The sequence below is a fragment of the Pantoea allii genome, assembly GCF_002307475.1.
GTDB classification, from domain to species: domain Bacteria; phylum Pseudomonadota; class Gammaproteobacteria; order Enterobacterales; family Enterobacteriaceae; genus Pantoea; species Pantoea allii.
Map to the genome: position 1 here is coordinate 1 of NZ_NTMH01000029.1, position 57,671 is coordinate 57,671.

At 53.9% G+C, this 57,671-nt stretch carries 48 protein-coding genes and 3 tRNA genes (1 of these 51 running past the window's edge); 35 read left to right on the forward strand and 16 right to left on the reverse strand.

Annotated features, from left to right (window positions below; genetic code table 11):
* A partial coding sequence (locus CMR03_RS09235; protein ID WP_096011359.1) for a beta strand repeat-containing protein occupies positions 1–3,149 on the forward strand: 3,149 nt, incomplete at its 5' end.
* 238 nt (positions 3,150–3,387) lie between these two features.
* On the opposite strand, the gene CMR03_RS09240 is transcribed toward CMR03_RS09235, so the two are convergent.
* Positions 3,388–4,641 (reverse strand): enolase C-terminal domain-like protein, encoded by a 1,254-nt coding sequence (locus tag CMR03_RS09240; RefSeq protein ID WP_063878287.1) that lies wholly within the window; start codon positions 4,639–4,641, stop codon positions 3,388–3,390.
* A 325-nt stretch (positions 4,642–4,966) separates the two neighbouring features.
* Between CMR03_RS09240 and CMR03_RS09245 the strand changes: the two genes are divergently transcribed.
* The 4 genes from CMR03_RS09245 (at position 4,967) to CMR03_RS09260 (ending at position 9,145) form a co-directional block, all read left to right on the forward strand.
* Positions 4,967–5,734 carry an SDR family oxidoreductase gene (locus tag CMR03_RS09245; protein ID WP_096011360.1) on the forward strand — a complete coding sequence of 256 codons (768 nt, stop codon included), beginning with the start codon at positions 4,967–4,969 and terminating at the stop codon, positions 5,732–5,734.
* 42 nt (positions 5,735–5,776) lie between these two features.
* On the forward strand, positions 5,777–6,808 hold the full coding sequence (gene idnD / locus CMR03_RS09250; RefSeq protein WP_096011361.1) for an L-idonate 5-dehydrogenase: 1,032 nt from the start codon (positions 5,777–5,779) through the stop codon (positions 6,806–6,808).
* A gap of 142 nt (positions 6,809–6,950) precedes the next feature.
* On the forward strand, positions 6,951–8,348 hold the full coding sequence (locus CMR03_RS09255; RefSeq protein ID WP_096011362.1) for an MFS transporter: 1,398 nt from the start codon (positions 6,951–6,953) through the stop codon (positions 8,346–8,348).
* 86 nt (positions 8,349–8,434) lie between these two features.
* On the forward strand, positions 8,435–9,145 hold the full coding sequence (locus CMR03_RS09260; RefSeq protein ID WP_096011363.1) for a FadR/GntR family transcriptional regulator: 711 nt from the start codon (positions 8,435–8,437) through the stop codon (positions 9,143–9,145).
* 238 nt (positions 9,146–9,383) lie between these two features.
* On the opposite strand, the gene CMR03_RS09265 is transcribed toward CMR03_RS09260, so the two are convergent.
* Entirely contained in the window at positions 9,384–10,052 is a 669-nt protein-coding gene (locus CMR03_RS09265) for a YecA/YgfB family protein (RefSeq protein WP_096011364.1), read from the reverse strand.
* A gap of 467 nt (positions 10,053–10,519) precedes the next feature.
* Here CMR03_RS09265 and CMR03_RS09270 point away from each other — a divergent pair, with 467 nt between their 5' ends.
* The 3 genes from CMR03_RS09270 (at position 10,520) to CMR03_RS09280 (ending at position 13,174) form a co-directional block, all read left to right on the forward strand.
* Entirely contained in the window at positions 10,520–11,662 is a 1,143-nt protein-coding gene (locus CMR03_RS09270; protein WP_096011391.1) for a serine hydrolase domain-containing protein, read from the forward strand.
* 131 nt (positions 11,663–11,793) lie between these two features.
* Positions 11,794–12,318, forward strand: coding sequence for an RcnB family protein (locus tag CMR03_RS09275; RefSeq protein WP_096011365.1), 525 nt, complete (start codon positions 11,794–11,796; stop codon positions 12,316–12,318).
* Positions 12,319–12,466: 148 nt separating this feature from the next.
* On the forward strand, positions 12,467–13,174 hold the full coding sequence (locus CMR03_RS09280) for a GNAT family N-acetyltransferase (protein WP_096011366.1): 708 nt from the start codon (positions 12,467–12,469) through the stop codon (positions 13,172–13,174).
* Between the two features lie 21 nt (positions 13,175–13,195).
* Here CMR03_RS09280 and CMR03_RS25000 read toward each other — a convergent pair whose 3' ends face one another.
* The 3 genes from CMR03_RS25000 to CMR03_RS09295 form a co-directional block, all read right to left on the reverse strand.
* Positions 13,196–14,041, reverse strand: coding sequence for a CCDC90 family protein (locus tag CMR03_RS25000; RefSeq protein WP_141248561.1), 846 nt, complete (start codon positions 14,039–14,041; stop codon positions 13,196–13,198).
* Positions 14,042–14,292: 251 nt separating this feature from the next.
* Positions 14,293–16,584 (reverse strand): phosphatidylglycerol--membrane-oligosaccharide glycerophosphotransferase, encoded by a 2,292-nt coding sequence (gene opgB, locus CMR03_RS09290; protein ID WP_096011367.1) that lies wholly within the window; start codon positions 16,582–16,584, stop codon positions 14,293–14,295.
* A 204-nt stretch (positions 16,585–16,788) separates the two neighbouring features.
* A complete protein-coding gene (locus CMR03_RS09295; protein WP_063878296.1) occupies positions 16,789–17,802 on the reverse strand; it encodes a glycosyltransferase family 32 protein in 1,014 nt (337 codons plus the stop codon).
* Between the two features lie 503 nt (positions 17,803–18,305).
* Here CMR03_RS09295 and CMR03_RS09300 point away from each other — a divergent pair.
* Complete coding sequence (locus CMR03_RS09300; RefSeq protein ID WP_096011368.1) at positions 18,306–19,256, forward strand: beta-propeller fold lactonase family protein; 951 nt, start codon at positions 18,306–18,308, stop codon at positions 19,254–19,256.
* Here CMR03_RS09300 and CMR03_RS09305 read toward each other — a convergent pair.
* Positions 19,253–19,807 (reverse strand): histidine phosphatase family protein, encoded by a 555-nt coding sequence (locus CMR03_RS09305; RefSeq protein WP_096011369.1) that lies wholly within the window; start codon positions 19,805–19,807, stop codon positions 19,253–19,255. The genes CMR03_RS09300 and CMR03_RS09305 overlap by 4 nt on opposite strands.
* A gap of 585 nt (positions 19,808–20,392) precedes the next feature.
* On the opposite strand from CMR03_RS09305, the gene CMR03_RS09310 reads away from it, so the two are divergent.
* The 4 genes from CMR03_RS09310 (at position 20,393) to CMR03_RS09325 (ending at position 25,288) form a co-directional block, all read left to right on the forward strand.
* Positions 20,393–21,787 (forward strand): MFS transporter, encoded by a 1,395-nt coding sequence (locus CMR03_RS09310; protein ID WP_063878299.1) that lies wholly within the window; start codon positions 20,393–20,395, stop codon positions 21,785–21,787.
* Positions 21,788–21,833: 46 nt separating this feature from the next.
* Positions 21,834–22,859, forward strand: a complete 1,026-nt coding sequence (locus tag CMR03_RS09315; RefSeq protein ID WP_096011392.1) for a LacI family DNA-binding transcriptional regulator — start codon at positions 21,834–21,836, stop codon at positions 22,857–22,859.
* Positions 22,860–22,867: 8 nt separating this feature from the next.
* Positions 22,868–23,854: a nucleoside hydrolase gene (locus CMR03_RS09320; protein WP_096011370.1), complete on the forward strand. Its 987-nt coding sequence runs from the start codon at positions 22,868–22,870 to the stop codon at positions 23,852–23,854.
* A 213-nt stretch (positions 23,855–24,067) separates the two neighbouring features.
* Positions 24,068–25,288 (forward strand): MFS transporter, encoded by a 1,221-nt coding sequence (locus CMR03_RS09325; protein ID WP_063878302.1) that lies wholly within the window; start codon positions 24,068–24,070, stop codon positions 25,286–25,288.
* Here the strand turns inward: CMR03_RS09325 and CMR03_RS09330 are convergent.
* Complete coding sequence (locus CMR03_RS09330) at positions 25,285–25,749, reverse strand: YbaK/EbsC family protein (RefSeq protein WP_063878303.1); 465 nt, start codon at positions 25,747–25,749, stop codon at positions 25,285–25,287. The genes CMR03_RS09325 and CMR03_RS09330 overlap by 4 nt on opposite strands.
* 213 nt (positions 25,750–25,962) lie before the next feature.
* Complete coding sequence (locus tag CMR03_RS09335; RefSeq protein WP_063878304.1) at positions 25,963–27,060, reverse strand: GGDEF domain-containing protein; 1,098 nt, start codon at positions 27,058–27,060, stop codon at positions 25,963–25,965.
* A gap of 254 nt (positions 27,061–27,314) precedes the next feature.
* Between CMR03_RS09335 and CMR03_RS09340 the strand changes: the two genes are divergently transcribed.
* The gene (locus CMR03_RS09340) at positions 27,315–27,551 is read left to right on the forward strand and encodes a DUF1435 family protein (RefSeq protein ID WP_063878305.1); all 237 of its coding nucleotides are present in this window, start codon (positions 27,315–27,317) and stop codon (positions 27,549–27,551) included.
* A 67-nt stretch (positions 27,552–27,618) separates the two neighbouring features.
* Here CMR03_RS09340 and CMR03_RS09345 read toward each other — a convergent pair.
* The 4 genes from CMR03_RS09345 to rsmC form a co-directional block, all read right to left on the reverse strand.
* Positions 27,619–27,705, reverse strand: a tRNA-Leu gene (locus tag CMR03_RS09345).
* Positions 27,706–27,733: 28 nt separating this feature from the next.
* Positions 27,734–27,820: transfer RNA gene (locus CMR03_RS09350), tRNA-Leu, on the reverse strand.
* 30 nt (positions 27,821–27,850) lie between these two features.
* Positions 27,851–27,937, reverse strand: a tRNA-Leu gene (locus CMR03_RS09355).
* Between the two features lie 161 nt (positions 27,938–28,098).
* On the reverse strand, positions 28,099–29,130 hold the full coding sequence (gene rsmC, locus CMR03_RS09360) for a 16S rRNA (guanine(1207)-N(2))-methyltransferase RsmC (protein WP_096011371.1): 1,032 nt from the start codon (positions 29,128–29,130) through the stop codon (positions 28,099–28,101).
* A 105-nt stretch (positions 29,131–29,235) separates the two neighbouring features.
* On the opposite strand from rsmC, the gene CMR03_RS09365 reads away from it, so the two are divergent.
* From CMR03_RS09365 to yjjG, 3 genes are read left to right on the forward strand one after another with little or no spacing between them, the layout of a single operon-like run.
* Complete coding sequence (locus CMR03_RS09365) at positions 29,236–29,646, forward strand: DNA polymerase III subunit psi (RefSeq protein ID WP_063878307.1); 411 nt, start codon at positions 29,236–29,238, stop codon at positions 29,644–29,646.
* Positions 29,618–30,058, forward strand: coding sequence for a ribosomal protein S18-alanine N-acetyltransferase (rimI, locus tag CMR03_RS09370; protein ID WP_063878308.1), 441 nt, complete (start codon positions 29,618–29,620; stop codon positions 30,056–30,058). The genes CMR03_RS09365 and rimI overlap by 29 nt, the downstream gene beginning before the upstream one ends.
* Before the next feature lie 19 nt (positions 30,059–30,077).
* Complete coding sequence (gene yjjG / locus CMR03_RS09375) at positions 30,078–30,758, forward strand: pyrimidine 5'-nucleotidase (RefSeq protein ID WP_096011372.1); 681 nt, start codon at positions 30,078–30,080, stop codon at positions 30,756–30,758.
* A gap of 77 nt (positions 30,759–30,835) precedes the next feature.
* Here yjjG and CMR03_RS09380 read toward each other — a convergent pair whose 3' ends face one another.
* Complete coding sequence (locus CMR03_RS09380) at positions 30,836–31,504, reverse strand: YtjB family periplasmic protein (protein WP_063878310.1); 669 nt, start codon at positions 31,502–31,504, stop codon at positions 30,836–30,838.
* A 107-nt stretch (positions 31,505–31,611) separates the two neighbouring features.
* On the opposite strand from CMR03_RS09380, the gene serB reads away from it, so the two are divergent.
* The 10 genes from serB to CMR03_RS09430 all read left to right on the forward strand — a co-directional run bounded on the left by serB (position 31,612) and on the right by CMR03_RS09430 (position 43,146).
* Positions 31,612–32,589, forward strand: a complete 978-nt coding sequence (serB, locus tag CMR03_RS09385) for a phosphoserine phosphatase (RefSeq protein ID WP_063878311.1) — start codon at positions 31,612–31,614, stop codon at positions 32,587–32,589.
* A 13-nt stretch (positions 32,590–32,602) separates the two neighbouring features.
* Complete coding sequence (gene radA, locus CMR03_RS09390; protein ID WP_096011373.1) at positions 32,603–33,985, forward strand: DNA repair protein RadA; 1,383 nt, start codon at positions 32,603–32,605, stop codon at positions 33,983–33,985.
* Between the two features lie 92 nt (positions 33,986–34,077).
* On the forward strand, positions 34,078–35,316 hold the full coding sequence (gene nadR / locus CMR03_RS09395) for a multifunctional transcriptional regulator/nicotinamide-nucleotide adenylyltransferase/ribosylnicotinamide kinase NadR (protein ID WP_063878313.1): 1,239 nt from the start codon (positions 34,078–34,080) through the stop codon (positions 35,314–35,316).
* A 332-nt stretch (positions 35,317–35,648) separates the two neighbouring features.
* Positions 35,649–36,590, forward strand: a complete 942-nt coding sequence (locus tag CMR03_RS09400; protein WP_063878314.1) for a winged helix-turn-helix domain-containing protein — start codon at positions 35,649–35,651, stop codon at positions 36,588–36,590.
* The gene (locus CMR03_RS09405) at positions 36,587–37,036 is read left to right on the forward strand and encodes a hypothetical protein (RefSeq protein ID WP_063878315.1); all 450 of its coding nucleotides are present in this window, start codon (positions 36,587–36,589) and stop codon (positions 37,034–37,036) included. Before CMR03_RS09400 ends, CMR03_RS09405 begins: the two co-directional genes overlap by 4 nt.
* Positions 37,037–37,279: 243 nt before the next feature.
* Positions 37,280–37,834 (forward strand): fimbrial protein, encoded by a 555-nt coding sequence (locus CMR03_RS09410; protein WP_063878316.1) that lies wholly within the window; start codon positions 37,280–37,282, stop codon positions 37,832–37,834.
* 39 nt (positions 37,835–37,873) lie between these two features.
* A complete protein-coding gene (locus tag CMR03_RS09415) occupies positions 37,874–38,563 on the forward strand; it encodes a fimbrial biogenesis chaperone (RefSeq protein WP_063878317.1) in 690 nt (229 codons plus the stop codon).
* 5 nt (positions 38,564–38,568) lie between these two features.
* On the forward strand, positions 38,569–41,091 hold the full coding sequence (locus CMR03_RS09420; protein WP_096011374.1) for a fimbria/pilus outer membrane usher protein: 2,523 nt from the start codon (positions 38,569–38,571) through the stop codon (positions 41,089–41,091).
* A 17-nt stretch (positions 41,092–41,108) separates the two neighbouring features.
* Complete coding sequence (locus CMR03_RS09425; RefSeq protein ID WP_096011375.1) at positions 41,109–42,389, forward strand: fimbrial protein; 1,281 nt, start codon at positions 41,109–41,111, stop codon at positions 42,387–42,389.
* Position 42,390: 1 nt separating this feature from the next.
* A complete protein-coding gene (locus CMR03_RS09430; RefSeq protein ID WP_063878319.1) occupies positions 42,391–43,146 on the forward strand; it encodes a fimbrial biogenesis chaperone in 756 nt (251 codons plus the stop codon).
* A gap of 47 nt (positions 43,147–43,193) precedes the next feature.
* Here CMR03_RS09430 and CMR03_RS09435 read toward each other — a convergent pair whose 3' ends face one another.
* Positions 43,194–44,195 carry a zinc-binding alcohol dehydrogenase family protein gene (locus tag CMR03_RS09435; protein WP_096011377.1) on the reverse strand — a complete coding sequence of 334 codons (1,002 nt, stop codon included), beginning with the start codon at positions 44,193–44,195 and terminating at the stop codon, positions 43,194–43,196.
* Between the two features lie 96 nt (positions 44,196–44,291).
* Between CMR03_RS09435 and CMR03_RS09440 the strand changes: the two genes are divergently transcribed.
* Positions 44,292–45,188, forward strand: a complete 897-nt coding sequence (locus tag CMR03_RS09440) for a LysR family transcriptional regulator (protein ID WP_063878321.1) — start codon at positions 44,292–44,294, stop codon at positions 45,186–45,188.
* Positions 45,189–45,224: 36 nt separating this feature from the next.
* On the opposite strand, the gene ettA is transcribed toward CMR03_RS09440, so the two are convergent.
* Positions 45,225–46,892 carry an energy-dependent translational throttle protein EttA gene (ettA, locus tag CMR03_RS09445; protein WP_063878322.1) on the reverse strand — a complete coding sequence of 556 codons (1,668 nt, stop codon included), beginning with the start codon at positions 46,890–46,892 and terminating at the stop codon, positions 45,225–45,227.
* Between the two features lie 265 nt (positions 46,893–47,157).
* Positions 47,158–47,922 (reverse strand): DNA-binding transcriptional repressor DeoR, encoded by a 765-nt coding sequence (deoR, locus tag CMR03_RS09450; protein WP_063878323.1) that lies wholly within the window; start codon positions 47,920–47,922, stop codon positions 47,158–47,160.
* A 384-nt stretch (positions 47,923–48,306) separates the two neighbouring features.
* Here deoR and rbsK point away from each other — a divergent pair, with 384 nt between their 5' ends.
* The 7 genes from rbsK to CMR03_RS09490 all read left to right on the forward strand — a co-directional run.
* Complete coding sequence (gene rbsK / locus CMR03_RS09455; protein ID WP_096011378.1) at positions 48,307–49,224, forward strand: ribokinase; 918 nt, start codon at positions 48,307–48,309, stop codon at positions 49,222–49,224.
* Between the two features lie 9 nt (positions 49,225–49,233).
* Positions 49,234–50,559, forward strand: a complete 1,326-nt coding sequence (fucP, locus tag CMR03_RS09460) for an L-fucose:H+ symporter permease (RefSeq protein WP_096011379.1) — start codon at positions 49,234–49,236, stop codon at positions 50,557–50,559.
* Positions 50,556–51,569, forward strand: a complete 1,014-nt coding sequence (locus CMR03_RS09465; protein ID WP_096011380.1) for an aldose 1-epimerase family protein — start codon at positions 50,556–50,558, stop codon at positions 51,567–51,569. The genes fucP and CMR03_RS09465 overlap by 4 nt, the downstream gene beginning before the upstream one ends.
* Before the next feature lie 703 nt (positions 51,570–52,272).
* The gene (locus tag CMR03_RS09475; protein WP_096011382.1) at positions 52,273–53,826 is read left to right on the forward strand and encodes a pyridoxal phosphate-dependent decarboxylase family protein; all 1,554 of its coding nucleotides are present in this window, start codon (positions 52,273–52,275) and stop codon (positions 53,824–53,826) included.
* A 10-nt stretch (positions 53,827–53,836) separates the two neighbouring features.
* A complete protein-coding gene (locus CMR03_RS09480) occupies positions 53,837–55,129 on the forward strand; it encodes a lysine N(6)-hydroxylase/L-ornithine N(5)-oxygenase family protein (RefSeq protein ID WP_096011383.1) in 1,293 nt (430 codons plus the stop codon).
* Between the two features lies 1 nt (position 55,130).
* Complete coding sequence (locus CMR03_RS09485) at positions 55,131–57,482, forward strand: GNAT family N-acetyltransferase (RefSeq protein ID WP_096011384.1); 2,352 nt, start codon at positions 55,131–55,133, stop codon at positions 57,480–57,482.
* Between the two features lie 88 nt (positions 57,483–57,570).
* Positions 57,571–57,671, forward strand: the start of a protein-coding gene (locus CMR03_RS09490; RefSeq protein ID WP_096011385.1) for an MFS transporter. It continues 1,132 nt past the right edge of the window; 101 of the gene's 1,233 nt are visible here — the first part of the coding sequence; its start codon is at positions 57,571–57,573; its stop codon lies off the right edge, out of view.

Consider the following 57,671-nt stretch of genomic DNA (forward strand, 5'->3'; position numbering starts at 1 on the left):
CCGGTTACGGCAGTACCCAGACGGCGGGCGAAGACAGCTCGCTGACGGCGGGTTACGGCAGTACGCAGACCGCGCAGAAGGGCAGCGATCTGACCGCCGGTTACGGCAGCACCGGTACGGCGGGGTCCGACAGTTCATTAATCGCGGGCTACGGCAGTACCCAGACGGCCGGGGAAGAGAGCAGCCAGACGGCGGGTTACGGCAGTACGCAGACCGCGCAGAAGGGCAGCGATCTCACCGCCGGTTACGGCAGCACCGGCACGGCGGGGGCCGACAGTTCATTAATCGCGGGCTACGGCAGTACCCAGACGGCGGGCGAAGACAGCTCGCTGACGGCGGGTTACGGCAGCACCCAGACCGCGCAGAAGGGCAGCGATCTCACCGCCGGTTATGGCAGTACCTCGACTGCCGGTTATGAAAGTTCATTGATCGCGGGCTATGGCAGTACCCAGACTGCGGGTTACAGCAGCACGCTGACGGCGGGTTACGGCAGTACGCAGACCGCGCAGAAAGAAAGCGACCTCATCACCGGTTATGGCAGTACGTCTACAGCCGGGTCAGACAGTTCATTGATTGCAGGCTATGGCAGTACCCAGACCGCCAGCTACAACAGTGTGTTGACGGCGGGCTACGGCAGTACCCAGACGGCGCGAGAAGGCAGCGACCTCACCGCCGGTTATGGCAGTACCGGCACGGCGGGCTCAGACAGTTCAATCATTGCAGGCTACGGCAGCACTCAGACAGCCAGCTATAACAGCAGCCTGACAGCGGGGTACGGCAGTACGCAGACGGCGCGTGAGCAGAGTGTGCTGACGACAGGCTACGGCAGTACCTCTACGGCAGGTGCCGACAGCTCGCTGATTGCAGGCTATGGCAGCACCCAGACCGCCGGGTACAACAGTATCCTGACAGCCGGTTACGGCAGTACCCAGACGGCGCAGGAGGGCAGCGATCTCACCGCCGGCTACGGCAGCACCTCAACCGCCGGGTCCGACAGCTCGCTGATTGCGGGCTACGGCAGTACCCAGACCGCCAGCTACAACAGTGTGTTAACGGCGGGCTATGGCAGTACCCAGACGGCGCGAGAAGGCAGTGACCTCACCGCGGGTTATGGCAGTACCTCTACGGCGGGTGCCGACAGTTCAATCATTGCAGGCTACGGCAGCACCCAGACCGCCAGCTATCACAGCAGCCTGACGGCGGGCTATGGCAGTACCCAGACGGCGCGCGAGCAGAGTGTGCTGACGACGGGCTACGGCAGCACCTCAACCGCCGGTGCCGACAGCTCATTAATCGCGGGCTACGGCAGCACCCAGACTGCCGGGTACAACAGCATCCTGACCGCCGGTTACGGCAGTACCCAGACGGCGCAGGAGCGCAGCGATCTGACGACCGGCTACGGCAGCACCTCAACCGCCGGGGCCGACAGCTCATTAATTGCGGGCTATGGCAGCACCCAGACTGCCGGGTACAACAGCATCCTGACCGCCGGTTACGGCAGTACCCAGACGGCGCAGGAGCAGAGCGATCTGACGACCGGCTACGGCAGCACCTCGACGGCGGGTTACGACAGTTCGCTGATTGCGGGCTACGGCAGCACCCAGACCGCGGGCTATCACAGCATTCTGACCGCCGGTTACGGCAGTACCCAGACGGCGCAGGAGCGCAGCGATCTGACGACCGGCTACGGCAGCACCTCGACGGCGGGTTACGACAGCTCGTTAATCGCGGGCTACGGCAGCACCCAGACCGCGGGCTATCACAGCATTCTGACAGCCGGTTACGGCAGTACCCAGACGGCGCAGGAGCGCAGCGATCTGACGACCGGCTACGGCAGCACCTCGACGGCGGGTTATGACAGTTCGCTGATTGCGGGCTACGGCAGCACCCAGACCGCGGGCTATCACAGCATTCTGACAGCCGGTTACGGCAGTACCCAGACGGCGCAGGAGCGCAGCGATCTGACGGCAGGCTACGGCAGCACCTCGACGGCGGGTGCAGACAGTTCGCTGATTGCGGGCTACGGCAGCACCCAGACCGCGGGCTACAACAGCATTCTGACGGCGGGCTACGGCAGTACCCAGACGGCGCAGGAGAATAGCGATCTGACGACCGGCTACGGCAGTACCTCGACGGCAGGCTATGAGAGTTCGCTGATTGCCGGTTATGGCAGCACCCAGACAGCCAGTTTTAAAAGTACGCTGATGGCCGGTTACGGGAGTTCGCAGACTGCCCGGGAAGAGAGTTCGTTGACTGCCGGATATGGTAGTACCTCGATGGCCGGTTATGACAGCTCATTGATTGCCGGTTACGGCAGCACCCAGACTGCCGGTTATCAAAGCACGCTGACAGCCGGTTATGGCAGCACGCAAACGGCAGAACACAGCAGCACGCTGACGGCAGGTTACGGCAGTACCTCAACGGCGGGCGCAGACAGCTCCCTGATTGCAGGCTACGGCAGTACGCTGACCAGCGGTATTCGTAGCTTCCTGACGGCGGGCTATGGCAGTACGTTAATCAGCGGGCTTCGCAGCGTACTTACCGCCGGTTACGGAAGCAGCCTGATTTCCGGCAGACGCAGTAGCTTAACGGCGGGATATGGCAGTAACCAGATCGCCAGCCATCGAAGCTCGTTGATTGCTGGCCCGGAAAGTACACAGATCACGGGCAACCGCAGCATGCTGATTGCGGGAAAAGGCAGCTCACAAACGGCGGGTTATCGCAGCACATTAATCTCCGGGGCAGACAGTGTGCAAATGGCTGGAGAGCGCGGCAAGCTGATCGCGGGTGCAGACAGCACCCAAACCGCCGGGGATCGCAGCAAGCTTCTGGCAGGCAACAACAGTTATCTCACCGCAGGCGATCGCAGCAAACTGACCGCAGGCAATGAATGCATACTCATGGCGGGAGATCGAAGCAAGTTGACGGCGGGCATCAACAGCATTCTTACTGCGGGATGCCGCAGCAAACTGATAGGGAGCAATGGCTCTACGCTGACGGCCGGGGAGAATTCAACCCTGATTTTTCGCTGCTGGGATGGAAAGCGTTACACCAGTGTGGTTGCCAAAACCGGAAAGGGGGGAATAGAAGCGGATATGCCTTATCAGATGGATGAAGACAATAATATCGTGAATAAACCCGAAGAATAATCGTCTTAGCCTGGAGGGATTATTGTGTTGCCTGGGGGAAAAGCATGTCAGCGTATTTTACCCAGCACGCAGAATAACCTGAAAAAACAGAGCATCGTTATCCGGCCTGTTATTTATCTTTTTCTGAACACGATAAACCTTCATTGGCCGGCCTGTTTCGGTGGTGCCTGACCCGGCCATTAACAGGAGTGATAAGCAAAAGGCTCAATGCTGAGCCTCTGCAAAAACACATGATTATTCAGGGACGCCAGACGGTGCCGTCCGGGGTGCGGGCCATCGTCCAGCCAGGATTGCCGCCCTCACAGGGGAATTTCGCCGCCAGCGCCTCATTAATATCTATACCCAAACCTGGCTTATCATTAACATAAGCATAGCCCTGCTCAACCTCAGGGCAGCCCGGAAATACCTCACGCAGCGCATCATTCATTGGCGTGTATTCCTGAATGCCGAAGTTGGGTGAGCTCAGATCCAGATGCATATTGGCGCAAACCCCAACCGGTGAAATATCGCCGGGGCTGTGCCAGGCGGTGCGAACCCCATTTAATTCACTGTAAATGGCGATTTTTTTCGCCGGTGTGATACCGCCAATCGAGCTAATGTGGCAGCGGATGTAATCAATCAGTTTATTGTCGATCAACGGCTTCCACTCATTCACATTGACGAACAGCTCGCCCATTGAAATCGGCGTGGAAGATTGCTGGCGCAACATTTTCAGCCACTCGGTATTCTCGGGTGCCACCGGATCTTCAAGGAAGAAAAGCTGATAAGGCTCCAGCGCTTTGGCCATATGAATCGCGTTAATTGGGGTAATACGTTCATGGGCATCATGGAGTAGCTCCACGCTGAAACCCAGCTTATTGCGCAGATGATCAAACAGGCGTGGAATGCTTTTCGCGTAGGCTTCTGGATCAAAATAGATCCCCGGCGCTTTGTTACGTGGCGAGCGCTTGGGTTGAATATTTTTCGCTTTCACCATGCGGGTGGCAATCAGCCTCAGGTCGTCGGTACCCGCACCGCCATACATGCCCATCTGGCAGCGAATATACTGATAACCTTCCTCCATTTTGGCGCGTGCGCTGTCCTCCACTTCGGCTTCATCTGCGCCATCAGTGTGCACATAGAGCGCGATACCGTCGCGACATTTCCCGCCCAGCAGCTCATAAACCGGCAGGCCGGCCTGCTTACCTTTGATATCCCATAGCGCCATATCAATGCCGGAAAGGGCGTTATTCATTACCGGACCGTTACGCCAGTAGCCACTCACGGCGGCGGACTGCCAGATATCTTCGATCCTGGCGGGATCTTTACCAATCAGAAACGGGGCAAGGTACTCGTCAATGGCACTTTGCACGGCATAGATGCGTTGCGTGAAGGTGGCGCAGCCCAAACCATATAACCCTGGCTCATTGGTTTCGATTTTAACCACCACCAGATCGATTCCGCCCGGCGCAGTCAAAATTGTTTTCACGTTGGTGATAAACAGATTACTCACAATAGCTCCTTAATTTTCAGAACATTAGCCGCCACCGTACTCATCGCTGCTGCTCACGGCTCAAAGGTATGTTGTCATACAACATGTTCTTTTTATCACAAAGCTTGCCGATTTCATTTTTGTCCTGCCGTTTTTGTGACAGCGATCGACTGAATCACCTTTCTGTAAATAATTTATGTTTATATTAATATTATACAATCAGTTAGCTGAGTTTTTTGTTAATGCTTTGTGATGCGCGCCTCATAAACACGCATTGTGTATTGATTTAATCTGCTCGTAAATTCACCTTAATAAGATAGTTGTCATACATATTTAAAGGTGAACCATGACTGCAATGTTCGACCTGACCGGTAAAACGGCCTTAATAACCGGTTCCTCCCGGGGGCTGGGTTTTGCCTACGCGGAAGCGCTGGCCGCTGCCGGCGCGCAGGTTATTTTGAACGGTACGCGTAAAGCCGTTCTGACTGACGCCGTGGCACAGCTCGCCAATAAAGGCTTTGGCGTAACCGGAATGGTATTCGATGTCACGAGTGAAAGTGCCATAGAAGAGGCGTTCTCCAGTCTGGACGAGCAGGGGATCGCGGTCGATATCTTAATTAATAACGCCGGGATTCAGTACCGCAAACCCATGCTGGAGCTGGAACTGGAAAACTGGCAAAAGGTGATTGATACCAATCTGACCAGCGCCTTTCTGGTGTCTCGCGCGGCGGCAAAACGCATGATCGCCCGTAACCGTGGCGGAAAAATCATTAATGTCGGCTCGCTGACCAGCCAGGCGGCTCGACCAACCGTCGCACCTTATACCGCCGCCAAGGGCGGCATTAAGATGCTGACCTGCTCAATGGCTGCCGAATGGGCGCAGTTTAATATCCAGACCAATGCGATTGGGCCGGGCTACATCTTGACGGATATGAACAGTGCGCTGGTCAATGATGCCCAGTTCGACAGTTGGGTGAAAAGTAGCAACCCTTCGCAGCGTTGGGGACGACCCGAAGAAGTGGCCGGTACGGCCGTTTTTCTTTCATCGCCCGCCTCAGATTATATCAATGGTCAGATTATTTACGTGGATGGCGGCTGGCTGGCTGTGTTGTAAGCCTCATTGACCCGAGAAGAGGAAAAAGATGTGCATAGCGTAATGACTCATGCCTGTGTGGCAAAGGGCAAAAAAGAGATTGTGGTTGAACAGCGCGAGCTGAAATATTCGGATGATGATGTCGTTGTGAAAGTGGAATGCGGCGGTATCTGCGGCTCTGATATTCACTATTACCACGAAGGGCGCGCCGGATTATCGGTGATCACACAACCGCTGGTGATTGGTCATGAATTTGTAGGGCGCATTTTTCATGCCCCGGCCGCCTCGCCGCTACAGCCAGGGCAAAAAGTCGCGATTAATCCCTCTCAGCCCTGTGGGCGGTGTGAGTATTGCCGGGCAGGTAAGCAGAATGCCTGCGCCACCATGCGGTTTATGGGGAGCGCCCAGTTTACCCCGCATGTAAACGGGGGATTTGCACAGTATGTCGTGGTGCCTGCGCAACAGTGCGTGGCGTACGATGAGCAGGTTCCGTCCAGCGTCATGGCCGTTGCCGAGCCAACGGCGGTAGTGATCCATGCGCTCAATGTGGCAGGCAGCATCGTGGGTAAAAAGGTGCTGGTGATGGGCGCGGGCCCCATAGGCGCATTAGCGATTGCGGCGGCAAGAGCTTCCGGCGCGGCAGAGATTGTGGCGTTTGATCTGAGCGAGCGTTGCCGCCGTATTGCGGTGGAAATGGGGGCGGACGCGGCGGTGGATGCAAGCGATCAGGCCGCCGTTGCCCGCTACGGTGAAAACCGGGGATATTTTGACGTCACGCTGGAAGCCAGCGGCGCAGAAGCGGCGATTGAATCCAGTATTCTGGTGACGCGACCAGGTGGCGTTGTGGTTCAAATAGGCATGGGAAAAAGTCCGCTTAATTTTCCTGTGGCACAGATGCTGGTAAAAGAAATAAGTTGGAAAGGCTCCTTCCGCTTTATTGATGAATTTGACGTTGCGGTTAAATGGCTGGAAAAAGGCATTATCGATCCGCGTCCAATTCTCTCCGGTCATTATGACTATCACGATATTGAGGCGGCATTAAATGCGGCCAGTGATAAAACGCAGCATTCAAAAGTATTAGTTCAGTTTTCATAAAAGACACTAAAACAAGTCGTCATGACTGTGGCTAAAAAACAGCAGTAATTATCGCGGGTGAAAATAAGCTCACGCTCGCGTGAGCGGCGCTCGCCTGTCATTTAATGGTCTGTTAACGCATCGTCGACCTCAGGGTGAAAGCATGAGTCATTCAAATACCAACACCACCAAACGTAATACGTCTGATCTTGTCAGGGCCTCCGTGTCAGGATGGCTGGGTACAACGTTAGAGTTTATGGATTTCCAGCTCTATTCTCTTGGTGCGGCATTAGTTTTTCATGAAGTGTTTTTTCCCGAACAGTCCGGTGCAATGGCGCTGATTCTGGCAATGGGAACCTACGGTGCCGGTTATATTGCACGAATCGTCGGGGCCGTTTTTTTTGGTAAAATGGGCGACCGCGTTGGCCGTAAAAAAGTCCTGTTTATTACTATCGCCTTAATGGGCGTGAGTACCACCTTAATTGGCGTATTACCGACCTATCAGCAGGTGGGCATTTTAGCGCCCTTACTGCTGGTCGCACTGCGTATTATTCAGGGTTTAGGCGCCGGTGCAGAAATATCAGGTGCCAGCACGATGCTGGCTGAATATGCACCTAAAGGTAAAAAGGGCATTATCGCCTCGCTGGTTGCGATGGGAACCAACTGCGGTACCTTGAGTGCAACGGCAATCTGGGCGGCCATGTTTTTCTTCTTCACCAATGACGACGTGATTGCCTGGGCATGGCGCATTCCTTTCCTGGCCAGTTTCGTGGTGATGGGCTTTGCTATCTGGCTGCGCTTTAACCTGAAAGAAAGCCCGGTGTTTGAAAATGTCGCCCAATCCGCCACCGTTAAGCCCCACGAACAGCCAAGCCAGTCCGTTTTCCCGTTAATGAAGGGCAAAGCCTTCTGGATTGCTACCGGGTTGCGATTTGGTCAGGCGGGTAACTCAGGCATCATTCAGACCTTTCTGGCGGGTTATATGGTCCAGACGCTGTTGTTCAACAAGGCGGTTCCCACTGATGCCATCATGGTGAGTTCGGTCATTGGTTTTCTGTCCATTCCCCTTATCGGCTGGCTGTCAGACCGGATAGGGCGTCGAATTCCCTACCGCATACTGACGCTGGGCTCGATTATTCTGGCTTACCCGATGATTTCGCTGATCGTCGATAAAGCGCAGTCCGTCAGTACCATCATGGTTTGCCTGATCGTGATCCACAACATCGCCGTATTAGGCCAGGCTGCGATTGAAGGGATCACCATGGCGGAGATGTTTGGTTCCAGAAACCGTTTTGCTCAGATGGCTATCTCGAAGGAAATCGGAGGGCTGTTTGCCACCGGATTAGGGCCGCTGCTGGCTGGCATTTTCTGCCAGCTCACGGGCTCATGGTATCCGATTGCGGTCATGTTGATCTGCTATTCCTGTATTGGTCTGGTGGCATCACTGGTTATGCCTGAGGTGGCCGATCGGGATCTTACCGTGGAGGCTGATGCGTCAGGCGGCGTACCTGCGGGTCGTCAGCACATTGCCCCCACGCTCCGGGCAGGAAGCGGCGAGTGATGTCTGGGGCTGGGTGTTAGCGCAGGACTTTGTTGTAACGCATGAGATAGAATGGCGTCATGTAGGACATCATATGAGACAGTGTTGTGAGCATAAAATCCATTCAGAAACAGAACGTCGTTAACGAAGTGTTCGAGCAAATTAAGGCCAGGCTACTGGACGGTAGCTGGTCTGCAGGCACGCGTTTGCCTTCTGAAGCGGAGCTGACGCACTCTTTTAATGTAAGCCGCGTCAGTATCAGGAGTGCGGTCCAACGCCTGCGCGATCTCGGCATTGTGATTACGCGTCAGGGCAGCGGCAGCTATGTGTGTGAAGACTTTTCGCCGCACATGCTCAACAATAACGCCAGACCGTTAATGCATCTGAGCCGGGAAGCGTTTAACGACATGATGGTCTTTCGCCAGACCGTTGAGTTTAAATGTGTTGAGCTGGCCGTGGAACACGCGACGGAAGAGGATATCGGCCTGTTGGAGCACGCGCTCAATAATATGCTCATCAACAAAGGCGATTATAAGAAGTACTCGGAAGCGGATTACGACTTTCATCTGGCGATTATCCGTGCCTCTCATAACAGTGTGTTTTACAACGTGATGAAGTCCATTAAAGATATTTATTACTATTATCTTGAGGAGCTGAATCGCTCACTGGGCATCACGCTTGAAAGCGTTGAAACACATATCAAAGTGTTTATGGCGATTAAAAACCGTGACGCCTCCTCGGCGGTACAAGTGCTTAACGAGGCGATGAAACATAACGTGGTCGCGATAGAGATGATTAAAAAAGAGGAAGGTCATTAGGACGCACGTTTTTGTGCGGCTAAGGCTATCTCGCTGTCCGTCGGGTGAGGACAGGAAAACAAGATTCACCGGCTGCTTTGTGCTTTTATCTTGTGCTCTGCCTGTCCGTTTATCACCGGCCACGCCACGGTCATTGCGTGACGCGTTCAGGGATGAAGGCGTGCCGATCAGGATGGCAAGGTGTTATTCAGCACGGATCAGCAGAATAAAAAAGGGAGCCAACAGGCTCCCTCGTCGATCAATGCAGACAGCACTGCTTGTATTTTTTACCGCTGCCACAGGGGCAGGGATCGTTCCTGCCCGGCTGTTTTTCCGCCGTTATCGGCTGCTGTATCTGTGGAATGGCTTCTGGCTGTGAGATCCAGTAATCATGAAGCGCCAGCGCGGCAGGGCAAATCGCATCAATGCTGCTTTCCATTTCTTCTGGCGTGAGTGCATCCACCTTTTCCAGGTTCTCTTCGAGACCATGTAAGGCGATAGCGTCCAGTGACGTCTGAAGCGCCGCGGGAAGCGCAGACCAGTCCGTTAATGCCACGCCACGCATGTAGCCGTAGCACCACTCTTCAACCACGGTAAATTCCAGCCCTTCCATTTCGCGTACGCCAAACAGCGGTTCAAACTGTTCCGGAAACTCAGATAAGCGGTCAGCAATGTCATTCATATGCTGAAAGCTGAGTTCCATAAAGCGCGTCATTTCACGCTCATTACTCCATTTAGGAATATGTTTTTCGCCGCCCCAGAGCGCAATTAACCACCGGCTGGGTTCTACCGTTGTTGGGCCTGAAAGCACGGCGGTAAGCAGGCCGTCCAGTTCTGAGACGTCAAGAATCGACGCTTCACTGCCGTATTTTTCCAGCATATCTTCGAGCCATTGCAGCTCTTTTTCGCTTAACGGGCCTTCTTTCATGGGTATCTCCGGGCGTATCTGGTGCAGCAGAAAATTTACTGCGTGTAAAAACGCGCAGTGTACACGCTTATTGCGCTAATGGCAGCGTCGTCAGATTGCCCTGAGCGGCAACAGACTCGGCAGAGGCATTACCTCACCCGCTATGTTACTCTCCGCGACCTGCAACGCGCTTTGCTGCACGATCGGGGTTATCTGGCGCTAGCCTGCTTCGTTTCTCTGACGGAGGTTTGTATCAGGCGACAACCTGTTGCCTGAAAAGCATCATCAGAGGCATAAAGATTCGGCTACGTCGTGCCGATATAAGCACCGCGGTATACGCCGGCATGATGCTGATATGAACGTTCGTCAGTGCCTGATAACAACAATAAGATGGGCGCGAGTGAGTGACCAGAAAAGAGTATAAAACCCGGAGGTTATCCGGCCTGTTGAGCGGATGCAGCCGTCTGTTTAAGCGCAGCGCTATGCTGATAATCTGTACGCTGTTGTTAGCCGCCTGCGGAACGCTGTCGCAAACTTCTGCGCCGACAGGCGACAGGCTTTATCTGACGCACAGCGACTTCCATGACAACCTGGACGATCTGGTGCGCCATTATATGCAGCGCAAACAGGTGTCCGGCATCAGCATCGCCATTATCCACCATCACAATCCGACCCTGTTTTACAGCGCTGGCGTCACCGATGACGTACATCGCTATCCGATTACGCCTGATACCTTATTTGCGCTCGGCTCACTGAGTAAAGGCGTGACCGCAGAAGTCATTATCGAACAGGTTAACGAAGGCCAACTGCACTGGAATGACACACTGGCCGATTTACTGCCCTCTGACGTCAGGTTAAGTCAGGATGCACGCCATATCACGTTGTTACAGTTGGTGACCCATACGTCCGGTCTGCCGCGTCAGGATATGGATTTGCCGATGTTTATGCAGTTTATTGGCTATCTGCATAGCGGTCAGAATTTTTATGGCAACCTGGATAGTGATGCGGTGCTGGAATACCTGGCCGATTTTTCTGCCCCGCGTCAGCGGGTGCCGCAATACTCTAACCTTGGCTATGCGCTGCTGGGCTATATTTTGCGAGAACGGTGCCACAATGATATTGAAACGCTGGCCCACCAACGAATTTTCCGACCCCTGGGAATGAATAACACCGGCTTTGTGCCTGAACGGTTAAGCGGTTTTGCCACGCGCGCGTTAGGTCATGCTGGCGATCAGCCAAAGTTTATCCCGCGCGGTGACCTTACCCCGGACTGGCGTTTCCATCGTAATATGGTCGCGGCTGGCAGCCTTTACAGTAACGCACGGGATCTGAGCGTCTATCTGCGTGCACATCTCACCGCCGTCGCCGATCCTGCGCTCAACCGGGCTTTTGCAGAGGTCAATAAAGGCGTGTATCAGCAGGGCTCGCAGACGCAGAACATTGCCTGGGTAACAGACAGGCTGGCAGGAAAAAATGTGACTTATCAGGTCGGTTATATTGGTGGTTATTCTGCCTTTATTGGCTTTGACAGGCAGGCTGGCAATGCCATCGTGGTCCTGCAAAACGCGTTTAACTGGAGTAACTATCTTGGTATCACATTGCTGCTTAACCTGGCAGAGAAAGACAGGTAAGGTATAGGTTGGGTCCGGAATGAGTCGTGATTCCTTACACTTACCTTTATGAGTGACGGAACCGCAACCCTGTTTAGATTGTCTTCAGAGTAGTCTACTGTTATTAAAATCAATTCAATGTGGAAATTATTATGCGCAGGACTCAAATTGCTTTTATTTCAGCTGGTTTACTGTTCGGCTCGCTGAGCCTGATTCCCGCGGCCCAGGCTGCGGGTGAAACCACCGATAACGTGCCACCGCCACCGCAGGTTCAGCCAGCCGATCCCGCTGCTCAGCCTGGCGATAACAACGCGCAACCTGGTGCGGGCACCGCCCAGCCTGGCAACGCACCTGCCCAGCCGCAGGCACCGATGAGTTCTGACTCCAATGACGGTATTACCCCAACAACGCCTTCGCAGTCAGCTGGCAATCCGGGTAAGCCGAATTACGATCTCAGCACCATTATCATCGATTATAAAGAGCATAAAATCGGTGATACCGTGCCAGACAAGTATCGGAGCAAGACTTACACCATCACTGAGTGGCAGAAACGCAACTTGCCTGCGCCTCAGCCAGATACGCACTGGGCTTATATCAATGCCAATTACATTCTGATCACCAACGACACCGGTAAGATCGTTATGGGTAAATCTGGCGATATCTTCTTCCGCGGATAATCCTGCGGCGTTATGTCAGCAGGAATCGCTTCAACGGCCTCATTAAGAGGCCGTTTTCTTTTTTCTGTCTGTTTTTTATCTGTGGTGACTTCTCAACCTCTCTGCAACATGGCAACGTATTTTTACTAACCGCACAGAAGGAGGCCAAATGTCACAGCACGTCAATCAGTATGGTCAACCGGTAGGGCAATCGCTGCCTGACTGGCAGCCACGTACTTTACCTCAGCGTGAGGTGTTTCAGGGGCAGGTTTGCCGTCTGGAACCTTTTAGTGTCGCTGCGCATGCGCATGCGCTCTGGCAGGCCTGGTCGTTAGCCGAAGATGGCCGTGACTGGACCTACCTTTCTGAGGGACCGTTTAATGATGAAGCCGCCTGGTTAGCCCATGCCAGTACAATGGAGGAGAGCCGGGACCCGTTGCATTTCAGCGTCATTGATGTTGAAACCGGTCAGGCCGTCGGTACGTTGTCGCTGATGCGTATCGATGCGGCAAATGGGGCGATGGAAGTAGGATATGTCACCTTTTCCCGCTTGCTAAAGCAGACAAGAATGGCGACCGAAGCGCATTTTCTGTTGATGCGTTACGCCTTTGAGCAACTTGGCTACCGGCGCTATGAGTGGAAATGTGACAGTTGCAATCTGCCCTCACGCCGGGCCGCGCTTCGTTTAGGGTTTCGTTATGAAGGTGAATTTCGTCAGGCGCGGGTTTATAAAGGTCGCACGCGCAATACCTGTTGGTTTTCTGTCATCGACAGTGAATGGCCACACGTCAAAAACGGCCTGACGCGCTGGCTGGCAGAAGCTAACTTTACTCCCGATGGACAGCAGCGTGAAAAGCTAGAAACCTTACGCGGCTAAGGCCTGAGTCGCGGGAAACGTTCAGACAAGCATATATTTCATGGTCGCCATGAGCAGCGTGGTGGTCATGACCATCATCAGGCGCTTGACCCAGCACATATCGTTTTTTAGATTGCCTACGTCCGTTTTGAGTTCAGCGACGTCCGTTTTGAGCTCAGCCACGTCTGTCTTAAGTTCAGCGACGTCCGTCTTGAGCTCAGCCACGTCTGTCTTAAGTTCAGCGACGTCTGTCTTGAGTTCAGCCACGTCTGTCTTGAGCTCAGCCACGTCTGTCTTAAGTTCAGCGACGTCTGTCTTGAGTTCAGCCACGTCCTTTTTGAGCTCAGCCACGTCTGTCTTGAGTATAGCAACGTCTGTCTTGAGCTCAGCAACATCCGTCTTGAGTTCAGCCACGTCCTTCTTAAGTTCAGCGACGTCTGTCTTTAGCTCAGCAACGTCTGTCTTGAGTTCATCCACATCTGTCTTGAGTTTAGCAACGTCTGTCTTGAGCTCAGCCACGTCCGTCTTGAGTTCAGTCACGTCTGTCTTAAGTTCAGCAACATCCGTCTTGAGTTCAGCGACGTCGGTTTTGAGTTCAACAATATCCGCCCTGAATACATCGTTATCCGTCTGAAGGACTTCTACACCTTTCGCAACATCGCCTGTTTCGGTTCTGAGGTCGGACTCCGCTTTCTTCAACTGCGTGCTTAACATCATAATATGCTGATTTTGAAACTGAAAAGCCCGCATGACATCGGCCCGCGAAAGGGCATTGTCCTGCTGTAGTTCAGAAAAAATAGCCACCATCGCTTCTGCCTGGCGATCGTTGATGCCTGCTCGTTGTAAACGTTTAAATGCTTTGTGTGTATTCATCATTGCGAGTGTCATTCATGCGTTTTCCCGTTTCATCACACCATGAGCACATCATGTCAGGAGAAGCGGTGTAGTCACAGAAGGGAAAGACTATATTGCGTATTAAATCTTAATATATCAATTAGTTAAACGAGTAGTTTGCATCATTTTGCGGGGCGGTACGCAAAAAATGCGTCATCAGTCTGCCTCTCTTACACAGCCTGTTTAATCGGCTGTGGAAGAGGCTGGCGCTCACTGCTGTGGTTAACGGCTGTGGTGGAGAAGCATCAGGGAACGGGCACAACCTTTAACTCGACCAGACCGATGCCAAGTTTGCGCGGGTCCTGACCGGGGATGTTGTTAAGATTGCTGAGCTGCGGTTCCGGCGGAATAAGGGTTAACCGAGAGCTGCCGTGGGCATTATCAAAACGCAGCGTCTGGGTTGACGTCTGCTCACCCAGCGTTAACCGTTGCTGCGTATCACCCACGCGAACGGTTGTTGGCCGGTGCGCATTCGGACCATAGGCGCGAGCGGTTATCACCAGATCGAATTTAGCGGGCAAGGGGTTAACGAACTCAATCGTCACCGCCGGGGCGAGGTTGGCATTTGACCAGCGTCCCCAGGACTCTGGACGGGAAATGCCGCTGAACTGCTTCACGCTTTCCGGTGCGCCGGGAAGCGCGAACAGAAAGCTGTCGGCGTGATAACGAATCGCATTGTCTTCGAGGCGAAGCTGCGCCACAGCATGCTGATAACTGGCATCGTTCAGGCTATCTGCCGGGAACTGCACCTTGCCTTTCCACTGGGGTTTATCGATGCGCGTGACGGAAGGATGCCCCGCGAGCTGGCCCATCGCCAGGCACCAGTCGCCCGACAGAGCAAGCGCCGGTTGCCAGATACGCGCAATTTTAAAACAGCGATCGACCCAGACAAACTTTTCTGCCGCCGCAAAGTCGGCCAACTGGTAGCGTAAAGGCGCTGAATATTCGCCTTCCGGCAGTGGCTCCACATGCTTATCCGTGACGCGCAACAGGATGGGTAACGTAAAGCTGGTGCCGGAAAAGCTGAACATATTGTTGGTCTGGTCAAGGGTAACGCTGTCGATCTTTTTGGGGAAATTCCACAGCTGAATGATATTGGCTTTCCAGCTCAGCACTTTGGTTTTCATATCCTCAAACTGGCTCGATAGTGACACCGCTGACAGGCTGCTGCGTCCCAAACCTATCGCATTATCGCCGCCCAGGATATCCAGCAGCGTCGCGCCGTTATCCAGCGTACTGCGCTTCATATCAATCACCTCTGACTGTGGCTGGTCACCGCGAATCACCATGAACAGATCGTGACGGGGATGCGTGATCAGGAACGGATGCGCCGTGTTATTCATGGCCAGATGATCCGACGCCACCACAATCACGGTGTTTTTAAACCAGGGCGACGCTTTAATGCGGGCGATTAATCGGGCGATATGTTCCTGCGAGCAGGACACCGCACTGAACGACTGGTTTGGCTTGCCCGCATAGCTGTAACTTTTGCGCTGGCAACTCCGGGAAATAAATCCATCGGGATGATGGGTATCCACCGTGAGCGTAAACAGGGCAAAACGTGTCTGCTGACGTGAAAGTGCCTCATAGGTTTCAAACACCTCATCCAGCACGGTATCGTCGTAATAACCCCAGTTATTTCGATAAGCCGGATCGCTGACCTTGTCTTTGAGCTCCTGCGATCCATACATATGTGCGGGGTCAAAACCGTGAGAGCGCAAAAAGACATCTTTACCCGCAAAGCGCAGGTCCGCGCCCTGGATAAACCAGTTTTCATAACCGGAGTTTTTTAAAATATCCCCCAGGCAAACGTTTTGTGGATAAAAGCTGGAAAGGGAGGCGGAAGCGTTGCCGTCGAAAGGGGCAAAAAGAGGAATTCCGCACATTGATGCCACCATGCCCGCAATCGTGTAATCGGTACCGGGAAGTTGTTCTGTCTGGCTGAAATCGATGCTTTGCTCTTTCTCCCGGCTCAGCTCGGGGGCCAGTCCGGGAAAGGCAATCTGGTCGAAGTAGGTCCGCTCCAGGCTTTCAGCGTAAATATAAACGACGTTCAGCGCAGGCTGTTCAATGCGTTTTTTGGGCACCTTATAAAGGGCGCTAAAGTCAGAGTTTTCGCGCAGTGAGTGCGAGGTAATGAGTGAGCTGACCTGCTGAAAAGCCGGGGTTGTTTGTATCGCGCCGGCGGCACAGGCGAAAGCCAGCAGGCTCCAGCCAAAATGAAAGGGCCGCTCGCGGCGGCGCAGCAGCCATGATAAGGCGCAAAACAGCAAAAACAGGACGGTGATAAGACCAAGAGCAGGCACGACGTATTTACTCAGGCCGGCACCGGTCAGGCTGTTGGTTAAGGTATAAACCACCGCGTCGGTAATGCCATCGCCGGTAAAATAATTGCTGGCAAACAGCGTGGCATTGAGCACCACAAACAGCATCAGTAAGAATAATGTGAGGTAAAACCAGATTCTGTTTCGGCCTGCTTTACAGGAATAAACAGCAATCGCGGTCAGAAAAAGTATAACTGACACGAATTCGGACAACGTCAAATCCTCTTATGAAATGAACATGTCTCTTCTCAAAGGGGACATTTTCATGGATTTTTGGCTCAATCTATAGTGGCTGTCATCTGGCTGCAACCTCTCTGCGCGGATTTGGTAGCGGATTCACATTGCAGGCAAGCAGGCTGTCCCGAAGAGCTGGCGAGCCTGGCGATTTCGGATGAAACTGGCCAGGCTCTGGACGGATCAGGCGCGTTGTTCCAGTGGGGCAGAGAGCCTGGCCGGTGAGGACAGGCTGCTGTGCAGGGCTTCCCCGACCAGGCTGGCCCGATTGTAAAACCGGAGCCGCAGGTTGAAATCGAGGTGCGCGCGATCGCTGTCACTCAGCCTGATGACCGGTGGCGGCGTAAGCGGGCGCTGCTGGAATAAGACGCAACGCACACATGCCGTGCTGTTGCCGGCGTGCACGCTTTGGTAATACCCGGCGCTGGCTTCCGCTTTACGTAGCAGCGTATTCACACGGCGATGCTCATCCATTGCTAACTGATGGGCCAGCGCCAGCAGTTCTTCACCCGGCTGACGTAAATTTTGTCGTACAGCAGGGAAGTCACTGCGCTTCATCAGCTCCAGCAGGTAGTTTTGTCTTCCGACATATTTTACCGGCGCCAGCTGTTTCAACCATTCCCGGATAAAGGGATTTTGGGCGGGAGCGGCGATAAAACCGGTTTCAATCACCGGCCTGAGCGGATTATCGGTGCACTGCTGGCGATAATAACCGACCACATCCATCGGGCGGTCACTTTGCGCCTGATGGACCCAGGTGAGATCGTCAAACAGCAGAGTATTACAATCGATGCTGATGCCGCCGTAGCGTAACAACAGCTCCAGCCGGATGATGTCGCTTTTCAGGTCCTGCGTGAGATCGGAAGAAACAAACTGCAGATCCGGCAGCCATTGTCCCAGACTCTGAGGCGTGAGCAGATGGATTTCATGATCCGGATTATCGCGGCGAATGTTACTGACGTTAAGCGCCACGGAGGCAGGCACACGGTCGCCGGGCCAGTACATCCACACTTGTTTGGCAATGGCAGGCAGCGCCTTTGGCACGGACATCAGCACCACGTCCTGTTCCAGTGCCGGATCGTATTCGGGCGCACTCACGGCCCGATGTTGTCTCATCGTCCATAGCATGCGGCTGGTGAAAGCAAGTTTTTCCCATTGACGCCAGAGGTGATGCAAGGAACGGCGGTGTGAATTCATGTTTCACCTGTTATTTTGATTATTGTGTTTTCGCCAGTCGGCAAATAAAGGGTTAGCTGCTAACCCGTATATAAACTGAGATCAACACAGACATCACACTGTGCTGCACCGTTTTTATTGTCTTTTCCTGGTGGTACTACGGTGGCGGGCCGCGAGGGGTGACACGCACGGACGTGAGCGGCCGCGACCTCTTTATTTAATAGAACATAATTCAACAATCCGCTATTCCTGATAAGAACTTTAGGATAAAACGGAAATAAGCGTCAGCCTGACATAAAAATAAATATTTATTCACGCTAATGTTTTATTCCGCTATGGCAAAATCGACGGAGAACATCGTCCTTAATTTTTTTGTCATAAAACGGATAAACAGTGGACGGATAAGAAACAGAATGCTGAATCGAGATGAAAACAACCCTTCAGCACAGTTAACCAATTTGCCGATGCGCGCAGCCTGACAGTCATTGTCTACGCTTTAGCTATACAGATAAAAAGGAGATGACATGCCGTTTGAATCTCGAGGATTACTGGCGATTGACAGACAAACCAGACGTGCGCTGTTCCTTGATCCCGATACCTTTGCGGTGAGTCAGGCCGTGGAGGTTATTCCCACGCGCCTGCACGAGCTGCTGATGCTGGCTCCCTGGGAGAAAGCTTTTCTTCCCCTGTACGGCGACGATATGGGCGGAGAATTGCCGCATCCGGGCCATAAAGTGGCGGTGATTGATTTACGGCAGCGGGCGATCAACGCGTATATCGACCTGTCGCCGTCAAAAGCGCCGCACAGTGGTCAGTTGGGGCGCGACGGCAAAGTGTACCTTTGTTGTGAAAATCCTACGGCGGTGGTGGTCATCGATCCGCAAACGCATCGTGTTGAAAAGACCATTCCTGTTCCGCTTGATAATACTCACCGCCTGACGCTTTCTCCCAGCGGGCGCAAACTGTTTACCGACAATGAGCAGGACGCCACCATAACCGTGGTGGACTTATGTGAGGCGGAAGGGCGGGTAATTGATACCATCCTGATGCCCGGCCCGGTTTCGGGTCTTACTGCATCCCCCAAGCATCCTTATCTCATCGCCAGCGCAGCCGATGTGCCGCTGCTTTACGTGGTCGATCGTCAAAGCCATCGCATCCGCCAACGGCTGGCGCTTCCCGGCCATCAGCAGCCCTGCCAGAAGGTTCGCTTTAGCCCGGATGGTGACTATTTGATGGCAATCGGGCATCAGGAGCCGATCGTGACGCTTTTTGATGAGTTGCTGAATCCTGTGGGGCAGGTAGCCCTGACTCGTCAGCCGCTGGATGGCTGTTTCAGCCCGGATAAGAAACGGTTACTGATTACCCATGCTGATAACCAGACCCTGAGTGTCATTGACCTGGCGCAGAAGACGGTCATAGCGACCACTGATGTGGGCGCGGGCTATGAAACGCTAAGTTACTTTCAAATCGGCTAGATAAAAGGGCGATGGTAAATGGCCGAGCTCCAGTGTCGGCTGCTGGCGTGTTTCTCTGCTTGCCAGCCGCGTTTGCGCAGTTCGCGGGCAATCATTTTATTCATAATGCCGTGGCCCAGCAGCAGAACGGTGCCCTGCTGCGACAGGACGATCAACCTGTCTGCGGCACGTGAGGCACGGGCGCGGGCATGCTGTAGCGACTCGGTTTCACCCGCATAGCCACAAAACCACATGGCGCGCAGGATGGCCTGCCAGACAAAGGTCGGCAACTGGAGGCGGTCCGCCCGCAGTAAAGGAATGCCGACTTCACTGAACAGCGCATCAACGTGATGAGGGCGCAGCCCCAGGCGCTCCAGCGAAGAGTGGGCGCGAGGTAAAGGACTGCAGACGACAACCGCCGCTTTGCTGGCGATGTTGATGCTGCGATCCGGCGGCCCGTCGCTGACCAGCGAAAGATCATAGGCTTCGCACCAGTCCGCCAGCCCCTGTGCGCTTAAGCGCCGGGCAAAAGGGTGGTCAGGTTTACCGTGCCGCATCAGGATAATGGTCATAATGGTTTAACGGCTTTCTCCAGTTTACGCGCCAGTCAGGTATAGCTGAGGTTGGATTCTGTGGCAATCGTTGTGTCTGTTGTCATCTGCCAGTCATACCGATGTGCGACAACAGCAGGCGATGAAAGATTCTGACAGCCAGTTTGGCTTAATGTTAAAAGAAAAGTGAACCTGGTACCTTTTTATGCTGTTTTTCTGTGCGTCAGGTCGTGATTAACCACCTGATTTTGCGTTGAAAACGGTATATTAGCGAAACTTGATACTAAAGAAAATCTAACAAATTTTCCGAATAGCTATTGATTTATCTACGCGCGTAGATACACTAGCTTCCAGTGATTGCTCTCGGTGCTCGATGCACGGTAGGCCGATCGAGGAACAAGTTACATTCGCCAGATTTATACGACCGCTGAAATATACAGCGGCGAAGCTCGCGATACTGCGGATTCCAACACCAGGGAATCTTTAACTTTCCTTTCATCATGGTTAGCCAACTGAATGTCGCCACCGGGGCGTTCTGCTTGTAGTCAGGGAACCGTCTCTCGGAATGGCATTTATCGAACTGCATATTTTCAAGGGACAGCGTTTATGACGGCACAGCATTCCGTTACGCAGCAGGCATCACAGCCTTCTACCTCCGCCGCAGATGAGCGGTTTAACACCTCAGCCGGCCGCAAAGACTTCTGGCGCGCGACGGTTTCTTGCTGGTTAGGAACGGCAATGGAGTATGCGGATTTCGCACTCTATGGCCTGGCCGCTGGCATTATCTTTGGTGACGTTTTCTTTCCTGAACAAACGCCGACTATGGCGCTGCTGGCCAGTTTTGCGACCTGGTCAGTTGGCTTTATTGCCCGTCCCATTGGTGCCTTATTTTTTGGCTGGCTCGGCGATCGTAAAGGCCGCAAAGTCGTCATGGTGACCACCATTATTCTGATGGGGGCGTCCACAACCTTAATCGGCTTGATTCCCAGCTATGCTTCCATTGGTATCTGGGCGCCTGCCTGTCTGGTTTTGCTACGCTTCAGTCAGGGGTTTGGCGCAGGCGCAGAACTCTCCGGCGGTACTGTTATGCTGGGGGAATATGCCCCGGTTAAGCGTCGTGGTCTGGTGTCTTCGGTGATTGCACTCGGCTCTAACAGCGGTACGCTGCTGGCTTCGCTGGTGTGGTTGCTGGTGGTGCAGATGGACAAACAAAGCCTGCTGGAATGGGGATGGCGTATTCCGTTCCTGAGCAGCGCCGTGATCGCCCTGGTGGCGCTGTGGATTCGCCGTAACCTGCGTGAAACTCCCGTGTTCGAGCGCAAGAAAGCGCAATGGGCTGTTGAGCGCGCTGAGGTTATCGCCGCACAGCAGCCTGGCGTGGATACACGGCCCTTCTTTCAGCGAACCCGCGCGTTCTGGACTATGGTCGGCTTGCGTATTGGCGAAAACGGCCCCTCTTATCTGGCGCAGGGTTTTATCGTCGGGTATGTCGCTAAGGTCTTGATGGTCGATAAATCCGTGCCCACGACGGCGGTGTTTATTGCCTCACTGCTCGGCTTCCTGATTATCCCACTGGCCGGCTGGCTGTCAGATCGCTTTGGTCGCCGGATCGTTTATCGGGTATTTTGCCTGCTACTGATGATCTATGCCTGGCCTGCCTTTACGCTGCTGGACACCCGAGAGCCGGCGATTGTCATCCCGGTTATCGTGGTGGGCATGGCGCTGGCTTCACTGGGCATCTTTGGCGTACAGGCGGCCTGGGGCGTAGAGCTGTTCGGGGTGAATCACCGTTATACCAAGATGGCGGTCGCGAAAGAGCTGGGCTCAATTATTTCTGGCGGCACCGCACCCCTGGTGGCGGCAGCGATGCTTTCGTACACCGGGCACTGGTGGTCCATCGCGATCTATTTCTCGGTGATGGCTTCCATTGGTTTCCTGACCACCTTTGTGGCACCGGAAACGCGCGGGCGCGATCTGAATCTGCCAGAGGATGCCATCTGAAAAAAATGATGTTACACAGCAGGCGGCAATAGATGAGGAGGGCGAAGTGGCGAAACAGATAAAAACCACTGTGACGCGCAGCGACGTTGCAAAAGCCGCCGGGACATCGGTCGCGGTAGTGAGCTACGTCATTAATAACGGGCCGCGCCCTGTGGCGGACGCAACCCGACAGCGCGTGCTGGCCGCGATTGAACAGACCGGCTATCGCCCCAATGCCGCCGCCCGTGCCCTGGCGTCAGGCAACACCAAAACCTTTGGTCTGGTGGTGCCGAACATCAGTAACCCCTTTGTCGCGTCCATGGCGCATATGTTGCTGCAGGAGTCGCTGAATCACGGTCACGTGATGTTGCTTGGCGATGCAGGCGACGTTCGCAAGCGGGAACTGGAGCTGATTCAGGGGCTGCTGAACCGCCAGGTTGACGGCCTGTTTTATAACAGCGTCGATCGCCATCCTTTCATCGATATCATCAAAGCCAGCGGGACACCGCTGGTAATGCTCGATCGGGTTGAAGCCCAGCCGGGCGTCAGCATGCTGCGGGTTGATGAGCGACAAGCGGCTTTTCAGGTGTGCTCACATTTACTGAGCCATGGTTATCAGCAGGTCGGCATGATTAGCGGACCGCTGGATATGCTTAATGCTCAGGATCGTATTCAGGGCTGGCGTGACGCGATGCAGGCACACGATCTGCCGGTTGATGAGTCACGGATTTTCCCTGCGACTTATACCCGTGAGGGCGGTTATCAGGCCGCGCTACGCATGATCCATCACCAACAGGTTCCCCGCGCGCTGTTTGCCAGCAATGAAGGCCAGGCTATTGGCTGTATCCGTGCTTTTAGTCAGCATGGCATTCGCGTGCCGGAGGACGTAGCGCTGGTCTGTTTTAACGGCACAGGACAGTCTGCCTACCATGTCCCGGCCTTAACGACGGTGCGCCAGCCGGTAAAAGATATGGCCCGCTGCGCTATCCATATGTTGAAAGAGTGGAATGGCGAGGCGCGCATCGAAGCGTTTCCGCACCATCTTGAAATTGGTGAATCTTGTGGCTGTCGGCCATCAGGCCAGAGTTTATAAACCAAATAATGAAAAGACTGATTATTGATTGTGATCCGGGGAATGGGATTGCCGGGGCGAATACGGATGACGGCCTGGCACTTTCTCTGGCATTAGCCTCACCAGGGCTGTCGTTAGAGTTAATCACCACCGTTGCAGGGAATACACCGAGCGAAGTGGGTGCTCGCGTCGCCAAAGATTTGGTCGCGCGGTTGGGATCGGCGATTCCTGTGGTGCAGGGTGCCCGTCAGGCATTGCATGAAGATCCTGCTCCCTGGCGTGAGGTGCTGGACAAACGGGTTGAACAGCTTGGCCTGATGTCATTATGGCAGGGCGTACCTCAGCCTGCGGCGCTACAGGCGGATGCAATGGATGCCGCGCAGGCGATGGGGCAACTCATCTGTGATAACCCAGGCGAGTTTACCCTGATTGCGATTGGTCCCCTGACCAATGTGGCGTTGGCGATGCAGCGTTTCCCCGCCATGGCGGAATCCGTGGCAGAGATCGTGATTATGGGCGGTGTTTTTGCTCTGGAAGATTACATCAAAGACACTAATTTTGGCATCGATCCCGACGCTGCACATCAGGTATTGCACAGCGGTGCAGCCATAACCCTGGTGCCGATGGATGTCACCACGCAAACCCTGCTGACGCAGGACGATCTGACACGCATCACCCGTCGGGATCATCCGCTGACGCGCTTTGTGCATGATACCTTGCAGCCCTGGATCGCGTATTCGATGCAGACTCGCCACCTGGCCGGATGCTGGATTCATGATGCGCTGGTTGTCGCCTGGCTGCTTAACCAGCGCGTGGCATGGGGAACGGATTACCGCGTCGATATTGAGCTTCGTCCGGGCGCCACGCGCGGTAAAACCTGGCGCTACCGTCAGCCCCTGCGGCTGGACGTCGGGATTCCACCTGACAGCGGCGCGCGGGTGCACGTTCTGCACAGCGTTGACAATGCGCTCCTGCTGTCAATCATTGAGCACGCTTTTAACCAACTCCCCGGCTAACCCACAGGCGATACGTCGCCTGTCCTCTTTCCGTTCCTCTTCTCTCCCTCGTCAGACATGCTTTCTTACAGCCTGATCCACTGCCTGACAATTGCGCGGTACGCTCTCCCCATAAACATGATGTATACATTTGATTAACAATCACATCACTCTCCGACAGCGACCAGGAACGTTATGGACGATGCGCCAGAGTGTCTCAGAGAGGAGACTTCTATGCTTGACTGGACATCGACCCAGCGCAATGTGGCTTTCGCCTGTTTTGCCAGTTGGACGCTGGACGCTTTCGATTTTTTTATTCTGGTGTTTGTACTGAGTAATCTGGCTCAGTACTTCCATAATTCCGTCACCGATGTGTCTGTCGCCATTATGCTGACGCTGGCGGTACGCCCGATTGGCGCGCTGCTGTTTGGGCGGATGGCGGAGAAATATGGTCGCAAGCCCATTTTGATGCTGAATATTGTCTTTTTCTCCCTGTTCGAACTGCTGTCCGCCTGGTCACCCACCTTCGGCGCGTTTCTGGCGTTTCGCATTTTCTATGGTATTGCCATGGGGGGAATTTGGGGCGTGGCGTCATCGCTGGCGATGGAAACCATTCCCGACCGTTCTCGCGGCCTGATGTCGGGCCTTTTCCAGGCGGGTTATCCCTGTGGTTATCTGCTGGCGTCTGTCGTCTTTGGCTTATTCTTTAATGCGGTGGGCTGGCGCGGCATGTTTCTCATCGGTGCCATTCCCATTCTGCTGTTGCCTTTTATCTATTTCAAAGTGCCTGAATCGCCCGTCTGGCTGGCGGCGCGTGAGCGCAAAGAGAGCAGTGCGTTGATGCCGATACTGCGTCAGCACTGGAAAATATGCATCTACATGGTGCTGTTGATGGCCTGTTTTAACTTCTTCAGCCACGGCACGCAGGACCTTTATCCGACCTTCCTGAAAGTACAGCACCAGTTTGATGCCCACACCGTGAGTATCATCGCGATCAGCTATAACATCGCAGCCATGCTGGGCGGCATCTTCTTTGGCACGCTGTCAGAACGCATTGGTCGCAAAAAAGCCATTATTATTGCGGCGTTGCTGACGCTGCCGGTGCTGCCGCTGTGGGCATTTTCCACTGGCTCCTGGACCATCGGGCTTGGCGCGTTTTTGATGCAGTTTATGGTACAGGGCGCATGGGGCGTGATACCGACTTACCTGAACGAACTGGTGCCGGGGAATGCAAGAGCGGTATTGCCCGGCTTTGTATATCAGTTGGGCAATCTTATTGCATCAGTCAACGCCACGCTGCAGTCGCGTATTGCTGAAGCCCACGGCGGCAATTATGGGCTTGGCATGGCGATTGTGGCGGGAACCGTGGCGGTGCTGATTTGCGTGTTTGTCGCCTTTGGTCGCGAAACGCGTGGAATAAAAATTTCCGGCGTTACGGCAAAGCAGCCGCATTAATGCGTTTCACAGACATCCACCCATTTTGCCGCAGTGAGTTCAGCCATCAGCTGCGGCGAAATGCGTACGGCACTGTGAACCGCGCCTGCTGCGGGCAAGACTTCATCAAAGCTTTTTAACGAGATATCACAATAAACGGTCACCGGGTTTTCCAGGCCAAAGGGACAAACCCCGCCGACGGGATGCCCGGTCCAGTTAATCACTTCGTCCACGCTTAACATCCGCGCTTTGGCACCCAGAACCGCTTTTAGTTTGCGGTTATCTAACCGCGCATCGCCACGGGTTACCACCAGGATCACCTCATTCTTCACCTTAAGTGACAGGGTCTTGGCAATTTGTCCCGGTGTCACACCGTGAACGCGAGCCGCCATTTCTACCGTTGCCGTACTGTAGGGCATCTCAATGATGTCGATTTCCGGCGCACGCTCGGCAAAAAACTGGCGTACAGACTCCAGGCTCATTTTTATCTCCATGCTAATCGAAGGCGTAAAAATTGCCACAAGCCTGCAAGGGTGTAAACGAGATAGCGAAATAATAGGTAACAGAATGCATAGCGGCGATGAAAGTCAGGAGACCGCGGGGGAAAAACAGGGTGAGGGGAAAAGGCGGGTGCGTTTTTTTTCAGCGCATTATCGGGAGTGGACGCCGGATAACATCGCTATCCGGCGCGCCTTTTATATGACTTCAGTTGCCGTGGTGCTGGCGATGCCGGGAAGATCTTCCCAGGCCAGAATCGTATTTCGTCCCTGATTTTTCGCCACGTATAATGCACGGTCCGCATTCGCTACCGCCTGGTCAAATTCATTATCGTAAATGGGCGCAATACCGGCACTAATGGTGACGTGGGTAGAAACACGTTCATTAAACAAATGCGGTATTTCCAGGTTCACTACATATTGGCGGATGCGTTCAGCCAGCTTCATGGCGATGGAGGCGTTAACATTGGTCATTAATACTAAAAACTCCTCACCGCCGTAGCGTGTTACCACATCGCGTGAGCGTACGGCGTCACGAATGGCAACGGAAACCCGAGCCAGCGCCTGGTCACCCATGGCATGACCATAATTATCGTTGTAAGCCTTAAAATGGTCGATATCCAGCAGCAAGACATAATGACTGCCGGCATGATTATCCAGAATGTTATCAAGGCGATTCTTTAGCCCACGCCGGTTATATAAGCCGGTTAAAGGATCGAGCATACTGAGATCGCTAAACGACTCTTTTTCTTCATACAGTTGATACATTAAGCGCAGCGTAAAATCTTCAGAGCGGCGGCGCATCAGATGCTGCAGTGAAAAGCCAATCAACGGCAGGGCAATAGTCAATAAAATCAATGGCAAATGCTGTCCGTGGTCCAGCAACAGCACGGTTAGCATTGACGGCGTAATGTGCAGGCAGAACGCCACCAAATAATCACTGAGTGCAATGGCGCTGATAAAGAAAACGCACAGCAAACTGACAATCAAAAAAAATCCATCATTAAATAAAACACAATGATAGCGATCCTGAATATGCCATGCCCACAATCCCCCTAAGATGAGCGCAACGGGATTTAGCAGGGGTAATTTTAGTTTAGTTTTTATTAAACAGGTGCTCAGCATCGTCATGCTAAAGAACGCCACTATCATCACCGGCAACGTGGCCTGTGATTCACTGTTTTCCGCCAAAGGGAGCAGACAAAATAGCGAAACGGATGCGTTTAAAAACAAAAAGAGCATCAGCGACAGGCGGTATTTGCTGTGTTTCAATTCATCATAAGATTCTATTTTCATTATTCATACTCGTGACAGCCCTGAAATAACAAAGCAAAAACCGGCGCATGATTTCGGCCGGTCGACAGACGTTATATTGATGTTATAAAGAATGTAGTCGGTCGCAATTTAGCATTTTCTTGTTTAACTGTCATCTTCCTGCCTGCCTGTAAAAAAACAAGCTGAAAATTGAGAATGATTATCATATGCTAATGGGAATGGTTATCATATCGACCACTGGCAGAACGGTTCACTGACGGGCAAGGGGGAAGGCGATGGGCGGTTTAAAACTGGATAGTGCATGGGGAAGCATGCTGGCATGTGCAGCAATACCGGCAATAACATTCTGGCAGCCCAGCTTTGAGCAGTGGCGGGGCGTGATGCTGCTCGCATTGCTGCTGACATTGTTCATGCTGTTTAATCAGCGCATGCGGCACTATGTCTTGCTGCCTTCCTGTCTGGCGCTGGCAGGCGGACTCGCGGCGATAGGCGTAAAATTTACCGGTCTGTAGTTGGGATTTTAAAACGATGATGCAGGGGGGAGAAACAAGGTGGAAACAGCGGTGGAGAGGACAACGTTGGTGCGAAGAGAGGGACTTGAACCCTCACGTCCGTTAAGACACTAACACCTGAAGCTAGCGCGTCTACCAATTCCGCCACCTTCGCATCGCGTTGTCTTTTCATATCACCGCAATGGTGCGAAGAGAGGGACTTGAACCCTCACGTCCGTTAAGACACTAACACCTGAAGCTAGCGCGTCTACCAATTCCGCCACCTTCGCGCAGTGCTCGCGATATGAAATTTGTGATTTTGGTGCGAAGAGAGGGACTTGAACCCTCACGTCCGTTAGGACACTAACACCTGAAGCTAGCGCGTCTACCAATTCCGCCACCTTCGCATACCCGCAACACGTTACCGTATTACAACCACGGAGGCGCATTTTAGAGATTTTACTCAATGCGTCAACACATATTTCGCCAGACGGAAACGATCGCTGCAAAAAGCAACGTTTTCAGCCTGGCGAGAGGCAAAAAGGGCGAAAAAGGCAGAAAAAAGGGATTAACGGGTTTTGGCACCGCGTCCGTAAACTGCACGATAAACTTTGAAGCGACCGGTTTGCGCCAGCACTTCATGATTGCCAAAGGCTTCATCCAGCACCTGGGGATAAGGCAGGAAGGCGTTAGCGACAATGCGCAATTCACCTCCGCTGTTCAGGTGTTTAACGGCGCCACGGATCAGGGTTTGTGCGGCATCCAGGCTGGTCTGTGTGCCTTCATGGAACGGCGGGTTGGAGATAATCATGTCAAAACGTCCGGTGACGTCGGAAAAAACGTTACTGGCAAACACGTCACCTTCCAGACCATTGGCAGCCAGCGTGGCTTTACTCGCTTCGATGGCGGCGGCATGAACATCACACAACCACAAACGCACTTTGGGTGAGCGGGCCGGTAATGAGGCGGCCAGCACGCCAGCACCGCAGCCGATATCCAACACTTTGCCTTTGGTATGCGGCGTGAATGTCGAAAGCAGTAAGGCGCTGCCTGCATCCAGGCCATCGCGACTGAAAACGCCGGGTAAGGTATGCACCGTCAGGCCATCCAACTGATAGCTGTTACCAAAGGCCGTGGCATCAAAGGCAGGTTGCTTATCCAGACGGCCATGGTAAAGACCACAGCGGCGTGCGCTGTCGATTTTTTCCAGGGTAGCCCACGTCTCCAGCATGCCTTCCGCACTGCGTACGCCGCTGCGGTTTTCACCGACAATAAAGATATCGCAGCCAACCGGCAGCAACGACAACAGGTTTTGTAACTGAAACTGCACTTCCGGTTTATTCTTGGTCCAGAAGTACACCAGCGTATCGCAGCCCTGAACATCTTCTGCCTGAGCGACCAGTCCATAACGCGCCTGTTCCCCCATGCGGCGGCTCAGGTTTTGCCAGTGATGATATTGCTGAGTGTGCACGCGTGAAGAGGCGGTCTCCAGCTGTGCGGGCAGGTCATCCTGCAGATCGCCAGCAAATAAAACGTGGCGGGCGGTAAATTCATCACTGTGGCGCAGAATGACTTCGCTGGCCGGGGTAAAAGCAGACATGTAGGGCTCCTGTAAGATCTGAGCGGAGATTATAGTGGTTTGTTGGCGCATGTTCGATGGGTTTGCTAGCATAGCGTCGCATTCAGCGAGCAGAGCAGGTATATCATGACGTCCAGGCGCGACTGGCTTTTACAGCAAATGGGGATTACGCAGTATCAACTGCGCCGCCCGCGCGTGCTCCAGGGCGAGATCGCCGTAAGGCTTTTACCCGATACGCAGCTGATTATTGTGGCGGAGAATCCACCAGGTTTGCAGGAGCCTTTCCTGCGCGATGTCCTGCACACGCTCAGTCTGAAACCGACTCAGGTGATGACCGTCACGCCCGACCAGCTGCAAATGCTACCAGAAACCCTGAGCTGTGCGGGCTGGTTACTGGGCGTGGAAAGCGAACAACCCTTTAATGGCGTGGCGTTATCCAGCGCTTCTTTTAATGAACTTCTCAGCAGCGGTGCCGCCCGGCGCGCGCTCTGGCAACAAATGTGTGATCATGACAGCCATTTCTTTCCTCACGCCTGACGCTATTCCCGACGCTTTTGCTATCGAATGCCGTAGCCACGCCTTTCCCTGGCGCGAAGAGACCTTTGCCAGTAACCAGGGCGAACGTTTCCTGAACCTACGATTAGATGTCGATAACCAGATGGCCGCCTTCGCCATCACCCAGGTGGTGCTGGACGAAGCCTCGTTGTTTAATATTGCGGTCGACCCAGCGTATCAACGGCGTGGCTTTGGGCGGGCGCTGCTGGAGCATGTAATCGAGCAACTGATTGCACGCGATGTGATGACGTTGTGGCTGGAAGTCCGTGCCTCAAACGCCCCTGCGATTGCGCTGTACGAACAGCTGGATTTCAATCAGGTCAGCCGCCGTCCAAACTATTATCCCACCGCCGGTGGCCGTGAAGATGCACTGATCATGGCGCTGACGCTGTAGTCGTTTCTGAGGAGTTTTGATGTTAGATAACTGGGATTGCATCCTGTTTGATGCGGATGACACACTGTTCCACTTTGACGCTTATGCTGGCTTACAACGGCTTTTTGCCGGGTACGATGTGCCGTTTACCGACCAGGATTACCTCGATTACCAGGCAGTAAACAAGCCGTTATGGGTCGATTATCAGAATGGTCAGTTATCGGCGCAGGAGCTACAGACCCGCCGCTTTGTGAGCTGGGGGCAAAAGCTCAGCGTGGCGCCTGACATCCTGAATAACGGTTTTCTGTCGGCGATGGCTGAAATCTGTATGCCGCTGGAAGGCGCAGTCAGCCTGATGAAGCTGCTACACGGCCGGGTCAACATGGGCATCATCACCAATGGCTTTACCGCGCTTCAGCAGCGTCGCCTGGAACGCACCGGTTTTCTCGACTACTTTTCCGCTTTGGTGGTTTCAGAAGAGGTGGGCGTGCCTAAGCCCGATGCCAGAATCTTTGATTATGCGCTCACGCAGATGGGAAATCCCCAGCGCAATCGGGTATTGATGGTCGGCGATACGCCAGAATCCGATATCCTGGGCGGTATGAATGCGGGACTGAAAACCTGTTGGATCGATCACGGTACGCGCCCACTGCCGGAACCGATTAAACCTGACTGGCGGGTAAACTCATTAACAGAGCTGGAAGCCCTGTTAAAAGCCTGAATGTCACCTGTCACACCCAGCGAGTGTCGTCTGCGAAAGGCCCGTAATACGGGCCTTTCGTTCATATTCGCGCGCTATCAGGCAGATGGCTTAGCCGCGTCGTCCTTTTTCTCGTCCTCTTCATCATCCTCTTTCACGGGCGTACTGGCCGTGAGCAGGAACGGGGACTGCTGCCAGCGCGTGCGGCGATCGCGCAGCAAGGTACGGCTGAGGATAATGCCAATCGCCAGCGCCAGTAGCATCATCAGGCGCAGAATATTGGTGGTGTTATCCACCTGGCGCGATTCGGTGACCAACACGTGGGTATCCAGGGTGATACGCAGAAAGCCCGTCGGGCCGCTGCCGCCGCTCAGGGGTTGAACGATCTGATGATTGAAGTAGCTTCCCGCCCGTTTGCCATCCAGCGCCAGCCGATCGCGCACATTGATGTTTTCACCGCTGTGCGCCACCAGACTGCCGTCACCGGCATAGACTGAGGCATCAAGAATGCGGCTATTCGCGGTCATCTGATTAAGAATGGCCTCAATCTGACCACGATTATCTTCGCTGTTATCCATGAGCGGTTTCAGGCTGAATGCCACCTGGCGGGTAAGCGTTTGTGCCAGCTCCTCGGCCTGTTCAGAACGGGCCATTTGATGCCCAAGGCTAAACCAGGATGCGCCTTGCATAAGCACCACCAACAGCGCCAGCGAAATCAAAACGATCACCGTGCGATGTAGGCGAAATTTCAGTGCGGTTTTAGCCATTAATTATCCGAGTCACGTCACAACAGAAAGCCTGGATATTATGTTGCCAGAAGCAGCGCAGACAAGGTAGCCTCTTGCGTGGTTTTGTTGTTCCTACAGGAGCCCTGATGTCAAATCATCTTACCTGGTGCGATCTGCCTGCTGATGTCTCTCTCTGGCCGGGGTTGCCCCTTTCATTAAGCGGTGACGAAGTCATGCCGCTGGACTACCGCGCGGGTCGTACCGGCTGGTTACTCTATGGCCGTGGTCTGGATAAACAGCGTCTGACCGACTACCAGCACCGGCTGGGGGCGGCGATGGTTATCGTCAGCGCCTGGAACGTGGACGACTACCAGGTGATTCGCCTGGCGGGTTCCCTGACGCCGTTTGCCAGCAAACTGGCACACGAACTGACGCTGGATGTCGCCCCACTGGGGAAAATCCCGCATCTGAAAACGCCTGGCCTGCTGGTCATGGACATGGATTCCACCGCGATTCAAATCGAATGTATCGACGAGATTGCCAGGCTGGCCGGCTGCGGCGAGCAGGTGGCTGAAGTTACCGAACGGGCGATGCGCGGCGAGCTGGATTTTACCGCCAGCCTGCGTCAGCGCGTGGCGGCGCTTAAAGATGCCGATGCCAATATTCTGAAGCAGGTGCGCGATGCACTGCCGTTAATGCCAGGCTTAACCACACTGACTAAAAAATTGCAGGCGCTGGGCTGGCAGGTGGCGATTGCTTCCGGCGGGTTTACCTATTTTGCGGAGTTCCTGCGCGATAAGCTGCACCTGTCGGCTGTTGCGGCTAACGAACTGGAAATCCGTGACGGCAAACTCACCGGTGAAGTGCTGGGCCAGATCGTGGACGCGCAGTACAAAGCCGAGACGTTAAAAAAGCTGGCGAAGCGGTTCGACATTGCGCCAGAACAAACCGTCGCCGTGGGTGACGGGGCGAATGATTTGCCGATGATTAAAGCCTCTGCGCTGGGCATTGCTTACCATGCCAAACCAAAGGTCAATGAGCAAACGGCTGTTACGATTCGCCATGCCGATTTGATGGGGGTGTTTTGCATCCTGACCGGCAGCCTGATTCACGAAGAGCGTTAACTGAGGAGTTGATTTGGCCAAAGCGGCAAAACGCGCATTTGTTTGTAACGAGTGCGGCGCAGATTATCCGCGTTGGCAGGGGCAATGTAGCGCCTGTCACGCCTGGAACACCATCACCGAGGTGCGCATTGCCGCCTCGCCAGCGGCTGCGCGTAATGAGCGGCTCAGCGGCTATGCGGGCCATGCCGGAACCAGCCGGGTGCAAAAGCTGTCGGAAATCAGTCTGGAAGCCTTGCCCCGTTTCTCAACCAGCTTCAAAGAATTTGACCGCGTACTGGGCGGCGGCGTGGTGCCGGGCAGCGCTATTCTGATTGGCGGTAACCCCGGCGCCGGTAAATCCACCCTGTTGCTACAGGTCATGTGCCGCTTAGCGCAGAGTATGAAAACCCTGTACGTCACCGGTGAAGAGTCATTACAGCAGGTGGCGATGCGCGCCCATCGTCTGGGGTTGCCCACTGACAATCTGAATATGCTGTCGGAAACCAGCATTGAGCAGATCTGCCTGATCGCTGAGCAGGAAGAGCCGCAAATCATGGTCATCGACTCCATCCAGGTGATGCACATGGCGGATATCCAGTCTTCACCCGGCAGTGTGGCACAGGTACGCGAAACCGCTGCTTATCTGACGCGTTTTGCGAAAACCCGCGGCGTGGCGATTATCATGGTGGGCCATGTGACCAAAGATGGTTCGCTGGCCGGGCCGAAGGTGCTTGAGCACTGTATCGACTGTTCGGTACTGCTGGATGGCGATGCCGATTCCCGTTTTCGTACTCTGCGCAGCCACAAGAACCGCTTTGGCGCGGTGAATGAACTGGGTGTTTTTGCCATGACAGAGCAGGGCATGCGTGAGGTGAGTAATCCCTCCGCCATTTTCCTGTCGCGCGGCGAAGAAGTCACCTCTGGCAGTTCGGTCATGGTGTTGTGGGAAGGCACGCGTCCTTTGCTGGTCGAGATTCAGGCGCTGGTGGATCATTCGATGATGGGCAATCCACGCCGGGTTGCCGTCGGGCTTGAGCAGAACCGCCTGGCGATTCTGCTGGCGGTATTGCACCGCCATGGCGGATTGCAAATGGCGGATCAGGATGTGTTCGTTAACGTGGTCGGCGGCGTGAAAGTCACGGAAACCAGTGCCGACCTGGCGCTGATGCTGTCGATGGTCTCCAGCCTGCGCGATCGTCCATTGCCCCAGGATTTGGTTATTTTTGGCGAAGTCGGACTGGCGGGGGAGATTCGCCCGGTGCCCAGCGGTCAGGAACGTATTTCAGAAGCGGCCAAACATGGCTTCAGGCGGGCGATAGTCCCAGCGGGTAACGCACCGAAAAAGCCGATTGAGGGAATGCGCGTCTATAGCGCGAAAAAGCTGGCGGATGCCTTGGCTATTCTTGATGATCTCTAAGCTTTTCCGTATGCCCTTTTGTCGTTATACAAAAGGGCTGGTAAGGGGCAAACGTCCTCACGTCTTTGATCATTTCTTGCAGGAGGCACCACATGTCGGCGTTTGATTATTTAAAAACGGCCATTCGCCAGCAGGGCCACACGCTCCAACAGGTGGCCGATGCCAGTGGCATGACCAAAGGGTATTTAAGCCAACTGCTTAACGCGAAAATTAAAAGCCCCAGCGCCCAAAAGCTGGAAGCTTTGCACCGCTTTCTCGGCCTGGAATTTCCCCGCCGGGATAAAAAAATCGGCGTGATATTTGGTAAGTTTTATCCGCTGCACACTGGCCATATTTATCTGATTCAGCGCGCCTGTAGCCAGGTGGATGAGCTGCATATCATCATGGGCTATGACGAACCGCGCGATCGTGACCTGTTTGAAAACAGCGCCATGTCGCAACAGCCCACGGTCAGCGATCGCCTGCGTTGGTTACTGCAAACCTTCAAATATCAGAAAAACATTCGTATCCATGCTTTCGATGAAGAGGGGATTGAACCCTATCCACATGGCTGGGATGTGTGGAGCGCGGGGGTGAAAACCTTCCTGGATGAGCAGGGGATTGCGGCTGACTGCATCTATACCAGTGAAGCGCCGGACGCCGAGATGTATCAGCAACATCTGGGCATTCAGACGGTGCTGATCGATCCGAACCGATCCTTTATGAATATCAGCGGCACGCAGATTCGTCAGGACCCCTTCCGTTTTTGGGATTACATCCCCACTGAAGTGAAACCGTTTTTTGTGCGTACCGTGGCCATTCTGGGCGGCGAGTCGAGCGGCAAATCCATGCTGGTGAACAAGCTCGCAAACATCTTCAACACCTCCAGCGCATGGGAATATGGGCGGGATTACGTCTTTTCTCACCTGGGCGGCGATGAGATGGCGCTGCAATATTCTGACTACGATAAAATCGCGCTCGGTCATGCGCAGTACATTGATTTTGCGGTGAAATATGCCAATAAAGTGGCGTTTATCGATACCGATTTCGTCACCACGCAGGCCTTTTGTAAAAAGTATGAAGGGCGCGAGCATCCGTTTGTTCAGGCGATGATTGATGAATACCGTTTCGACCTGGTGATTCTGCTGGAGAATAACGTGCCCTGGGTGGCCGATGGCTTGCGCAGCCTGGGCAGCTCTGTGGATCGCCGTGAGTTCCAGACCATGTTGATATCCATGCTGCGTGAAAACAACATCGACTTCGTCCATGTGCAGGAAGAAGATTATGACACGCGCTTCCTGCGTTGTATTGAGCTGGTGAAAGGTATGCTGGGCGAGCAAAGCGCGCTCTGAGACAATCTGTTTACCGACATAAAGGGCCGGAGGATAGCCGTATCTCTGACCCTTTCTCCTTGTGTTATCTTTATAATAATGGCGATTTTTCCGGCCTGTTGCTGGGAAATAAGGCCTTTCACATCGTCGTGCGCAACCGAATATCGTCCGTAACAAAGTCAAACAAAAAAAATTTTTTTGAATTCTGCGGCAACATTATTACGTATTTAAATACTGATGTTATTTCATTTCTTCTGTGTGTTTATGTTAAATGTAAGTTCAATATTTTTAACTGGTTTATATTAAGGGAATATTCATAAGATATAAATAATGATATACCCGGATGTAACGACATGAAAAAGATCAGTATTGGTAGCGATGCGGTATTTTATCCTGGGAAAAGGGAAATAATCAGTCATAATCAGACGTTGAAGTTGCATTCTTCTGCCTCTTATTGTTTTGAATTACTGATCGCACGTCAGGGTGAAATTGTCGATCATGAGTCTTTTTACCAGTATGCCTGGCGTAGATTTGGGATGGAGGTCAGTGCGAATGCCTTATATCAAAGTATTTCTTTGGTCAGAAAAGCGCTACTGGCATCTGGTATTCGGCAGGATGTGATCAGAACCATTCCGCGCCGCGGCTTTATGCTGTCAAATGCCATTCTCATTGAAGAATCGACAAGCGTGCCTGTAGCGGCTATTCCGGATAATACGCCATTATCAGCAGAGGGACTGGAAAACGTATCTACAGAAGACGCTGGCACGCCAGATTTAAGCCAGGCCAGTGGGCAGGACGTTCCCCAACATATTCCTGAGCCTGCTCTTCAGGTCGATGAGAATATGTCAGAAAAGCCGGTTACCGATGCGCTGCATAATGCATCCGGGGCAGCTTATAATACCGGCTATCCAGAGTCTGCCGCGTTAGCCGTCGGAGAGTTGCCTGCTCAACAGGCAATCTACACACGCAACCTGCTTATGGTTGTGCTGACGGTTATGACGATTGTGATGTGTGGTATGGCCATTGTGACCTTTTCCCTTTACCGGAAGGAGATGGATTTCGTAAAGCGGTTTGATATGAACGGATGCGAAATATACGGTAATGAAAAAGCAGATAACAGTTTAGTGGCCCGCATCGCTATTGATATTCATTCGGGATGCACGGAAAGAAGGAAGATTTATATCACCGCCTTTACCAACGGTGAACGAATCTCCGTATTGCAATGTAAAAACGCAATTTCACTATTCGGTTCACCTGACTGTGTGTCGTATTATTATATAAGGAGAAAGTGGTGAAGTTGACGTTTTGGATGGCTGTGCTGACGATGGCCGTAGCCGGTGTTGTGATGCTTTTTTTTCGCCAGGATTATATTCATTGCATTGCAAACATCAATTACATAAGAAGCGGTGAAAGATTTTCACTGATCGTTTCTCACGATATGCGCAACGGGCACGGCGTTTTATCCTTAGCGGGGCGATTGACCGGCGATAATCAAAAAGCCATCAGCATGAGTAAAATTATCCGGTTTAATTATCATCGTGATGGCGATCTTTATCTCGCGCAGTCGACATTGATTGAGCCATCCCCGGATAATCAAATGAGTATTGAGCAACAAGAAAAATGGCTTCCGGCGTTTTTTATCACCGTGGGGGCGACATTCCCTTTCGTCATTAAACGGACGGGCATCGATACATGGGTATTTTATTCTGGTCCTGTTCCGCTCTTCATTTGTGAAAAATAAAACGACCAAAAAATAGCCGATAAGCCGTGCAGAGCATAAACGTTGGACCTGTAGTTATCTTATGAAATTTATCTTTTCTGCAACACAGGGATAACTTTATGCTTTTGATTTTAATAAAATTATATCTTCTTAAGGTCTTGTTCACATAAGGTCAGAACACTTCACATACAGCCTCGCTATTTCGCCCCTTATGATTCCCCTGCCAATGAGCATGTTATCAACCTAAATAATAAGAGGGAATCAATGAAAGCCAGGTCTTTATCACGCTGTATGTATTTTGCTTTGTGCGGTGTAAGTTTACTTTCTTTTAACACCTTTGCCGCATCGCAAAATACTATTCGCTTTCAGGGTGAAGTCAACGCGCAAACCTGTAACGTTAATATAAACGATGCAACCGGTAGCCCGATTATTCTGCTGCCTACGGTATCGACAGCCTCGTTGAACGCGGCGAAATCCACCGCCGGTAAAACACCCTTTACGATCAATTTAACGGGCTGTGTTGCGCCGGCGGCGGGTACAACCCAGGCAATTAATATCAATCTGGCGGGAAATAATATTTCCTCCACGGGTGATTTATTAAATACCGGCACAGCGACGAATGTCGCACTGCGTTTACTGGATAGTAGTGACAAAACGATCAATCTGTCAGGTGGCACGGCGACCGTAAACGGCATGTCGCTGGCCAGTGGTAGCACCAGTGCATCACAAAATTTTTCAGTCGAATATTACAGCGACTCTGGAAGCGCTGGAGCGGGTACGGTTTTGAGTAGCGTTCAATATTCTGTTAGCTATCCATAACTATCAGGCCCCCTTTAGCCGAGGGGGCAGGAGAAACCTGTGTTCAAGTCTCTTGTTATTCTGTTTCTGGCTTTATCCGCTCCCCTTTGTCAGGCAAGCGTCGTGCTGAATGGCACCCGGATAATTATTGATGGTGCGAAAAATGAAAAAACCATTCAGTTTACCAATGCGGGCGATCAGCCTGCGCTTATTCAAATTCAGGCGATTAATCCTGACGCGGCGTCCACACTGCCCTTTGTGGCGCTGCCGCAAATTTTTCGCATCGCGCCAGCCGCCGGTCAAACGGTGAAAGTCAAAGTCACCGAGAATAATTTACCGCAGGACAGAGAGTCGCTGTTCTACATGGACTATACAGAAATCCCCTCTGTGAAAAAGGGCGATGAAGATAAAAATAAACTCTATCTGATTATTAAGAACAGGGTAAAAGTCATCGTTCGCCCCAGGCAACTCGATTTCTCTGTGGATAACGTCAGGCAGGCGCTTTCTTATCGTATTCAGGGGCGAGATATTCTCTTCAAAAATGCCTCTCCTTTTTACGCCAATATCCGCGCGTTTTCACTGATTAAGGGAAATAAGACGATTGCCTGGGACGATGCCGTAACGCTCGCGCCGTTTAGTGAAAGCAAGGTCACGCTGCACAGTTCGTCATCCCTGGTGGGATACGCCCTTACCGCCCTCCTGATCAACGATTTTGGTGCTGACGAAAAAATAAACCTGAACGAAAAATAGCCGAAATGAATAAAGCTTCCTTATTCTTATTGTTCGCGTTCAGTCTGATCCCTGCCAGGGAAAGTCAGGCGGCTGATGCGCAGGATGACTATACGTTTGATCCTTCATTAGTGCGCGAAATGATGCCGGGACAGGTTGCGATGCCGGATGATGCGCAGGATGCCTGGTTTCAGCCGGGTCGTTATGATGTGGAACTTTACCTCAATGGTAAGTTTCAACAATCCACAACCTTGCAGATCGTGCGGGCAGGCGGACCGCTCTCCGTGTGTCTTCCGTCGCCGTTTTATCACGCGTTTGGTGTCAAAGCGCATTATTTGTCTGCCCTGAAGGCGACAGGCTGCGTCCGGCCAGACGCGCTTTTACCCGGCGCCGCCGTTAACGTCAATACCGCCAGCTTACGCGTCGACGTATCCATCCCCCAGGCGATGCTGGTTCAGCGGCCTGTGGGCTATATCGCGCCGGAAAACCTGACGGCTGGCTCGACCATGGCGTTCGTGAATTACAACCTTAACCAGTTCTATTCAGATTACAAAAATGCGCAGCGTTTTGAATCCACCTATCTGGGCATCAACAGTGGTATGAACGTGGGAATGTGGCGTTTTCGTCAGCAGGGAAACCTGACCCATGATGAATGGGGTAATCGCTGGCAAAGTGCCAGAGCCTGGGCGCAGCGGGCATTGCCTTCGTTGCAAAGTGAGGTCGGGCTGGGGGAGCTTTTTAGTCAGGGCGACTTGTTTAATGCCGTCAGTTTCAACGGTGTGAGTCTGGACTCGGACGACCGTATGCTGCCCGATTCTGTTCGGGGCTACGCCCCGGTCGTGCGTGGCGTAGCAAACAGCAACGCACGCGTGACCGTCTGGCAGGGCAAACAGCGGATCTACCAAACCACCGTGCCGCCGGGGCCGTTTATCATCAACGATCTCAGCCCGGTCAGCTATGGCGGCGATCTCAAGGTTGAGGTTCAGGAGTCTGACGGCAGCCTCCATCAGTTTAGCGTGCCCTATGCGGTGTTACCGCAGTCGCTGCGTCCAGGCCGAACCGACTACAACTTTGCGGCCGGTAAAGTCAGGGATTACAGCCAATACAATACGTTTACAGAGTTAACCGTTAAGCATGGCCTGACAAACGCCATTACCCTTAACGGCGGCGCGCGTCTGGGTGAGCACTATCATGCGGTGCTGGCCGGTGGCGTTTGGGCGTCCGATTTCGGTGCCCTTGGCTTCAACAGCGCCTACTCTGAAGCCGACCTGAACGGCGGCGAGACGACCGAGGGATGGCGCTACGAACTCAGCTACAGTCGTACCTTCCAGCCTACCCAGACCACGCTGACGTTTGCCGGCTATCAGTATTCCACTCAGGGCTATCGGGATCTCAATGATGTTATTGCATTAAATAATGCAGAAACGCCAGGCCGCAACAATATCAGTAGCGAATATATGCAGCGTAATCGCCTGCAGATGACGGTTAACCAGACGCTGGGTGAGTGGGGAAATATCTATATTTCCGGCTCGAAGCAAAATTACTACGACGGCCGTTCACGCAATACGCAGTTTCAGATTGGCTATGGCACCGTGCTGCCAAAAAATATCGCGCTGAATATTTCCCTGTCCCGCCAGTATTCGCGCAGAGCTTACTCAAGCGATCCGCGTATGGCCGTGATGTCGCAACATTCAGACGACACCTTTTATAAAGATACCCAGTTTCAGGTCAGCATCTCGGTTCCGTTAGGCTCAGAAGCCACGTCGCCTTATTTAGCGCTGGGGGGAACCCGTGGAAGCCAAAATGGCAGTAACTATAACGCCTCACTCAGCGGAATAAGCGGCGAGAGCGGCACCAGCTACAGCCTGAATATCAATCGTGATCAGCAACAACGCGACACAACGTTAAGTGGCAGCCTGGGCAAAAAACTCTCAGAAGCCAGTCTGACCGGTACGGCATCCACATCCTCACGGTTTAAACAGATGTCCGTCAATGCGATGGGCGCGGCGGTGATCCACAGCGGTGGTGTAACGCTGGGCAATTATCTGGGTGACACCTTTGCCCTTGTCGAAGCGAAAGGGGCCAGGAATGCTCGCATTTTGAATAGCCAGGGCACCGAAATCGATCGCTTTGGTTATGCCCTGGTGCCATCGCTCAACCCTTATCACTACAACAGTATTTCGTTGGGGGCCAGCGGCAGCGATAGCCATGTCGAGATTCAGGACAGTGAAAAAATCGTCGCGCCTTATGCCGGTGCGATGGTGAAGGTGACGTTCAGGACCTTACGCGGTTATCCGGTCATGTTAAAGACCCGCACCAATCGCGAGACGACGGTGCCGGTGGGGGCGGATCTGCTCGACGATGCAGGCAACCGGGTGGGGACGTTTGGTCAGGGCGGCAATGCCTGGTTACGCGTCGCGAAAACCCAGGGACAGTTGAAAGCCGTATGGGGAGAGGACGCGAAAGCATCCTGTTTGATTGACTACCACATCCCAAAACCTAAACCCGATGCGGTGATTACCTACGCGGATGCTGTATGTCGTTTTTAAAATGTAAGGTTTTAACGATGAAGTACGTTTTAGCTGTGATGGCATGCTTTCTTTTGGCGGCATGGCTACCCGCTCATGCCACCTGCACGCGGGTGAATCCGGTCGATCAGGGATGTGATGCCTGCGGAGCGTCCCTGAATTTCGGCAATATCGGCTTGATGAATCTACGTTATCAGCCCGCAGGCACCGTGCTGGCCCGCTCGGTATTTCGTGTGGTACCGGCCATCAACAATGCCAATCCGGATCGCGTGTTATATCAATGCGATCTGGCAGATAAAGACCAGCTGTTTGAAGTCTTCGCCACCAATGGCGACAGTAACGTTGGCGGAGCCTGGGACATGGGCGGCGGTTATTTTCAGACTTATTTTCCCTTCACCGCGTTAAAGCTGATTCATGTGCGAAGCGGTAAGCCTTTTACCCGTATCTGGCAAAAAGTGCCGCTGACGCAGTATGACATTCAGGGGAATAAAATCCTGATCCGCGGGCGGGATTTCAGCCCCATCAGCGCCGAATTGATCCGTACCTCTGAAAACAATCGCACGCCGGGTTATTCGTCGTGGGGATGCCCGGCGGCGGCGGCGGACAATTATACCGGCTCGTACAACTGCAATCAGCCGAACGGCTATGTAGTGTTTATGGGGCCGGGGATGGATGTGCCCGAAGCGGGCCAGGACAGCTGGAATCATTTTGAAACCTGGGGGTCCGGACGCTATATGGCTTTCGGTATGAATACCGCGCCGGTGGCCACCCTGACGCAAAACCTCACCCAGGGCTGCCGGGTTGAAAATTACACCGCGAACGTGATTTTCCCCAGTATCAGTATTAATGCCCTCAATGAAGGGCAAACCGCGACGGCTCCGCTCAGCATTACGCTGGCCTGCGCGGCGGGGACAGATAAGATTTCCGGGATAAACTCAGGCCAACTGTCACTGGGATTTCAACCCAGCTACGCCGCGTGGTTGCAGGCACAGCAGTTAGGTCTGACGTCTGGAAGTGGGATTTCCAGCTACCTGGTGTCCGATCACTATGACAGTTTGCCTTCACTGGCGAAAGGCGTGGGGATTCAGCTGAAAACCTCCGGGGGAAGTGCGGTATCGTTTCTGAGCTGGAGCAGTTTTAGCAGCAATGCAGGATGGCGGCCGGTGCTGGAGGACGCGCAGGTTATTAGCAGCGGTCAGCCGAGTGACGAAACGCTGTATCAGCGTAATTTCACTGCCAGTCTTGCAAAGCTTCCTGGACAAACGGTCACGGCGGGCAATGTTGATGCGACGGCCTCGATCCTCATTCGGCTGCAATAATATGAAAAAGATCCTGCTGCTCGTCATGTGCATCATTACTCACTCCCAGGCCGCGGTTATTCCGCAGCAAAGCCGAATCATCTTTCATCCCGGCGAGGTGCAAGTCCCGTTGTTGTTGGTCAACAGCGGTGAATCTCCTGTCCTGATCCAGACCTGGGTCGACGGCGGCTCACCGGAAACATCGCCCGGCAGTAAAGCCTTTCCTTTTGTCGCACTCCCCGGGGTTTTTACGCTGAACAAGGATGAAAAAAAACAGATCGCGGTTTTGCGCACCGAGCTGGCCGCACAGCTTCCCACCGATCGGGAATCCCTTTACTGGCTCAATCTTTACGAAATCAGTTCAGTGAAAAAAAGCAGTCTGCGGGCGGGCAACGATAAGATCAGTGTGGCGCTGAACACCCAGCTTAAAGTGATTAATCGCCCGTTTACGGATTCGATGCCTTTTGCGGCACGCGTTAAGGCGGTTACGTTTCAGATCAGGAAAACACAAGGGCAGTTTTTTATTCAGGCCAGCAATCAGAGCCGTTACTTTTTTACCCCAGGGAAGATGACGGCGACGGCGGGCGGAAAACATTATCCTGTTTACCTGGACGGGGATAAAACGCTGGCACCTTTCGCCAGTAAACGTTATCCCCTGCTTGGTGACTCGCCGCTTTTAGCGACAGGCAACGCTGTGCTTAACTTCACCGCGCTGGACGACCAAGGGAATCCCCAGGCGTTCACGGCCAACCTGAACCTGGCTTCTGGCTCACCGTGAACCCGCCGCGCGCGGGTGGTCGCATTGGCTGCCACCCGTCTGCGTCATCAGTAAACCATGACGACCTTGCCGCGCATATGGCCTTCCAGCACGCGCTGGTGGGCAGCCTCAAGCGTTTCTACACTCAGGCCGTGAAGCGTTTCGTTCAGCGTGCTTTGCAGCTTGCCGTCGTCCAGCAGGTCGGCGACGGCATTCAGGATTTCCCCCTGCTGCGCCATGTCCGGCGTGTTGTACATGCTGCGTGTGTACATAAACTCAAAGTGCAGCGCGGCGCTTTTTAGCTTCAGTTGATCCATCGACAGTGGATGTTCGTTCTCAACAATGGTGCAGATGTGGCCCTGAGGAGCAATAAGCTGGCTCATGGTGTCCCAGTGGCCATCGGTGTCGTTTAGACAAAAAATATAATCAACCTGCTTAATGCCGTGCTTTTCCAGCTCAGCAGCCATGTCTTTGTAGTTGATCACCAGATCGGCTCCGCGATCGCGGCACCACTGGGCGGAATCGTCCCGTGACGCGGTGGCGATCACTTTGGCTTTACTGCGCATTTTCGCCAGAGGAATTGCCAGTGAACCTACGCCGCCTGCACCGCCCACGATCAACAGCGTTTGATCCTCACGCGCCGCAGCCATATCCAGCCGTTCAAACAGGCCTTCCCATGCAGTCAGCGCCGTCAACGGGATAGCAGCAGAAGCAGCCCAGTCGAGTTTTTTCGGTTTATGACCGGTGATACGTGAATCGACCAACTGCTCCGTGCTGTTACTGCCCGGACGAGTAATATCGCCCGCATAGTACACTTCATCGCCTGGCTTAAAGCCGCTGACTTTACTGCCGGTTTCCAGCACGACGCCGCTGGCATCCCAGCCGAGAATACGTGGTACCTGCAAACCATTTTTGATCGCCCCTTTGTGAACTTTGGTATCGACCGGATTGACCGAGGCGGCTTTCACCTGAACGCGCAGGTCATACTCGCCTGGCGTGAGGGTTTCCGGGAAAATTTCAACGAAGTTTTTTGGGTTTTCTGGATCAACAGCAATTGCGCGAACAGACATAATTTTCTCTCCTGTAGTGTTCTCTAAAGTGTAGAACCCCGAGACGATGCTGATAAGATGGACAATAGTTATTACAGTGTTCGTCTGAGGTGAACAATGGCGTTTCGTCAGTGGCAGGATATGGCGCTGTTTGCGTTAGTGGCGGAGTGCGGCAGTTTTACCGCCGCGGCAGAACGGGCAGGCTTACCGAAATCCAGCGTCAGCCAGCGGATTAGCCAGCTTGAACAGCGGCTGGGCATCCGGTTGTTAAACCGCACCACGCGCCAGCTCAATCTGACCTTTGCAGGGGAACGCTATCTGCTGCACTGCCAGGAGATGATGCAGGCCAGCGAGCGCGCCGAACAGGCCATTGCCAGTCTACGGGAAAATCCCAGCGGTCGCCTGCGCATCACCAGCCCGGCGGGCATTGGCGCAACCTTGCTGGCCCGCTGCAACGCTGCGTTTTTACGCCACTATCCTGACGTCACGCTGGATATCTCTGTCTCGGATGATATTCGCGATCTGGTGCAGGACGGCTTTGATCTGGCCTTACGCACCGGTCAGCCGCAGGAGTCGTCCCTGATTGGTCGCCGCGTCGGCTACTGCCAGCGCTCGCTGGTGGCCGCACAAGCTTATCTGGACCAGCATCCGCCGATTACCCATCCCCAACAGTTGGCCGCGCATCGCTGTATTGCGCACCGGGCCTGGAACGAGTGGGTGCTGAAACGCGACGATCAATATCATCGTTGGCTGCTTCCGCCTGCGCACCTTACCGATAATTTACTCTATGCCCGTGAGTCGGCGTTGGGATGTGCCGGTATTACGCTACTGCCCCGCTTTTTAACGGACGGCGACAGGGGCGATGCGCGTCTGGTAACGGTGCTGCCGGAATGGGAAATGGAGGGGAATGAACTGTGGCTGGTGTATCCCAGTCGTAAACTGAACTCGCCTGCGCTGATGAAATATATTGAATTTGCTTTGCAGTCGCCTGTGTTCCGCGAATTTTACCGCTGAAGAAAAGAGAAGGGCGGCATCGCTGCCGCCCCGCAATTACTTAGTAATACGCTTGTACTTGATACGTTTCGGCTCCAGCGCATCTGCGCCCAGCGTGCGTTTCTTGTACTCTTCGTATTCGGTAAAGTTACCTTCAAAGAATTCGATCTTGCCCTCATCCTGATAATCCAGAATGTGGGTCGCGATACGGTCAAGGAACCAACGGTCATGCGAGATCACCATGGCGCAGCCAGGGAACTCAAGCAGGGCGTTTTCCAGCGCGCGCAGGGTTTCAATGTCCAGGTCGTTGGTGGGCTCATCGAGCAGCAGCATGTTGCCGCCCACCTGCAGCAGTTTTGCCAGATGCAGACGACCACGCTCACCACCGGACAACTCGCCCACGCGTTTGCCCTGATCCACGCCTTTAAAGTTAAAGCGTCCTACATAGGCGCGACTTGGCATTTCGGTGTTGCCGATACGCATAATGTCCTGACCGCCAGAGACTTCTTCCCATACGGTTTTGGCATTATCCATGCTGTCGCGGAACTGATCGACAGAGGCCAGCTTCACGGTTTCACCCAGCACAATCTCGCCGGAATCCGGTTGTTCCTGACCGGACATCATGCGGAACAGGGTCGACTTACCGGCGCCGTTCGGGCCGATGATGCCGACGATGGCCCCTTTCGGTACAGAGAACGACAGGCCGTCGATCAGTACGCGGTCGCCGTAAGATTTACGCAGGTTGCTGACTTCCAGCACCTTGTCACCCAGACGGGCACCCGGTGGAATAAACAGTTCGTTGGTTTCGTTACGTTTCTGGTAGTCGGTGTTGTTCAGTTCTTCAAAGCGAGCCAGACGGGCTTTACCTTTAGACTGCTGGCCTTTTGGCCCTTTGCGTACCCACTCCAGCTCTTTCTCGATAGATTTGCGACGTGCGGCTTCGGAAGAGGCTTCCTGCGCCAGACGGGCATCTTTCTGCTCCAGCCATGAGGAGTAGTTCCCTTCCCACGGAATGCCTTCGCCGCGGTCCAGCTCCAGAATCCAGCCTGCAACGTTATCAAGGAAGTAACGGTCGTGGGTAATCGCCACCACGGTGCCTTCGAAGTCGTGCAGGAAACGCTCCAGCCAGGCGACAGATTCTGCATCCAGGTGGTTCGTCGGTTCGTCCAGCAGCAGCATGTCTGGTTTTTCCAGCAACAGGCGGCACAGGGCGACACGGCGGCGTTCACCACCGGACAGGTTCGCAATTTTTGCGTCCCAGTCGGGCAGGCGCAGGGCGTCGGCGGCGCGTTCCAACTGGGTGTTCAGATTATGGCCGTCATGCGCCTGAATGATCTCTTCCAGCCGTCCCTGCTCGGCAGCCAGCTTATCGAAATCTGCATCTTCTTCGGCGTATAAGGCATACACCTCGTCGAGACGTTTCAGCGCACCGACCACTTCGGCCAGCGCTTCTTCCACGGACTCGCGCACGGTGTGCTCAAGGTTAAGCTGCGGTTCCTGCGGCAGATAGCCGATTTTAAGACCGGGCTGCGGGCGGGCTTCCCCTTCGATATCTTTATCGATACCGGCCATGATGCGTAGCAGCGTAGATTTACCCGCACCGTTCAGGCCGAGCACGCCAATTTTTGCGCCGGGGAAAAAGCTAAGGGAGATGTTCTTCAGAATATGTCGCTTTGGCGGAACTACTTTGCCGACGCGATGCATGCTATAGACGAATTGAGCCACGTTGTATTGAGCCTCTGGGTCTGTTTGTCGTGTGGATGATGTCGAAGTTTAGCCTTTTTCGCTGCCTATTCACAGCCGATGCGCCGGGATAATTCCGTGCCGGGGCGCAGTTTGGCATAACTGTTTGATTTGTGTCCGCTGTCCGACCGGGCGGCAAAAGGCCGCTTCCGGTGACGTGCGTATCATGACGAGCATATATAGCGCAGGTGACATGAATCCACCTGAGCGTAGCAGCAGGTCATTGCCAGTGCGTGACAAAACGACGTCAGGGAAGGCGGACGGGAATGTGTTGTTGCGTTAACCACTGACTCAGTGCCGGTTCAGGCGCGCTGTCGCTGACCAGTAAATCAAAGCGGGACAGCTCGCCAATACGCGCGGGCAGGACTTTGCCATATTTGCTGCTGTCGGCGACCAGAATACGCTGGCGGGCGCGCAGCATGGCATGGTGCTTCATCGGCAGTTCGTTGAGGTTATAGCAGGTCGCCCCCTGATCTTTATCCACGCCCGCCGCAGAGATAAACGCTAGGGTGGGACAGAGATCATCCAGAATGGAATGCCCGCCCACGGGCGTGAACAGGGCATTGTCGGCATGAAATTCACCGCCGCTCAGGATCACATTGCAGGCCGGTTTCTCTTTTAGCGCCAGAAAGGTATTCATGGCACAGCAGATGGCGGTAAAGGGCAGGGCATCCGGAATCGCATCCACGACATAGGGCAGGGTGGTGCCGCAGTCAAAAAACACCGTGTCATTTTCACTAATCAGGCTGGCAGCAGCCTGAGCGAGTCGCTGCTTTCTGGCTGCATTTTGTCCGTGTTGGTCGGAGATGAAATAGTGCCCGGGATGGCTGCGCGGATCGCTGACGATATAACCGCCCAGCAATACCACGCTTGAGGTCGGTTCACTTAAGTCCCGACGTACGGTCATTTCCGATACGTCCAGCAGCTGTGCCGCATCTTTCAGATGTAATTTATCGGTGCGCTTAAGTGCCAGAGCCAGTTTACGAATGCGTTCGTCGCGGCGGGTTTCCATTGTCATCTCTAAACCTGTATTCCTTGAAGAAGACGTCATACGTCCTGGCCTGTCACATCGCTGGCGTGCCGTTAACCTTACCTGAAACCGCCGCGTTTTTACTCAGCCCATAACAAATTTCAAAAAATTTAAGGCGTTGCAGGCTTTTCAGGCAAGATTTTTATCTTACCCGCAATGCCTTCACCCCGCAAACCCGGGCTGTGGCCACTGAATGCCCGCCTTCGCGTCACGGTGTTTGTTATAATATTAACATTAAACCCGGGCGGATTCCGGCTTTATCGATCAGTTATGTCACAATATATGTGAAATTTATCACATAATTAACCTCTGTGAATTGTTAGTGTTATTTTTATAACATTTTAGCGGTCTTTTACCGGGGGAAGAATGGACATTGCGGTTATCGGTTCAAACATGGTGGATTTAATCACCTATACCAACAGTTTTCCCAAGCCAGGGGAAACGCTGGAAGCGCCCGATTTTGCAATGGGTTGTGGCGGTAAAGGGGCCAATCAGGCCGTGGCGGCAGCAAAGCTGGGTGGCAAGGTAATGATGGTTAGCAAAGTGGGCGACGACCTGTTTGCGCCCACCACGTTAGCCAATCTGCAACAGCAGGGCGTGGATACACGTTTCGTCACCACCGAAGCCGGTGTCTCCAGCGGTGTGGCCCCCATCTTTGTTGATGACCAATCGCAAAACCGCATCTTGATTATTAAAGGCGCGAATCAACATCTCAAGCCCGCGGACATCGATGCTGCGGCTGAGGCGCTGAAGGGCTGCCGGTTAATCATTCTGCAGCTGGAAATTCCGCTGGAAACCGTTTACTACGCGATCGATTTTGCCCGCCAAAATGCTATCCGCGTCATCCTCAATCCTGCCCCCGCCCTGGCTGAGCTGGATATCGCGTATGCCTGCCAGTGTGACTTTTTTATGCCCAATGAAACGGAGCTGGAAATCCTGACTGGAATGCCGGTGGGGACGGAGGATGAAGTGAGGCGGGCAGGCGCGTCCTTACTGAAACGTGGCCTAAAGAATCTGATCGTGACCCTGGGCAGCCGCGGATCGCTGTGGATGACCGGCGATGACTGTCATCAGGTTGACCCTGTGCCGGTTAAAGCACTGGATACCAGCGGTGCCGGTGATGCGTTTATTGGCTGTTTTGCCTACGAACTGGTGCAAACCGGTGATATCCCTGCCGCCATGGCGAAAGCCTCTGCCTACGCGGCCTGTAGCGTCACGGCACGCGGTACGCAGCGTTCTTATCCTGACTCAACCGCTTTTCAGCGCTTTCTCGACCTTCAATGAGGTACGGCCATGCACCAGAACATTGTTCAGCAAGATGACGGTTATCTAAATAAGACCCCGCTGTTCCAGTTTATTCTGCTTTCCTGTCTGTTCCCGTTGTGGGGCTGTGCGGCAAGCCTGAATGACATTCTGATTACGCAATTTAAAAGTGTGTTCGCCCTGAGCGATTTTGCCAGTGCCCTGGTGCAGAGCGCCTTTTACGGCGGCTATTTTTTGATTGCGATTCCGGCCTCGCTGGTGATCCGCAAAACCAGTTACAAGCTGGCGATTTTAACCGGGCTGGCGCTGTATATCGTCGGCTGTATGCTGTTTTACCCCGCCTCGCACATGGCAACCTATACCATGTTTCTGGCAGCGATTTTTGCTATTGCCATTGGGTTAAGCTTCCTGGAAACGGCGGCGAATACCTACAGCTCAATGATTGGTCATCGCCAACATGCCACGCTGCGTCTTAATATCAGCCAGACCTTCTATCCGCTAGGTGCTCTGATGGGCATTGTGTTGGGAAAATATCTGGTATTTCAGGATGGGGAAAGCCTGCAAACACAGATGGCAAACATGACGGCGGAGCAGGCCCACGCGTTCCGCTTATCGATGCTGGAACACACTCTGGAGCCGTATAAATATCTGGTGATGGTGCTGGTGGTCGTCATGCTGCTGTTTATGTTCACCCGTTATCCGCGCTGCAAGCCGCAAAGCAACGAAAAAACGTTGCCGACGCTGAGCGAAACCTTCCGCTATCTGGCAAAAAATCGCCATTTTAAACGCGGTATTCTGGCGCAGTTTCTCTACGTCGGCATGCAGGTTGCAGTGTGGTCCTTTACCATTCGTCTGGCCCTGACACTGGGGGCGACCAATGAGCGTGAAGCGTCCAGCTTTATGATTTACAGCTTTATCTGTTTCTTTATTGGCAAGTTTGTCGCCAACATTTTAATGACACGTTTCCGTCCAGAGAAAGTCCTTATCGTCTTTTCTGTTTTAGGCATGATAACGCTGGCCTACGTCATGCTGGTGCCCAATTTCACCGCTGTTTATGCCGCCGTGTTTGTTAGCGTGTTGTTTGGTCCCTGCTGGGCCACGATCTATGCCGGTACGCTCGCAACGGTAGACAGTAAATACACTGAAGTCGCGGGCGCGTTTATTGTGATGTCTATCGTCGGGGCGGCATTTGTGCCCGCCTTGCAGGGCTTTGTTTCCGACCATCTGGGATCGATGCAGCTGGCATTTGGCGTGTCGCTGCTGTGTTTTGCCTGGGTTGGCTTCTATTTTTGGGGCGAACTGCGCCACAAAAAGCAGCCGCGTCATCGCGCAAACCTGGCGGAGGAGGGACTATGAAAACCCGTTTACCGTTGCGCCGTGAACAGTTTTCCGCCACGCCGACGTTGCTGCTGGAGAGCGAGGATTTCAGGGTCGAGCTGTTTCGCTATCCTGCGGGCATTGAGGCCATTCGCATTCACAACCGGCGGGGCACGGTGATTGTGTTGCCCTTTCTGGGCCAGATGGTATGGGATGTGAATTTTGATGGCCGAGCCCTGACCATGGGGCACCGGTTTAAACAGCCGCTGCCGGGTGACACTATCATCGATACGTACGGCTGTTTTGCCTTTCATTCTGGTCTGCTGGCGAATGGCTGCCCTGGCGCGGAAGACTCGCATCCGCTTCACGGTGAAATGGCCTGCGCCCGCATGGATTCCGCATGGATAGTGCTGGAGGATGAGCGTCTTTCTGTCGAAGGCGAAACCGAATACATCAAGGGGTTTGGTCACCATTATCTGGCGGCACCGGCGGTACGGCTAAGGGCCGATCAGGCGCGGCTGATGCTGGAGATGACCGTGACAAATCTGGCTGGCGCACCGATGCCGTTGCAATACATGTGTCACATCAACAGCGCGTGGGTTGAGCAAGGGCAGTTTAAACAGACGATTCCTGACGAGGCGTTTCAGCTGCGCCGTTCTGTTCCGGCACATGTGCGGCCCACTCCTCAGTGGACCGCCTTTACCGACGCCCTGGCCCGCGATCCCACCGCGTTCCGGCAGTTAGATCAACCTGCAATGTACGATCCGGAGATTGTCTTCTTCGCCGATCATCTGGCGCAATACGGTGAGAACGTTCAGTTTGAACTCCATTCCCCGGCCGGTTATGCCCTGATGACCCGCTTTTCCACCGCGCAGTTTCCGCATGCGACGCGCTGGATACTGCATAATGCGGATCAGCAGGTTGCTGCCTACGTACTGCCCGCCACCTGCCGTCCAGAAGGCTTTGCAGCGGCACAACGCGCCGGTACGTTGATGGCGTTGATGCCCGGTGAGCACCGTCATTTCCAGGTTGAAACCGGCGTGCTGTAAATCGCCCAGGCCGACGCGTTATGTGACGAAACGTCAGGTGCTTTTGACGCTTCTGCTGCCACGACAGCGTTGGCGTGAGTCTCTTCTGCATCAGAACGCGTTAGGCAGGCAGGATGATCATCCATGTGGCGAAAGCCCGTGGATAGCGCGTCTTATACCCATCTGCCTGTTCACGTCTTCTACCTGCTCGCCTGTAAGCCATTTAAGCCACCGCAGCCTGTTCTGGCTGGACACACAGCAGATCGCTATCGCCGTTTTATCGTTGAGCATCCCGCTGTTAACCCTGCGTCGGCTTGGTGGAAAACGCGATCCACCTGACGTTCTAAGGCGGCAGGAAAGTGCGATGCTGCCTAATGCAGCCAACATCCCTTATCTTCCTCAGGTCAATTTATGTGACAAAGATCACATAAATTGACATTAGTCATCCTTATGAGAAAACTCGCCCTTCCAAAAATTGAATGATAATGATTATTATTTATATTGTTATTGTCATTAACAACTACTCATTTAATGCAAATAAACCACATAAAATGTAGTTTTTTAGCTCTTTTGTGGACATAAATTCTCAAAAATTTTGACCTCATGGGTGAGCCGTCTCGGCTAAAGGTTACTGAATCTGAATTGACTCGCGTGGTCTGGCGCAGGCTGCTGCCCTTTTTAAACGGTGGCTGGGCGGCTTACGCCTTTAATAAAGGAACGGGATATGGTGGTACGTAAGCAAAACCCGTCGGTGCCTCACCGACAGCTGTCTGATGCGGTCCTTACTGCTCAGGACTTTATTTTCAATGATGCGCAAATTTCGGCCTGGCATCAGCAAACGCAGGAGGCGCTGACGCTGATCACCCACACCGTTCAGCGCGTTGAGAAACCCTTCAGCGGTATCCTGCCTCACGAGCTGGCCCCGGCTTTTAGCGCCGTCGATCTTGACCAGCCGCTGGGAAATAATGAGGCTGCGCTGGAAGAGTTAGGATCACTGTATCTGCGTGATGCCGTCTGGTTCCATCACCCCAAATACGTGGCGCACCTTAACTGCCCGGTGGTACTGCCATCGCTGCTGGCGGAGCAAATCATGGCCGCGGTCAACAGCTCCGTGGATACCTGGGATCAGAGCGCGGGCGGAACGCTGATTGAACAGAAGGTTATTGACTGGACGCTGAGCCGCATCGGTCTGCCGGCGAGCGCAGACGGCATCTTTACCAGCGGTGGGACGCAGTCAAACCTGATGGCGATGCTGCTGGCACGCGACAGCTGGTGCGCCGCACATCATCCGGGCCATCTGATCAAACATCAGGGCCTGCCGGCCGATGCCGCCAAATGGCGCGTCCTGACCTCCAGACTGAGCCACTTCAGCATTCAGAAATCGATGGCCATTCTCGGCCTGGGCTACGATGCGGTCATTCCGGTGGATTACGACGACGATTACCGCATGGACAGCGTGCAGCTTGCGCACGAGATTGCGCGTTGCCACGAGCAGGGCCTGATCCCGATTGCCGTCGTCGCCACCAGCGGCACCACCGATTTCGGCAGCATCGATCCGCTGGAAACCATCGCGACACTGTGTCAGCAGCACGGCATCTGGATGCACGTCGACGCGGCGTACGGTTGCGGTCTGTTGGTTTCGGAAGCGCATCGCCAGCGCCTCAACGGCATTGAAAAAGCCGACTCGGTGACGGTGGATTATCACAAGTCGTTCTTCCAGACCGTGAGTTGCGGCGCGTTCTTCGTGCGCGATAAACAGCACCTCAGCCACGTGACGCACCATGCTGATTACCTTAATCCGCTCAGCGCTCAGCAGGAAGGGACGCCAAACCTGGTGAATAAAAGTATTCAGACTACGCGCCGGTTTGACGCGCTGAAAATGTGGCTGACCTTGCGCATCATGGGGCCGGCGAAGCTGGGTGAGGCGTTTGACAGCCTTATTACGCTAACCCAGGCAACCCATCAGTTGCTGAAAGCCCATCCGGTGATTGAGGTCCTGCACGCGCCTGAACTGACCACCCAAATCTTCCGCTTCGTGCCGCGCCCCGGCATGAATCCGGTACAGCTGGACGTCATCAATGCCGGTATCCGCAAGGCCCTGTTCCGTTCCGGTAATGCGGTGATTGCCGGTACCAAAGTGGATGGCCGCCAGTACCTGAAATTTACGCTGCTTAATCCCACCACCTCGCTAGCTGACATGGAAGATGTGATTGCCTTGATCGCCCATTACGGTCGCGAACAGGCACGTGACATGACATTACAGGTGGCTAACCAGTGAGAACGGCGCGATGAACAACAGAATTTATGACTTTATCGGTATTGGTATTGGGCCTTTTAATCTCAGCCTGGCCTGTCTGAGCGAGCCGGTTGAGGGGCTGAACGGCCTCTTTCTGGATCAAAATCTGGGGTTCGACTGGCATACCGGCATGATGCTGGAAAGTGCGCACCTGCAAACGCCGTTTATGGCCGATCTGGTGACGCTGGCCGATCCCACCAATCCTTACAGCCTGCTGAATTACATGAAACAGAAGGGGAAAATTTATTCGTTCTATATCCGCGAAGACTTTTTCCTGATGCGTAAAGAGTACAACCAGTACTGTCAGTGGGCGTGCGCACAGCTGAGTAATTTGCGCTGGAATACGCGGGTAGATTACGTGAGCTACGACGATGCCCAGCAGTGCTACCGTATTCGCGCGGTGGATACGCTCAGCGGGCAACAGCAGGAGTGGCTGACGCGCAAACTGGTACTGGGCACCGGGCCTGCCGCGTGGCTGCCGGAGTGCAGCCGATCGCATCAGTCGCGCTTTACCCATTCCAGCCAGTATCTGGCGGACAAGGCGGAGCTGCAGAAAAAGAGCACCATCACCGTGCTGGGGAGCGGTCAGAGCGCCGCAGAGATCTATTACGACCTGCTGACGGACATCGATCGGTTTGGCTACCAGCTTAACTGGATAACCCGCGCACCGCGCTTCTATCCCCTGGAATACACCAAGCTGACGCTGGAGATGACCTCGCCAGAATGGGTCGACTACTTCCACGCGCTGCCGGGGGAAAAACGTGATGCGCTGAACGCGCGCCACAAAAACCTCTACAAAGGCATCAACAGCACCTTAATCAATGACATCTACGACCTGATGTACGTCAAGCAACTGGATGGCGCGCTGAACGTTAACCTGTTCACCCATTCGGAGCTCACCGGCATGCGCTGGTTGCCGAGTGGGGAGTTTGAACTCGCCCTGCATCAGCAGGAGCAGGATTGTGCGTATACGCGCCGCACCCAGGGGCTGGTGATGGCTACGGGTTATCAGTATCGCCCGCCGATGTTTATCGAAGGCATCAGCCAGCGTCTGCGCTGGGATGAGAAGGGCCGTTACGACGTCCAGCGCAATTACAGTATTGACCAGCATAACCAGATCTTCGTGCAGAACGCAGAGCTGCATACGCACGGCTTTGTCACGCCGGATCTCGGCATGGCCTGCTATCGCAACTCGGTGCTCCTGCGTGAACTCACCGGTCGGGAAATTTATCCCGTCGAGCGGCAGATCGCCTTCCAGACCTTCCCGGCCCAATCGGAACATTGATATGTCACAGTCAACGCTTTTCACTGCGGCCCGACCTGCGGGCCAGTTTACCCTCCGTGCCATGCAGCCCGACGACGTGATGCTTATTCACCGCTGGGTCACGCGCGACTACGCCCGTTTCTGGGGCATGCAGGATCACTCGCCCGAACAGGTCGCCGAATTCTATCAACAGCTGACGGCAAAAGATCCTCATGCGGCCTTAATCGGCTGTTGCGATGGCGAACCGGCGTTTCTGATCGAATGCTATCGCGCCAGCGAGGATGAGGTCGGCAGGCATTATCCCGCACAGCCAGACGACTACGGCATGCATATTCTGATCGCGCCCGCGGTGAACCCGGTCAGCCAGTTTAGCTGGCAGGTGTTCAGTACGGTCATGGACTACCTGTTCAGCCGCCCCGAGGTCAACCGCGTGGTGGTCGAGCCGGACGTGCGCAATGACAAAATCCATCGCCTGAATAAACGTGCCGGTTTTCGCTATCAGCACCAGATTGATATGGAACATAAAACCGCCTGGCTGGCCTTCTGCCAGCGCGAAGATTATCAACAGGCTCTACTGCAGGATTCACTGATGAATAACACCACACCGCTGTTGAACGGTTCACACCTTACCGGCAATGACTGGCTGCAAGCCAACCGTTTACTGATTCGCAAAGCGATTGCCGAATTCGCGCACGAAAAATTGATCGCGCCTGTCGACATGGGCGCTGGCCGTTATCAACTGGCCGTACCGGGGGGCGAATCGGCATACGTTTTTTCCGCACAACGCCGGGCGCTTGACCACTGGGAAATCGATCTGGCGTCGCTGGAAAAACAGGAAAACGGCCGCCGTTTACCCTTGGATGCGCTGCAGTTTATTGAGGAGTTTAACGCGCAAATCGGCATTTCTCAGGCGCTGCTGGCGACCTATATGGAGGAGATCAGCAGCACCTTGTGCAGCAGCGTGTTTAAACTGCAGAAGAACAATCCAGACAGCCAGGCGCTGGTGACGGCGGACTTCCAGACCGTCGAATCCGCGATGACGGAAGGCCATCCCTGCTTTGTCGCCAATAACGGCCGTATCGGTTTTGATGCGCGCGATTATCTGGCTTATGCCCCCGAAGCCGCCACGCCGGTAAATCTGATCTGGGTGGCCGTGCATCGCCGTAATGCCCACTTCTCCAGCATCAGCGAGCTGAGCTATGAGCGCCTGCTGCAGGAAGAGTTAGGACAGTCTGTGCTTGACCAGTTCGCCGCTCAGCTGGCGAGCCAGGGTGTCGTCACGGACGACTATATCCTGATGCCGGTCCATCCCTGGCAGTGGCAGAATAAACTGTTGACGGTGTTTGCCGCGGATATTGCCAGCCAGGACATTATTTATCTGGGGATCGGGGACGATGGCTATCAGGCGCAGCAGTCGATTCGCACCTTTTTCAACCGCAGTCAGCCGGGTAAACGCTATGTGAAAACGGCGCTGTCGGTGCTGAACATGGGCTTTATGCGCGGCCTTTCTCCTTACTATATGGCGACCACGCCCGCGATTAATGAATGGCTGGAAAGGCTGGTGGCAAAGGATGACTGGCTCCAGCGCTGTGATTTCCGCATCCTGCGCGAAGTGGCCGCTGTGGGCTATCACAACCGACACTATGAACGCGCCATTCAAGGCGACTCCGCTTACAAGAAAATGTTTGCGGCCCTGTGGCGCGATAATCCGGTCACTGATCTGCAGCCCAACCAGCGTTTAATGACCATGGCCGCGTTGCTGCATGTCGATCACCATCAGCAGCCGTTACTGCCCGCGCTGATCGCTGATTCCGGCCTGCCTGCGGAACAGTGGATTAGTCGTTACCTGAACTGTTACCTCAGCCCGCTGCTGCACTGCTTCTATCAACACGATCTGGTGTTTATGCCTCATGGCGAAAACCTGATCCTGCTGCTGGAAAACAATGTGCCGGTCAGCGCCTATATGAAGGACATTGGGGAGGAGATCGCGGTGATGAATCCGGATGCCGTTCTGCCTGAAAAGGTGCAGCGACTGGCGGTGGACGTGCCTGAGCACCTTAAACTGCTGTCGATCTTTACCGACGTTTTCGACTGCATCTTCCGCTTTATCAGCGCGATTTTGCACCAGTCGAATACGCTGTCGGAAAGCCAGTTCTGGCAGTTGGTGGCGCAGTGCGTGAAGGACTATCAGCAGGCGCACCCGCAGCTTGCCAGCAAGTTCGCCCGCTACGACATGTTTGCGCCCGAATTTACCCGCTCCTGCCTGAATCGCCTGCAGCTGGCGAATAACCAGCAGATGATTAACCTGTCCGATCCCGCAGAAAACCTCAAGTTTGCCGGCACGCTGGTTAACCCTATTGCCACATGGCGCTGACCCCTTAGCGGTGTCAGCACGTCGGACAGTATCAGCGCGGTCGCTCAGGCGGCCGCGTTTTTTTATCTTGTTTTGGAAAGTATTCACGATGGCTCTTTTTCAACCTGTCTCGCGCCTCACGCGTCGACATTTACTGTTCCCCTTATCGCTGGTGTTATTTGAATTTGCCACCTATCTGGCGCACGACAT

What these genes read in the sequence shown, in the direction of transcription:
- CMR03_RS09245 (WP_096011360.1), top strand. Translation starts at nt 4,967, where the DNA reads ATGACTGCAATGTTCGACCTGACCGGTAAAACGGCCTTAATAACCGGT.
- idnD (WP_096011361.1), top strand. Translation starts at nt 5,777, where the DNA reads ATGACTCATGCCTGTGTGGCAAAGGGCAAAAAAGAGATTGTGGTTGAA.
- CMR03_RS09255 (WP_096011362.1), top strand. Translation starts at nt 6,951, where the DNA reads ATGAGTCATTCAAATACCAACACCACCAAACGTAATACGTCTGATCTT.
- CMR03_RS09265 (WP_096011364.1), bottom strand. Translation starts at nt 10,052, where the DNA reads ATGAAAGAAGGCCCGTTAAGCGAAAAAGAGCTGCAATGGCTCGAAGAT.
- CMR03_RS09275 (WP_096011365.1), top strand. Translation starts at nt 11,794, where the DNA reads ATGCGCAGGACTCAAATTGCTTTTATTTCAGCTGGTTTACTGTTCGGC.
- CMR03_RS09280 (WP_096011366.1), top strand. Translation starts at nt 12,467, where the DNA reads ATGTCACAGCACGTCAATCAGTATGGTCAACCGGTAGGGCAATCGCTG.
- CMR03_RS25000 (WP_141248561.1), bottom strand. Translation starts at nt 14,041, where the DNA reads ATGACACTCGCAATGATGAATACACACAAAGCATTTAAACGTTTACAA.
- CMR03_RS09295 (WP_063878296.1), bottom strand. Translation starts at nt 17,802, where the DNA reads ATGAATTCACACCGCCGTTCCTTGCATCACCTCTGGCGTCAATGGGAA.
- CMR03_RS09300 (WP_096011368.1), top strand. Translation starts at nt 18,306, where the DNA reads ATGCCGTTTGAATCTCGAGGATTACTGGCGATTGACAGACAAACCAGA.
- CMR03_RS09305 (WP_096011369.1), bottom strand. Translation starts at nt 19,807, where the DNA reads ATGACCATTATCCTGATGCGGCACGGTAAACCTGACCACCCTTTTGCC.
- CMR03_RS09310 (WP_063878299.1), top strand. Translation starts at nt 20,393, where the DNA reads ATGACGGCACAGCATTCCGTTACGCAGCAGGCATCACAGCCTTCTACC.
- CMR03_RS09320 (WP_096011370.1), top strand. Translation starts at nt 22,868, where the DNA reads ATGAAAAGACTGATTATTGATTGTGATCCGGGGAATGGGATTGCCGGG.
- CMR03_RS09325 (WP_063878302.1), top strand. Translation starts at nt 24,068, where the DNA reads ATGCTTGACTGGACATCGACCCAGCGCAATGTGGCTTTCGCCTGTTTT.
- CMR03_RS09330 (WP_063878303.1), bottom strand. Translation starts at nt 25,749, where the DNA reads ATGAGCCTGGAGTCTGTACGCCAGTTTTTTGCCGAGCGTGCGCCGGAA.
- CMR03_RS09335 (WP_063878304.1), bottom strand. Translation starts at nt 27,060, where the DNA reads ATGAAAATAGAATCTTATGATGAATTGAAACACAGCAAATACCGCCTG.
- CMR03_RS09340 (WP_063878305.1), top strand. Translation starts at nt 27,315, where the DNA reads ATGGGCGGTTTAAAACTGGATAGTGCATGGGGAAGCATGCTGGCATGT.
- rsmC (WP_096011371.1), bottom strand. Translation starts at nt 29,130, where the DNA reads ATGTCTGCTTTTACCCCGGCCAGCGAAGTCATTCTGCGCCACAGTGAT.
- CMR03_RS09365 (WP_063878307.1), top strand. Translation starts at nt 29,236, where the DNA reads ATGACGTCCAGGCGCGACTGGCTTTTACAGCAAATGGGGATTACGCAG.
- rimI (WP_063878308.1), top strand. Translation starts at nt 29,618, where the DNA reads ATGACAGCCATTTCTTTCCTCACGCCTGACGCTATTCCCGACGCTTTT.
- yjjG (WP_096011372.1), top strand. Translation starts at nt 30,078, where the DNA reads ATGTTAGATAACTGGGATTGCATCCTGTTTGATGCGGATGACACACTG.
- CMR03_RS09380 (WP_063878310.1), bottom strand. Translation starts at nt 31,504, where the DNA reads ATGGCTAAAACCGCACTGAAATTTCGCCTACATCGCACGGTGATCGTT.
- serB (WP_063878311.1), top strand. Translation starts at nt 31,612, where the DNA reads ATGTCAAATCATCTTACCTGGTGCGATCTGCCTGCTGATGTCTCTCTC.
- nadR (WP_063878313.1), top strand. Translation starts at nt 34,078, where the DNA reads ATGTCGGCGTTTGATTATTTAAAAACGGCCATTCGCCAGCAGGGCCAC.
- CMR03_RS09400 (WP_063878314.1), top strand. Translation starts at nt 35,649, where the DNA reads ATGAAAAAGATCAGTATTGGTAGCGATGCGGTATTTTATCCTGGGAAA.
- CMR03_RS09410 (WP_063878316.1), top strand. Translation starts at nt 37,280, where the DNA reads ATGAAAGCCAGGTCTTTATCACGCTGTATGTATTTTGCTTTGTGCGGT.
- CMR03_RS09420 (WP_096011374.1), top strand. Translation starts at nt 38,569, where the DNA reads ATGAATAAAGCTTCCTTATTCTTATTGTTCGCGTTCAGTCTGATCCCT.
- CMR03_RS09425 (WP_096011375.1), top strand. Translation starts at nt 41,109, where the DNA reads ATGAAGTACGTTTTAGCTGTGATGGCATGCTTTCTTTTGGCGGCATGG.
- CMR03_RS09430 (WP_063878319.1), top strand. Translation starts at nt 42,391, where the DNA reads ATGAAAAAGATCCTGCTGCTCGTCATGTGCATCATTACTCACTCCCAG.
- CMR03_RS09435 (WP_096011377.1), bottom strand. Translation starts at nt 44,195, where the DNA reads ATGTCTGTTCGCGCAATTGCTGTTGATCCAGAAAACCCAAAAAACTTC.
- CMR03_RS09440 (WP_063878321.1), top strand. Translation starts at nt 44,292, where the DNA reads ATGGCGTTTCGTCAGTGGCAGGATATGGCGCTGTTTGCGTTAGTGGCG.
- deoR (WP_063878323.1), bottom strand. Translation starts at nt 47,922, where the DNA reads ATGGAAACCCGCCGCGACGAACGCATTCGTAAACTGGCTCTGGCACTT.
- rbsK (WP_096011378.1), top strand. Translation starts at nt 48,307, where the DNA reads ATGGACATTGCGGTTATCGGTTCAAACATGGTGGATTTAATCACCTAT.
- fucP (WP_096011379.1), top strand. Translation starts at nt 49,234, where the DNA reads ATGCACCAGAACATTGTTCAGCAAGATGACGGTTATCTAAATAAGACC.
- CMR03_RS09465 (WP_096011380.1), top strand. Translation starts at nt 50,556, where the DNA reads ATGAAAACCCGTTTACCGTTGCGCCGTGAACAGTTTTCCGCCACGCCG.
- CMR03_RS09475 (WP_096011382.1), top strand. Translation starts at nt 52,273, where the DNA reads ATGGTGGTACGTAAGCAAAACCCGTCGGTGCCTCACCGACAGCTGTCT.
- CMR03_RS09480 (WP_096011383.1), top strand. Translation starts at nt 53,837, where the DNA reads ATGAACAACAGAATTTATGACTTTATCGGTATTGGTATTGGGCCTTTT.
- CMR03_RS09485 (WP_096011384.1), top strand. Translation starts at nt 55,131, where the DNA reads ATGTCACAGTCAACGCTTTTCACTGCGGCCCGACCTGCGGGCCAGTTT.